The sequence below is a fragment of the Pontibacter sp. LHS2 genome, from assembly GCF_058932845.1.
On sequence record NZ_JBZYWG010000001.1, the window covers coordinates 1,499,456 to 1,557,126 of the forward strand.

Below are 57,671 nucleotides of genomic sequence, written 5' to 3' on the forward strand. Positions count from 1 at the left end.
TCTTTGCCTTCACCACCATCATGGCCTACTACTATATTGCCGAAACCAACCTGAGCTACCTGAACACCAAAAACAAACAATGGATGCTCTGGGCGCTTCGCTTATTTATACTTGCCGCTACTTTTTACGGCTCTGTGAAAACGGCAGAATCCGCCTGGATGCTTGGTGACATCGGCGTGGGCATCATGGCATGGCTCAACGTGATCGCCATTTTCCTGCTGCGCAAGCCTGCCTTACGCACCCTGAAAGATTACCTGGCCCAGCGCAAAGCCGGGCTCGACCCAACCTTTGACCCGGAAAAACTAGGTATAAAGAACGCCAGCGACTGGAACAAAGCCATCGGCACTGACGAGCCGGAGGCGCAAGACCAAAGAGAACTGAAAGCGGTGTAGAGACAGAGAAAAGAGGTATAGAAAACAAAAAAGAGGCGCTATGAAAGCGTCTCTTTTGTTATGGGGTATATCAATCCCAAAGAGCAGTTTGCAGGGTGTACATGTGGTTTGTAGGGACAGGTCGCGACCTGTCCGAATCGTGCACAGGTAATTTTTATATGAAGCTATATGATGGTAAACCGGAGATGCCATGCAAATCGCAGCGACCGATCACAATGCGTGCGGACAGGTCGCGACCTGTCCCTACAATTCTCTCTCCCATTTCACCTCCGGAAACACCACCTCCAGCTGCCGCTTGATCACGCGGTAGTTTCCTTTCCAGAAACTCGCCAGGTCCGATACGGTCGTAATTGGCTTCAACTCCGGGCTGAGCAGGGCCAGTTCCACCGTCATTTCGCCATCGTCTACGGTCGGGCTTTCTTCCCAGTCCAGCACATCCTGCAGCCGGATCTCCAGCTTCGGTTGACTGCCGTCTGCGTGATAATACACGTCAATATCCGAACCATCCGGCAAGGTGATACTGGAGGGGGCCAGCACCTCCAATCGGGCACGCTGTTCATCGTCCAGGTATTTGGCTTCCAGAATCGGCTGCAGCTCCAGCTCCATCAGTTCATCCGGGTGTTCGATGTCGAAGAGGTAGGACTTCAGCCAATCCCAGTTGGTCATCAGCAAGGTGCTGGTGCTCACGTCGGGCCAGAACTCGGAGGGGCGCCACTTTCTTAAACTCAGCACCCGGTTTTGCCATTGCCTTACTTCGTAGTTGAAGTCCAGCAGGTGCTCGCCTTCCTGTTTGATGGCTTCGGACATGGCAGGTACGCGGTGCTTCTCGTCGGGCGGCGGCAGCGGCTTGCTTTGCAGCACAATGCTGCCGATGCGGGTGTCCATCGAGGCAGTAAGCTCGCCGTCGTTTACGTCCCAGTGGTACACCTCCTTTTGCTTCACGAGCGGGGCGAGGTCGCGCGGATTGAGCGGCGAGGCCAGGAAGATGCGGCCCGGATTGTCGCCTGTACCGGCATGCAGGTGGGCAATAGCCAGCCAGGGCTCGTGCGCCAGGTCGTCGCGGTGACCGGCAGACGCATACTGTCCGCTGGCCAGCTGGAACTGCGCATTATTACCGGGACGGGCATAGGCGATGCGCTCCGGGTAGCAATGCGTGAGCAGCACGCCGGTTTCGTAGTCGTCAAAATTACTGTTCTCGGGCGCTATACTGAACAGCTGGCGGTACGAACGGGCGATCTTCTCGATCTTGGCAAAGCGCTTACCCTGCCCCTGCTCGCGCCTATACCTGCGGAGGGCTTCAATTCTCAGGTTGATGTCGATGCCGGCATTGCGGTCCAGCGGGTCGCGCTCTTCCAGGATGGCGGCAATATCGCTGGCCAGGGCTACCTGGTCGGTTTCCTCGGCTTTGAGCAGCATGTGCGCGATACGCGGGTGACAAGGCAGCGCATGCATTTTCTTGCCATGCTCGGTGATGCGGCCGTTCTCCAGCGCCTGCAGTTGGTGCAGCATCTCGGTGGCATATTGCAGGGCAGCACGTGGTGGCGGGTTAAGCCAGGTCAGGCTGCGGATATCCATAATGCCCCACTGCGCCATGTCGAGCACCAGGTTGGCCAGATCGGCTTCCATGATCTCGGGGGTGCGGTGCGGGGCCATGCGCTCCTGCGTGGTTTTGCTCCACATGCGGTAAGCCGTGCCCGGGCCCAAACGACCGGCGCGACCAGCACGCTGGTCGGCGGCATCTTTGGAAATGCGTGCTGTTTCGAGGCGCGACAAACCGGACTTCGGGTCGAAGCGGGAAGTTTTGCCGAAGCCCGTATCCACTACCACCGACACGCCTTCTATGGTTAAGCTGGTTTCGGCGATACTGGTGGCCAGCACGACTTTGCGCCTGCCTTCGCGGTCGGGCATGATGGCGGCGTACTGTTTGCCGAAGGGCAGCATCCCGAACAGCGGGTGGATCTGCACGCCACGCAGTTGTTTGCGCAGGAGTATTTCCACTTTGCGGATGTCGTTTTCGCCGGGCAGGAACACGAGGATATCGCCCTCCTGCTCCTTGGCTGCCTGCTGCACCACACGGGCGGTCATTTCGGGCAGCATGCGGTCGTCGGCATCGCCGGTATAGATCGTGTTGATCGGGTACTGCCGCCCCATGCTTTGCACGGCCGGCGCCTTGAGCAGACTCGTCAGCTGCGGCATGTCCAGCGTAGCCGACATCACCAGAATGCGCAGGTCGGGCCGCAAGGTATGCTGCGCCTCTCGGCTCAGGGCCATGGCCACATCGGCATGGATGCTGCGCTCATGAAACTCGTCGAAGATCACGATGCCTATACCTGCCAGCGAGCGGTCGCTGTGGATCATGCGGGTCAGGATGCCTTCGGTCACGACCTCGATGCGGGTCTTGTCCGAAATGCGGTTCTCAAACCGGATGCGGTAGCCGACGGTCTGGCCCACCTCCTCGCCCAGCAGCTGCGCCAGTCGCTCGGCAATGGATTTAGCCGCCAGACGCCGGGGCTCCAGCATGATGATCTTCTGATCTTTCAGCCAGGACTCGCCGAGTATAGCCAGTGGCAACAAGGTGCTTTTACCGGCTCCGGGAGGGGCGTTTACGATCAGCGTGTTCTGTGCTGACAGATGTTCTCTGACAGCTGGTATGATTTCCCGAACGGGTAAGTCTATGGAGAATGGATTGAAAGGCAAGGGGTTAATTAAATACGTTGAATTCTGTTTTATTTCATTAGTGTTACGGCACCTTTGTAAGTACCGGTTTCAGTTTTGATCAGGTAATAGTACACCCCTGTGGGTGAACCCTCTCCTGACCATGCAAAGTCTTTTGTCGCGGCCTGGTATACCTGCTTGCCCCATCTGTTGTAGAGCTGCACATCGAAAGGGCCCCTACCATTGTATTCAACCCGAAAAAAATCGTTTTTCCCGTCGTTGTTGGGGGTGAAGACATTCGGAATAAACAGATGAGGCTTTACCACGATCTCTTTCTCAGTAAAGGCAATACAACCATACATATTTGTCCCATAAAGGGTGACGTTGTATGTACCGGCATAGGTATACTGGTGGATAGGATTCGACGTAATAGAGGTTGTACCATCACCTAAATCCCAATTCCAGGAAACCAGATCGGTGCCCACGCCCTCCAGGTATAGTAGCTCCTGGTAAGCCAAAGTATCCTTCGCTGCTACAATCGAAAGGTCTCCCAGTCGGGTATAATTGATCCTGATTTCATCCCGAACACGACATGCCCCATTGGTAACTTCTGCCCAATACAAGCCTGGTTGCGTCACTGTAATGGCTGGCGTCCTCTGGCCTGTCGACCACAAAATGTCATAGCCCTGGTTAGTCGCTCCCACCGATAACTGCACAGGGGTACTTTCACAAAGTGTACGGTCAGGGCCCAGGTTCAGCTTTGGGTTTGCGTTGATTGTCACCTTAATCTCGTCTCTTGTCGTGCAGTAGCCGTTGCTCACTTCCACCCAGTAATTGCCAGCGGAGGTAGGCTTAATCGTTTGGGTTGTTTCGCCGGAAGACCACAGGTAGGTAAATCCGGTTCCAGTACCCGCATCCAGTTTAACTACAGCACTTTCACACACGCTTATATCGGGCCCCAGGTTAACCACAGGGTTTTCATGGATGGTAACCTGCACCTGGTGCATTTTAACTTGGTCTCCCAACGTCACTTGTAAGGACACGGTGTAAGTACCGGGAGAGCTGAACATGTGTGTCACGGCTAGGTCTTTGGAGGTGTTGCGTGCTCCTGAAGCAGGGTCGCCAAAGTTCCAAAGCAGGGCATCTCTACTGCCAATGCCGGAGGCCCGAAAGGCTGTCTCCTGCCCCTGACAATGATGGTTATAGCTTATAGTCGGAGGATCTGCCAGGTAGGACGTAACAAAAGCGGGGAGCCTTTGGTCGACAGGTGACACTACCGGAAAGCTTTTCTCATCGAAGCCAGCCTGTTCGCGCAAACCATTTGGATTGCTGATCACACCCAGAAAGGCAGCTCCAGACCCCTGGCCGCCCCCTTTGGAGGCGTATATCCTGCCGTCCGGGGCCAGCTGTAAATCGTGGATATTGTTTGCAAACCCCCATCCTCCAACCCGGTATTGGGAAGCTTCCACTTCAGCCCAGCTATTCTTGTTCAAATCGTACTGGTAAATGGCTTGATTGACATTGGCAACATATAACAACGTCGAATTTGGTGCAAACTCCAGCCCCGACAACCAGATTCTCGGGTCACGCTGCAGCACATAGGTGTTCGACAACGTACCTGTCCGCGTATTGAAATCGGATATTTCCGCTCCTGCATCAGCGGGTACTACAATCCTGCTTCCGTCAGGGGCTACTTTCATTTGACCAGCGTACCCTCTGTGTATGGAGGACAATTCACTTATAACGGGAGTCGTCTGTACACCGGATGCTGTCACGAGGTAAGCCAGGTACCTGCCACTATCATATTCATGTGCAATCACCCAGAAATCAGTTCCGTTGGCATGCTGCACTGCTGTTAAACTCCCCGTGACAGGATTGTGGAGCGGCACGTGTTTCTGTATCACATCTCCCAGTCCACCCTGCCTCGACATGTCTACCACGGCATAAAACAGCCCTTGCTCCATGGGGCCGTTGTACGGGTTGGTTGTGAAAATATAATGCTGCGTAGTGGAGCCTGGCCTTGGCACAATCACGGTTGTCTGCATGGTGAGCCCTACATGCCCCTTGGTCATGCCAGAGCCATTGGGCATTTTCCGGTGGTTTCGGTTCCAGACGGATTGTCCATCGGTGTAAAACAAGAGCTGGCCCGAAGCATCGCTCATTACGGCCGAACCCTGAGAGGGCTCCTCTATTTTTCCATCGTCGTTGGATTGAGGCGGGCTCTGGTTAAAATCTATACCTGACCGGTAGGTAAAAAACCAGTGATTGGCTCTGTTGCGCTGCGCTTTAACTTCTAATGCAGTAAGTATAAGCAGGAGTATAATAAAGAAGGACCTGCTGAAACGTAAATGTCTACCCATAATCAAATAATACAGGCATAAATATATAGCTATTTAGAGAAAATGTCTTCTATTTATATTGGTATTGGTTAGGGCCATATCTAATCTATTTATTATCTATTTATTGAGATAAAGTTTGATGTTAACCAAACTTCGTCCAGCAAAGCCAGCGGCAGCAAAGTACTTTTACCGGCTCCGGGAGGGGCGTTTACGACCAATGTGTTTTGCGCCGAAAGGTGTTCTCTTACGCCAGGTATTATTTCCCGAACGGGTAAGTCTATGGAGAATGGATTGAAAGGCAATGGAGTTTGGGAGTTTGGGAGTTTGGGAGTTTGAGGGTTTAGGAGTTTGAGAGTTTACCATGGGGTGAGCGCCTTTGCTTTAACAAATGCAAATCTTTACCGCGAAACAAAGCGCAAAGTTAACCTCTATCTCTTTTACTTCTTCATCAGTTATCAGGTTAAACTCTTTTCTATGGCATCAGTTTTTTGCTGGTGCTAGCGTATGCGCATGTGAGTATACCGCTACTTATTCAAGGAAACGGGCTGGGAATGCCTCCTGTATTTTGCTGCATTTACTTTTTAGCATCATAAGGAATGTAATTTTCCCATTCCCAGGGCGTGAAGGTGTCGCCTATCGTTTTTTCGAGAAGTTCTTTGAAGATGCTTTCGCCGTTGTCGCTGTTTGTCAGGATGACGATGCCGGTGCCTGTTTCGGGGAAAAGAATGGAATAGTGCTGGTAGCCTTCTGAATGCCCTTCTTTGAAAGCGCCCACGCCGTAAGATGATTGCAGCACGCCCCAGCCTAAGCCATAGCCTAAATTGATGCGCTTGTTTTCGTCTGTCTCGATCTGGGCTTGCGGCCCGAACTGGCGCTTGCTTTTAATCGCAATCTGCTGTGTAAAGAGTTCTTCCATGGATGCCTTTTTCAGCAATTTATGATTCAGGAGAGCCGTTAAAAAGGTCGTGTAATCGGCCAGTGTGATGCCCATGCTGCCTGCTGCGCCAGCGTCGTCTACCTCGTCTTTGGGCACTACGGCTTGCTGATGATCATGCCCATAGGCGTATTGCTTTTCCTGCCCGGGTTGCCACACGTAAATGTAGCTGGTGCGGGTCATGCCGAGCGGTTTGAAAATGCGTTGTTGCGCCATTTCTTCCAGGCCTTTCCCTGTGATTTTCTCCAGCACAAACTGCAGCAGGTGCAGTCCTTCGCCGGAGTAGGCGTAGCGCGTTCCGGGGTCAAACTGCAGGTATAGCTTTCCCTTTGCATCGTAACCTTTATCGGTTAAAAAACGCCAGTTCGGAAAGCCAGTTGTATGCGCCAGGCACATGCGGGCGGTGATGGCCTTATACCGGTCATCGCCTTTCAGGTCGTGATAACCGCGCCAGCTTTTGGCAAATTTATAATCCGGAATTGGCTTGGGGAGGTACTGCTGGAGCGGGGTGTCAAGGTCAATCACGCCTTCTTCTACCAACTGCATGACCAGCACAGCAAAAACGGCTTTGCTCAGCGAAGCCCCGTAGAAAATGGTGTTGCGGCTCAGGGTGTCTTTCGTATCGTAGTTGCTATACCCAAAAGCCTCCTGATACACGACTTCATTTTTATTCAAAATCGATATACCCAATCCGGTTACCTGTGCGGCGTCCATCAGTCGTTTTGTCACCTGATGTATCTCCTGCGCCGTGCTGTAGCTGCCATCTAACTTTTGAATTTTGCTGACCTGGCCAAACAAGGTTGTGCTGCCAAGCAATAGAGCCGGTAGTAAGAACAGGATTGATTTGAACATGCCGCTTTTTTTAGATAAGCTGAGGTATAAATAAAACTACGTAATAAACTCGAATAGTTTTGCGTCACTCTCCTGTCATGTATGTGTTATCACGCTTTTGTCGTATACCTGACGATGGATTACTACCCCTAATCCTCGACAGCTGCCACGATATAGTCCGAAAGGATCTTCTCTGTCTGCACATGCCCTTGGAAGCTTCCGTAGATGGTACTCGTGATCACGACTGCCAGATCAAGTTCGGGGATCACGGCGATCTTACTGCCACCATTGCCGGACATATAATAAGCGGCGTACTGCTTATCCTGACCGAACTGCTGTTGCCATAGCAGATAGCCGTAGTCGTAGTTTTGACCATTGAACTGCCGCACATGCGCCTGTGTGGCAGTGGACTTTTGGATCCAGCTGCTGGAGATCACCTGTTTGCCATTCCACTTGCCGTCCTGCTGCATCAGGATAGCCAGTTTTAATAAGTCACGACTTCTTAGGCCCAGACCTCCGCCAGTCATGGGCGTACCCATGGGGGTGAGCTGCCACTTTGCTTTGGTGATACCTAAGGGTTCGAACAGGTACTGCTTCGCAAAGGCATCCACCTTCATCTTAGTGCTTCTCTCCAGCACACCGCCCAGCAACACGGTGCCTGCCGTGCAGTAACTGAAGCTTCTGCCATAGGGAGAGTCTTCAGGCTTTTTCACAAAACCGGCGTAGCCCCTGACAGGCAGATCCAGGTAAAACCGGTAATAGTCTTCGATCAGGTACATCCTTTCTTCATTGCCTCTGGAGTACTGGTTGTCATCGTCACACTCCAGCAATGCGCTCATAGTCAGCAGATCTTCAATGGTAATCTTGTCTTTTCTGGGGTCAGGATTCTGAAAGGGTTTCTTGTCTTTGAAGTAGCGCGTGACTGTGGTCTTCTCGGAAGGGATCATCTTTTTGTCGATCGCCAGTCCGATCAAAAGTCCGGTGATGCTTTTGGTGGCCGAGCGGGTATCGTGCAGCGAACTGTCGGCAAAGCCCTGGTAGTATTTCTCATACACCAACTGTCCGTTTCTGGCGATCAGCACACTGGTGATGTTCTTGAAGGCATTGTTGCTGATGGCGCTATCCAGGGCGGCTAACTTCGCTGCATGAAGCTGAACAGATTTGGGCGCCGCAACAGGTTTACCATCCTTTAAATTGGCCGGGCTTTCTGCGGAAACAGCAACAGGAAAACTGGCAAGGAGCAGAAGAAACAGGAAACGTCTTTTCATCATTTTATCTTTTGGGGTACTGCAATATTACAGTAGACTGCCACCCAAAAATAGAATGAAATTAACGTTCCAGCATGATTTTCCGGAAAGCAGACGGGGTGAGCCCATTCAGTTGCTTGAAACTGCGGATGAAATGACTCTGATCTGAAAAGCCGCATTGCAGCGCGATTTCGGTCAGGGAAAGCTCTCTGTGGTAGAAAAGGGAAAAGGACTTTTCTGTCCTGATCTTCCGGATGTAATCGCCGAGGCTGCAGTTGAAGTACTTCGGAAAGTCCCTGGACAAATGCACCGGGTGAATGTTCACTTCAGCAGCCAGTGCTTTCAGAGCTGGCGGATCCGGGTAAGTATCATGCAAAAGTTCTTTTATCCGGGCTACCCAGGTGGGGTTTCGGTATACCTTGTTTTCCAGCGGAAGCAGCGTCGTAAATGCCTGTAATAAGAGCGACTCCACGGCCGGGTATAGCAGGGCATCCTGCAATTTGGTTTCTTTGAAGATCTGGTAAAATAAGAGCTTCACCGCCGGGTGATCAATCTGCAAACTTCCCTCCGCCACCTCCGTGTCCGGGAGCAGCTCCGCAAACCATTCCTTTTGGATTTCGAGGTGGAAGCCGCGGGTATAGCCCTCCGGTTTGATGTTATAGTGCGGCTCCTGCCAATTGTGAAAGAGCAGTGAGCCGGGAGCACAATGGTAGGTTTCCTTGCGATTGCCCTCCAGTATATGTCCGGCGAGAATAAAGGTAAAATAGGCGTTCTCGTGGTAGTGCCAATCCACTTTGTCTACCGTGTATTCGGTGTCAGTGAGCAGGATGCCGTCCAGGTGAATGGTCCTGTTCGTCTGTCCGAAAAAACTGCCTGCTTTTAACTCTTCCATACCTGGGGGTGTCTACTTACTTAACTTCCACATTTCTGCATTTGATATTCTGAAACTGGCGTCCTTTATAAAGCCTCCCCTAAACTGGCAGGGAGACCCGAAAGGTAGTGCCTACGTTTTCCTTACTCTCCACCTCTATCATTCCCTCTGCATTTTCCACGATCTTCTTCACCATGTACAGGCCGATGCCGGTGCCTTCCACATGGTTATGGAAGCGCTTGAACATGGTAAACAGGCCTCTCTTCTGCCCTGGTGTCATGCCAAGCCCATTGTCGGTAAAAGTCAGCACCTGGTACTGGTCTTCAGCATGGCAACTGATCTGAACATGCGGAACCCGATCGGTAGCGCTGTACTTGATGCCGTTAGAGAGCAGGTTGTAAATCACGCTCCGCAGGTTCTTGGCCGAGAAACGGACGGCAGTATCAGGGGCAATATCTATGTCGAGCACGGCTCGGGTGGACTTTAGCAAAGGCGCCAGGTCCAGAGTCACCTCTTCGATCACCTCCGCCACGTTCACCAATTCGGTATTATACTCGTTTTCCTGCTGCAGCTTGGCCACCTCTGTCAGACTGTCGATGGTTTTCTTGAAGCGCTCCACGGAGTCCTTCATCATTCCCAATATCGCTTTCGTGTCACTGCTCATGTTGCCAGTAGCTGTGTACCCCTCGGGCAGGAGCGCAAGCAGCCCCTCAATGTTGAGGATAGGTGCCTTCAGGTCGTGGGAGGCGGTGTAGATAAAGTTATCCAGGTCGTTGTTGATGCTGATCAGGTGCTTGTTCTTGATCTCAATTGCCTCCAGGTGTGCCTTCCGGTCGTGCACATCGGTAGCCGTGCCGAACCATCCGGTCACCTTGCCTTCGCTGTCGCGCTGGGGTAGTGCGCGGCTCAGGTGCCAGCGGTGACTGCCATCCCGCATCCGCAGTCTGTGTTCTATCTCGTAGGGCGTACCTGTCCGCATGGCTTTGTCCCAGGCTTCCAGCGTTGGCTGCTCGTCCTCCCTTATGATCATGTCCTCCCAAAGCCAGTTACCGTCTGGTAGCTTTATAGCTCCCGAAAACTCAGATACCCGCTCGTTGTAGTAAGTTACTTTTCCGTCTGGTGTGGCGATCCATACGATCTGCGGCATGGCGTCGGCCAGATTCTGCAAGTCCCGGGCGCTTTGCTCTGATTTTTTTCTGGCCTGCACCTGCTCGGTCACATCGAGGGCTACGTGTATCACGCCGGTCACTTTGCCTTCTTCTATTAGCGGGGTGTAAGACAGGTTTAAATAGCGCGGCTCCACTTTGACGTCCTGCAGCAAATGGATCATCTGTTCGTCTACGTTGATGGCCTTTCCTGTTCTCAGTACTTCGCGTACAATTTCAAGCACAGGCTGGTCCTTCATCTCTGGAAACACTTCAACCAGTTTCTTCCCGTTCACTTCTTCTGCCGTTTCTCTGCCCATGATCTGCAGCATCGGGCCGTTGACCTTCTCAATCACCAAGTCCTCGCCCCATGTGAGGGCAATGGCAACTGGTGCCTGCTTGATCATGTTCCGGAAACGCGCTTCGCTTTCTTCTAATCGCTTTTGGGTCAGCACCTCTTCTGTTACATCAATGGCCGTATGATGGACGCCGTATACCTCGCCCTCTTTGTTTGAGAGCGGCTTGTAAGTAAAATTAAAATAAGCGGGTACTACCTGGCCGTCTACTTCCAGTTCCGTTTTCTCTTTTACGCCAACGTAAGTCTGACCGCTTGCATACACTTTTTCCAGCAGCTCAGTGAACGGCTGGCCTGCCAAGCCCGGTAGTGCTTCACGGAATGCTTTCCCTATGACGGTGCTGTCCTTGCCCCAATAGTTCAGCATGATGTCATTGGCGTACTGTATGGTCAGCTCTTTGCCCAGGTATAGGGCGGTGGCAACCGGAGCTTCTTCGATAAGGGTGCGGTAGCGCAGCTCACTTTCGGCCATGCTTTCGCGGGCCTGGTTGAGCTCGGTCACATCTGCCCCCGTATTGATGACCCCGTATACCTCGCCGGCTGTATTGAACAGGGGTGTCATGCTCAAATCAAAATAATGCGTCTGCAGCTCTCCGCCTACTATCAGATCCAGTTTGTGATTTTTGGCATGGAAAGGGGTGCCCGTTCTATAAACATCTTCCAGCTGCTCGAATACGTGTTGGTTTTCCAATTCGGGCAATACGTCCTTGTAACGCTTGCCCACAATGTCATTGCCTTTGCCCAGGCCATCTTTGAGTGCCTGGTTGGCAAACTGTATCCGCATCTCGCTGCCGATATAAACCCCAATGGGATGGTGAGAGCTTTCTATAAAAGAGCGTAGCTGCAGTTCGCTTTCCTCTAACTTTTGGCGATCGAGCACCTGCTCCGTTACGTCATGCGCCACGCAGAACACGCCTGCAGCCACCGTGTCGTCTGGGTTTGCATAGTAAGGCTGGTAGACAAAATTGTAGTAGTGAAGATCCTCTTGGCCTTCTTTTATCAGTTTGGAGGGATACGCCTTTGCATAAAAAGGTTGACCTGTTTCACGCACCTGTACCAGTAATTCAGGGAATCCCTCTGTAGAGATTTCCGGGATGGCATCAAATAAAGGTTTGCCCAGGAGGTCGTATGTTCTGCCCAATAGCCTGAGCATCTCATCATTGGCGAACTCTACGGTATTTTCAGGGCCGGTGACAATGCAAACTGCCACAGGAGCCTGCATAAACAAGCTGTACTTTCTTTCAATTTCCCGTATGGCAGTTGCTCTCTTCTCTGCCAATACCTGTCGCGTGATCTCCGTTTGGGAGTACAGGATGTAGAGCACGTTGCCTTCGGCGTCCAACACCGGCTTGTTGCTTGCTTTCCAGTACCGCTCTTCAAATTCGCCGTCGGCTTTCAAGGCATCATAGCGCATCACGGGCAACTGGTCGGGCACTTTGTCCTCCATCACCCGGGCAAAAGATTCCCTTAAGATGGCGGCCCCTGCTGCTGCGCCAGGATTCGGGTTCTCCGGATAGGCTTCAAAAACACTTTTGCCCACTACCTCTTGTCTTTCCTGCCCCTTGAGGCGTAGTTGTTCGTCACTTACGGCGAGTATGGTAAACAGGGGTGGGTTGGGTTGCAGCAACAAGAAATTGCCTGATAAAGAATTGAAAACTACCTGAAAGTCCGGAGCCTGAATACTTCCCCCGACAGAATTTGCCTGATGCATGCTGTAGATGATAAGTAATATTGTAAGTTACACAATTACACAGCAAGATTGTTCCCTGCTCCTTCACAATGTCTGGTTAAAACCTATAACTTAATATTACTTACCAGCCAGGCGAAGGTTTTCAGGGCTCGCGCCCGTTTCTCCCACCTATGACAATGTGCCTGCGCAGCATGCGCCAGGTATAGCACGAACGCATGACCTGCCTGCCATAAAAAAAGGCCTGGGAATGTGATCCCCAGGCCCTCTTGGAATGAAAAGGTTTACTCTATTTCAAGACCACGCGTTTGTTCACTACGCCTGACTCTTTGTTGAGCACAATGATATAGGTTCCTGCCGGGTTTTTAGAGGCATCCCACTCCAGTTCATGCCAGCCTTTTTCCAGTACCTGATTCATAAGGCCTTTCACCTTTACACCGTTGAAGTCAATGGCATCTGCCATTACATGCTGTTTCTTATCCAGGTAGAACTTTATTTTCACAAAGCGCTCAGACGGAACAGGGTACACGATAAACTCTTCTGCGTTTTCAGTTACTAACGCTTTGGAGGCATCCTCCCGTAGGCTGATGAGCACGGCGCCATGTGTACCTGCATCACCGAAGACAGATATAGCCTGTTTATCTTTCACAACATGAATCGCCTGAATGGAACTCGGATCAATGTCCTGTATCTCTGTAATGCGCTTTCCTCTTGCAGCGGCTTTTTCAAAGGCAGCAGTACCGAATTTCAGTCCTTCCAGCGCATCGTTTTCATAAATGAAATAGGCTGGTTGTATCTTCTCATCTCCTGATGCCACTTTACTTACTTTCTGCAATACCATATCAGGTTTGCCCGCACTCGCTTTGGCAGGCGGCGGAGTAACTGGTACACCATCCTTTACAGTAACAGCTGTGCCATTCAGCTCTTTTACCTCTACCTGCACGCTGGCTGCACCGCTGTTTACAGGCGTTTGTGTTGGCACCGATTCGGCCTTAACCGAGGCGCGGCCTGCTACCTGAATTTCGCTTACGATACGGTTTGCTTCTGGCTTGCCGCTACTTTGCAACACCACGCGCTGCGTCTGTTTATCGGAGGCTGCTAACTCCTTTTTCTCGAAACCGATGAACCGGTATACCAGTGTGTCGGTGGGCGTTGCGCTAAGCGTATACTTTCCGTCCGCACTTGTGATGGTGCCTGTTGTGCTGTTTTTGATGACGATGGACACCCCAGGGAGCGCGGCACCTTCCTTCGAAAGCACAATGCCGGTCACGGTAAGTTGCTCAGGTATAGCCTCGGCGACGGGCGCTGTTTCTGCTATACCTGGTTTTACATTTTTACCGTTGACATCAATCGCTATAAAAGCGAATAGAAGACAGGCAATGAGCAGGGTAGTTACCTGGTAACTTTTCCTGCTGGAAGTGGTGTGCGTCATAGTAGTAGCGGTTGAGGTATGTATGATTCGTTTTATTCTGAAGAGCAGGCTGGTTTCCTTTGCAGCCGCAGCCAGTACCAGCCGGTTGTGTTCGAGTGCCGGAAGCTGGGCCAGGTTGGCGAGTGCCAGCGCATAAGTGCGGTAGTTGCCGGTGTGCTGCACCACCAGGTCGTCGCATACATGCTCCCGTTCCGCTTCCAGCACCTGGGCGATGTACCAGTAGCCGGGGTTGAAAAAGAAGAAGAGCTCGGCGATATTCTGCAGCAGGTTGATCAGGTAATCCTGGCGTCGGATGTGGGCCAGTTCGTGCAATAGGATACTTTCTACCTGGTCGGCTGGCAGCTGGGTGAGCATACCGGCCGGCACCACAATGATGGGTTTTAACCAGCCAAAGGTAAAGGGCGAGTTTACTTTATCGGAAGAGACCAGCGCGACTTTCGTGTGCAGCCCCAGCTTTTGTTGCAAGGCCTCTACCCTATTTACCCAGTTGGCAGGCAATAGACTGCTTTGCTGCTTGACATGGCGGAGATAGAGCAGGCCTGTCGCAAAACGTGAGGTATAGAACAGGAATCCTGCAAACCAGGCCAGCAGAAAATAACTGACGTGCTGCTGTACCCAAATCATGAGCGCATGCCACTGCGCTTCCAATTGCATTACAAAACTCTGCTCTGTTACCGTGTTTGCCTCCTGGCCAGATGTCATGAACAGAAAAGTTTGTGCGGTAGTTGGCGCAGCAGTTGGTGCGGCTGCCGTCAGGTATACGCTGAAGGTAAACGCAAAGCAGGCGACCAGTGCACCGCTTGCCAGCAAGGCAAACGTATACCGCGTCTTGGCACTTATATGCGGCAACATTTTCAGGGCCAGCCAGAGCAGCAAGGCGATGCCTGCCCCCTGCCAGAGGGAGTGCAGCAGGCTGATGCCGAAGGCGCTGACAGCTGCGTTTTCGTTTAGGAATTCCAGTAGGTTATTCATCTTTTTTCCCTTTCTCCAGTTCGTCTAAAAGCTTTCGGATCTCCTGAATTTCCTGTTCCGAGGTTTTGCCTTTGCCCAAGGCCCGTAACACGAGCTTGCCTGCAGAACCTTCAAATACCCTGTTCAGAAAAGAGTCGAGCAGGTCGCTGCTGGTTTCTGCTTCACTTACCTCCGCCGAATAAATGTGTGACCTCCCCTTTGCTCCTTCGCTTGTTCTGGACAAGAGCCCTTTGTCATGCATGATCTGCATAAATTTCAGGGTCGTGGTATAGCCAGTGGGTTTTTCTTTGCTGAGCGCTTCATTCACCTCCTTTACCGTACTCGGACCGTTTTTCCAAAGTACTTTCAGGATGGCTAACTCTGATTCTGATGGTTTTATCATGATTATTAGCTGTAAGCTGCTACATTTACGAACACTTTCGTAATACAAGTGTAGGGAAAGAAATCTATCTTTCAAAATTTATTACGAACTATTTCGTAATAGGTTAGAAGAAAAGGAAACAGGTAGAGCACCAGGCAGAAAATTAAAGCCTGCCCGAAATGCGCTCAAGTGTAAATAATGTGTTTATTTGCGGGCATGTCTACAGGTCATGTATTTCTTATTCTGCTTAGTGGCTTAGGTGTTTTCCATGGCTTAGTATTGGCTGTTTTTCTCTGGTTCTACCCCAAAGGACTCACCGTCTCGAATAAAATACTGAGCGTCCTGTTGCTAGTGCTTTCCTTCAGGGTCGGGAAGTCCTTGTTTCTGGAATTTGTGGAGGGCGTATACCTGCAGTTCATCTTTGCCGGTCTAGCCACATTGATGCTCATCGGGCCGCTCTTTTACTTCTATACCCGATCGGTGCTTGAAAAAACGCTCCGGTTCACCGCTGCTTCCCTCCTGCACCTCATCCCCTTCCTGCTAGGACTGGCCTTCAGCTTTTTCATCAACAAGGAGAATGCGAAGACTACGCCTATACCTGTGTTTGTGCTCCTTTTCTGTGTGTATTATGGCCATTACCTGGTATACCTATACCTGACGCACCGGAAGATACAGCAGTATAGGATAGCGACCGGGCAGGCTGATACCGCCGTGCAATGGCTGCGCCTGCTCACGTATGCGCTGGCGGCGCTTTGGGTGGTGTATGTCCTCAACTTACTCGACGACGACGTGCCTTACATCCTGGGGCCCATCCTGTATTCGGTTATCGCGTACGGGGTGAGCTATGTCGTGATCCAGAAAGGCTATATCGGAGCGCTTGACACGGCCAAGTATAAAACGACACCACTGCCAGAAGCCGAAGTAAACCAGATCTACGAGGAAGTGAAGGCACTGCTGGAAGAGCAGGAGCTATATAAAAACCCGGACCTTTCGTTAAGCACCTTCAGCAAAGCACTGAAAGTAAGTCCGCAGAAAATTTCGATGGCGATCAACAGCAGATCCGGCTCCAATTTTAACGGCTTCGTGAATCAGCACCGCATCAAGCACGCGCAGGCTTTACTGGAAACCAGCCAAGGCAGCGAACTCACCATTGCCGCCATCGCCATTGAGGTTGGCTTCAACAGCATCACCAGCTTTAACACCGCCTTTAAAAAACAACTGCACGAAACGCCTTCTGCTTACCGCAAAAGAATTGCGCAAGCCTAAGGCAACATCCCCTGCCTCCTTATACAGGCAGGACCGTTAAGTAATGGAGGAGCTATCCCCTCTCTGGAGCAAGGCCATTTCATTCTACTTTTTTGTCATCCTGCAAGGATCTTAGTAGCAGATAGCATCTGCTTAACCTCCCTTCCACCAAGTTTCTTTACAGAATGACAGTGGGATTAGCCATATTTCCCTGAAACTGTAAATACCCCTCTAAGAGCTACGCTCGCTACCATCGAACTCGCGTTCTCGGTAATCCTCAAGGGGAGAATTTTCTAATGATTAATACCGCTACTCCCTATCGGCCTAACCCCCTAGCAAGCAATAAATCGTGATTTGCTAAATAAATCGTGATTTGCTATAGGTAAATGATCATTCTGGAAGATTTTGACACCCGCTCCGGCTTCATTTGTGTCAAAACTAAAAACCTATGATCATGTTAAGAATCTTTTTTACTGCGGCACTACTGCTTGCCGCCCTCACGGCTTCGGCCCAGCTAACACCGTTTGAGTTTGAAGGTGCCAAGCGAAAATACCTGCTCTACCTGCCTGCCTCGTATTCGGCAAATCCTTCTCAGTCCTTTCCGGTGGTGTTCCATTTTCATGGCGGCGGCATGACCGTGGCCGAGCAAATGCTGTACTCCAGAATGAACGAGACCGCCGACAAGCACAACTTTATTGTGGTGTACCCATCCGGTATAAAGCAGGACTGGAATGTGGGCTTTGATATGTCTCACCAAAACGGTACCAACGATGTGGGCTTTGTGCGTGCCTTGCTCGACAGCCTGAAACAAACCTACCGCATAGATGCCAAAGCGATCTTTGCGACCGGCTTGTCGCGGGGTGGTTTCTTCTGTCACCGCCTAGCCGCTGAAATGCCCGATGATTTTGCAGCCATTGCTTCGGTTGGTGGCCCCCTGCCCGATTCGGTAAAATTTTATCACCGCACAGCTAAACCGATCAGTGTGATGCAGGTGCATGGCACCGCCGACGAGGTGGTGAAATACGATGGAAAAGCCAATGGCTATGCCTCAGCTCCGGCTACTTATACCTACTGGCTGACGCACAACAAACTGCCTGCCCAGAAAGAAAGCAAAAAGGTGCTCAATGCGAATAAGAAGGACAACACCTCCGTCACGATTCAGGAAGTAAACGACAAAGGCGTTACCGTGTCGCTGGTTACGGTCGAAAACGGAGGCCATACCTGGCCGGGCAGTGCACCGTTTAACATTGGCTATCCTTTGGGCAATACCAGCTCCGATATTGATATCAATGAAGTCATGTGGAGCTTCTTCCACAAAAACAGGAAGCGGTGAGGTATAGGCAGGTATAGCTAATTTAAAGAGACGCTATACCTTGAAAACAAAGCAGTTCTGGTTAATTGTCACCGGAACTGCTTTGTTTTTATTAAGAACTGCTTGTTGAGGGCAGGTATGATTTCCAGATCGGGTCAATGGTGAAGGGTTTGCAGGAAAAGGGAGGGACAAGAATAAGTCTGAAAATAAGTACAGTAAAATATATAAATATCATGGTTCTCTACTATATACTTGCAATATTTTGTGTGTAGTTTTACTAATATTAAATTAAAGTCTGTTTGTTATTTTTCACATACTGCACTTCTATGTTACTAAAAAATTAATAGCTGCATCTATAAAATGGATATTTCTTTCAAATATTACAAAACTTCACCTATCATCATTACAATTTTATTGATTGCTACAGCAATCGATTACCTAATAATAAATGTCATACTCCCTTTATTAGATTCTTTAAACTTGAAACCAGAATTAGTTAGAGCGCCTGGGAATGCAGCCTTGATTCTGCTAGTCTTATGGTTATATGACACCTATATCTGGAAATGGCCATTTTGTGGCCTCTTAGTTAAAATACCTGATATGTCTGGTCGATATGAAGGTAAAGTACACTATGAATTTCAAGGAGTGAAAGGTGAGAAGGATTGTGCTATAGAAGTTGTTCAAACAGCTTCTAGAATCAAGATTCACTCTTATTTTAACAATCCGAATAATGAAAGGAGCACTTCAAAAAGTTTGGTTGAAGACATAAGAGAAGAAGATGGATTTTACCATATTTTCCTATTTTATCTTAATTCAGGAGCCGTTGGTTCAGGTCAACTTGACTGTCATGAAGGGGCAAACCATCTAAAGTTTTTAGCTGAGTCAAAAGAAAGTAAGCAAAAACTGACTGGACATTACTTTACAAATCGAAATATACAGACAAGGGGTATTATTGAAGCTACTCTCAAATCAAAATCATTAAAAGGAGAATTTTAAAACATTTTATGGCAAACTGTAATCAGCTCTTTCAAGAGTTTAATAAATCAATCAGATTAACTGATCTTAAGAGAGACGAACTTAAAGAAACTAGGAATGCTTTAAGAGATCGCATCAAAACTAATTTTAACAATTATAAAGACCATGATTTGCTAAACCACAAATTGGAATTCCATAGCCAAGGTTCTTTTGTGATGGATACAATTATTCAACCTAAAGACGATGACTACGACTTAGATGATGGTATTTATTTTCTAGGCCCATTAGAAGAAAATAGAAGACCTGAAACACAGATCTTTCACGACTTAGTAATGCATGGAATTGGCATTGAAGATTCGAGAATAGTTGAGGATAAGCCAACTTGTGTGAGAGTAAATTATATAAAAGATGCTCACATTGATTTCCCTATTTATTATGCAGAAAATCTTGAGTGCCCAGAGCTGGCACATACTAAGGAGGGATGGCTAGAAAGCAATCCTGTAGAATTCATAGCTTGGTTTGAGGAAAAGATAAACTCAGGATTTTCTAAAGCTCTTATTTATGAGTCTAGATTATATAGTGATTATAAAGAATGGATAAAAGATATTAGAAAGAAAGATGCTCAATTAAGAAGGCTTGTCAGGTATATGAAGAGTTGGGGAGATCACTTAAGGGGTGAGATGCCGCCAGGAATTATTATGACTATTTTAACAGCTGAGAATTATGTAGAAAATGAGAGAGATGACATCGCTCTCCGTGATACATTGATAAAAATTCGTGAAAAGTTGAGTAACAAATTCGAGTGTAAAAGACCAACAACACCAAAAGGAGATAATTTATTTTCATCTTATAGCCCAACTAGAAAAGAATATTTCCTTAGCGTACTAAATTCATTTACTAAATCAGCTATACAAGCAATTGAAACACCTAATCAGAAGGAAGCCTGCTATAAATGGCAAAGGCATTTTGGACCACGTTTCAACTGCCTTTTAGCTAAGGATGAAGTGGAAGGTTCCAAAGTTTATGCAGCACCAGCTATACTTGGAGACTCTGCAAAAAGTGCATGATTGATGATTGATTTTGAAAAAGCGAAGCATGATGCTTTCGAAGACCTAAGGAAATTCAATGATATTAAAATACTTAATACTCAAGAAAAAAGGTATTTAGCTTTACCTATTGAACGAACAATCTGGGAAATTATATTAGAAATTCCCCAGACGCCTGCTGGTGCTCTAGACATTAAAATATATCTTGTTCTGCAGGACGATTTTCCTTTATCTCTACCTAAAATATATTTAAGAGAAAAGGATTATTCAAAAGTAAAACATATCCCTCATGTCGATCCTAATAGATTTGTTTGCACCTTTGACTCAGAAACTACTCGTACTGATCCTAGTAATGCATCAGGGATAATCTATCAAACTTTACAGAGGGCTAAGCAAATAATATCGGATGGATTAAATAGAATAAATGTCAAAGAGTTTGATGAGGAATTTATTGCCTACTGGCAACAGAGTTATTCAAAAGGTGATGTTGTAACTAAAATATTATCGCTATTTGATGAAGAACCACAATCTGGTAAGATTAGCTTAATTGTACTAGACAAAAAGTTAAATGGTTATCAGTACGTAGTACACTTAAATACAGACTTAGCTAATAACTTCAAAAAATTTTTAGAGCTAAATAAGTATTCATATAATGAGCTTGATTCAATTTATATAGGTGAATTAAACATTCCCAGCTTACCACCATACGACTTTTCTAATAAGGCAATATTAAAACATATTGAATGCTTAGATAAAGTTTTACGAAAGAAATATATCGATTACATAAATAATGATTACTTCCCCAAAGTAATATTGTTCAGAAAGACTATAAGCGGTAAGTCTCATTTTATAGGATGGGGATACAATAATATCCCAGTGTTTGCCAAAGGATTTAGACAAGGTACATTAAGTAACTATGATAAGCTTTCTACCATTTATATAAACAGCTCTGTGTCAAGATTACTGCTTGAACCTTATAATTTAAAACGTTTAACTCATCGAACAACTGGTATTAATTCAATAAATGAAAATTTCAAGTTTTTAATAGCTGGCATAGGAAGCATTGGATCAAATCTTATTTATTTTTTAAATTCCTTGAATAACCCTGAGTTTAGGTTAATTGATTTTGATGACTTAAAAATCGAGAATATAGGTAGACATTTTTTAGGCTTTTCATCTACTAGCACAAATAAGACTAAAGGTATGTTACAATTCCTAAGTAACAAATCTCCACACCAAAATATCAATATAAGAGAGGATTCTATAATCAATGTTTTAAAAAACGAAATAGATTTCATAAATGAAGTTGACTTTGTATTTGTCACTATTGGAAAAACCAACGTTGATAAGTATGTAGCTGAAGCAGCTAAAGCTGGTATAATAACAAAACCAATTATTTTCATTTGGGTTGAGCCTTATCTTGCGGGTGGTCATTGCATTTTTCTTGATCCATCAGATTATATCTATGAAAAGCTTTTTGATCATCAGGGGCTTTTTAAATTCAACATTATTAGTTCGGCAGAATACATAAGCAACAACCAAAACCTTTCGATGACCGAAGCTGGCTGCCAAACAAGCTATACTCCTTACTCGGCTAACAATGTTGTTCTGTTTCTCTCTAAGCTCTTTCCACTACTAATGAAGAAAATTAAAATAAATAATAGTGGTAGTGCATCTTTTACTTGGGCTGGCAATTATCAAGCAATTAAAGATTTAGGCATTACAATCTCCGATGTTGGTAATGCTTACACTGAAGGAGAAATTTATGTAAACGAATTATAAATGAGATTTGAATTAGGAAGATATACTATCAATATTCAAGACAATGTTTTGAACATATTCAACCACTATAAACAAGATAACACTTCTATGCCTGAAGCTGGTGGCATTTTGCTTGGCCAAATCACAAATAATGAGATTTATATACTTAAGGCATCTACACCTAATAAATTTGATAAGGCAACAAGGTATAATTTCGTAAGAGATAAAGATTCTGCTCAACTAATTATAAATTATGAGTTTATAAATAGCGAAAGCAGAACTATTTACTTAGGTGAGTGGCACACACATCCTGAAAGAACTCCCTCCCCATCAGGACAAGATAAAAAGATGATTCGGGATCAATTCATAAAAACTAAAAAAAACGAAGATTTTGTTTTACTAATCATTGCTGGAACAGAAGATTTTTATCTTAGTATTTATGATCACAAGAGTCATGAAAGTGAGCTCTCTATGCTAGTAAAATTACCAAAAGTTAGTTTCAATATCTTATGAGATCCCCTATTACCTAACCAAAACCTTGCATTACTTTTTTCACATCGGCTATAGCGACACATACTACAATGGATGACAGCGACACTCCTATGGTGTTGTGGTAAAGCTGTGATAGAAGATTATTTAAGAAAATTCTGAAGTAGCCTGTCACTTTAGTGGGTTTTAACTGAACAGAAGCCGGTGGCAAACGCTATGAGAATATCCGTCTGATTCGAGTTTTTAGCTCGCACCTTCCCTTTTCCACGCCCATCTACCTGCAGCACGAGTAACAGTACAAGCCAGCGCCAGCGGAGGAAGTACTATATAACGCTAAAAGCTTAACATAATGAATATTTCAACCTAAAAGCCAGAATTGCGTGAATAGAGAAAAGCAAAACTAAATGAGTTCTATAGAGCCCCCACAGATATACAGCGTAGTTCCGGCCATTTTACCACCTGATCAGTTATTCGGGCCGCTATTTCACGATGTTCAGATGAATCATGTATTTCCTGATTCCATCACGTTTGCAGACTGTTTTCCCAAGCGTGCCCCGGAAGAAATTCTAAGTCTGTATGAAATCGAAAAGCATAAGCAGGATTTCGATCTGAAGGATTTTGTCTGCGAATATTTCGAAATTCCCTCCCCTATCAATACGGAGTATGAAAGTAAGCAGCATCTGCCAGTAGCGGAGCATATCGCACAACTTTGGTCCCTGCTAACACGCACCTCCCAAACAAATTGCTCCATGTTGCCTGTCCCCAAATCCTATATCGTTCCGGGCGGAAGGTTCAGAGGCTTGTATTACTGGGACAGCTACTTTACCATGTTGGGCTTGCAATGTGCCGAGGAGTATGAACTGATCCGGGACATGGTAGAAAATTTCGCTCACCTGATTGATGCCTATGGGCATATTCCGAATGCGAACCGGAGTTATTACCTGACACGTTCACAGCCTCCGTTTTTTGCTATGATGGTACGGCTTCTTTGTGAAATTGACGGCCAGGATGTGTTGACGCAATACCTCCCCCACATGCAAAAAGAATATAATTACTGGATGGACGGATACTTTCGCCTTTCGGACAGGGAAACCAGTTTTCGCAGGGTAGTCCGGATGCCGGACGGCAGTATACTGAACCGCTACTGGGATGACCTTCCCGCCCCTCGTCCTGAATCGTATGTGGAAGATGTGGAGATGGCGCATCATGCAGCCCCGGATGGTGTGGCCCCTGGAACACTCTACCGGCATATAAGAGCCGCCTGCGAATCTGGCTGGGACTTTACATGCCGTTGGTTCAGAGAAGAGACCAACATGGAAACCATTCATACAACCGACATCGTACCTGTCGATCTGAACTGCCTGCTTTACGATCTGGAAGAAACGTTAGCGGAAGCCTATGCGCACAGCTCTTTTTCGGAGCCTTCGGCCTATTTCCTCCAAAAGGCAGAGAAGCGTAAAAAGGCCATGATCAAACACTTCTGGAATGAGGACAGGAGCTTTTACATGGATCATGATGCCGCATCAAATAAGCACACGAACATCCTATCGTTGGCAGGTGTGTTTCCGCTGTTTTTCAAAATTGCCAGCAAAGAACAGGCACAGCAGGTGCACGAACACATCGTCAACAGTTTTCTAAAAAAGGGAGGCCTGGTTTCTTCTCTCCACAACAGTGGCCAGCAATGGGATTACCCGAACGGCTGGGCTCCGCTGCAGTATCTAAGCTATGTGGGACTTCGCCATTATGGCTTTGATGATACCGCTGAAGAAATAAAGAAGAGATGGATCGCTATGAACGATCATGTGTTTAAAGAAACCGGCAAGATGATGGAGAAATACAATGTGGTAGACCCTGACTCCCCGGCCGGAGGAGGAGAATACCCCAATCAGGATGGCTTCGGTTGGACGAACGGCATCTATACCTGGATGAAGAATCAACCTTGATTCAGTACGATTGTCCAACATCAATAAGCCAATAACCGCCCACAGGCAATCACGACTACCCATACCACCACCGAGCATACCGCCACCGCTTTAGCAGCCCGCGGCGTGTGACCGTGGGGCCATTCCGGTGCAGAAGAAAGGAGGTATCGATGAAAAAGACCGGCATTTATACTACCTACCACTAGGCCGATCAGCTTGATATGAAACACCGTGTCAGCAGCCAGCGCCACGGCATTGGTGCTGAAGAGTAGGACACCGGAAGGCACGATCAGGTATAGGCCCCTTCTGGACCAGGGCAACAGATGACTGGCCAGCTCCGGGACAGGCAGCTTTTTAGAAAGCCCAAGCAGGCGCAGATCGAACATGAATGCGGCACCGACCAGCAGCACAATGCCCAGGATATGCACAATCTCCAAAAAGGGGTATAGCCAGGCGGAAGTCCGGATGGCGCTCGCCAAAGCGGAATCTTCCAGCCTTTGCAGCAGCCCCACTAGCTGAGCTGTCACCGCTAGCGGAGCTCTATCTTTTTATCGCCCACATAGATTCGCTCTGCCCGCATCTCATCCTTCACTTCTTTATGCGGATAGCCCACTACCCGCACCTTATCGCCGGGCTTGACCATATCCTTTGCCAGGCCACGGGAGCTCATGCGGCTGGGAGGGGCCAGCACCACCGTCCAGGTCTTGTTTTCGTGCTCTAGCTTTAGCATCCCATGCGGGTTTTCATACGTGATCTCCTCCACCTGGCCGGTATAGTCCAGTGTTTTGGTCTGGTCGTAGTTGGCCCAGCCGTGGTGTAGCGCCACCGACAGCGGGAGAAATAAAAGCAGGAGTAATTTGACAGGTACTAGCATAAGTATAAAGCTGAAGGTGATACACTTATGTAAAACGAATGAAACAGAAAAAAGTACAGGTATAGGACTTCGCCCCCGCTGACACAATCCTAGTGCTCGTGCTATTACGCTTCCACACCGCTATACCTGCTGCACGCGCAACAGTACGAGCTACAAGCCGCCACTATCGCCCAACCTGACAGTAAGACAACCGGCCCATGACATCTGTGCGTGCATCAGCCTTTACAAAACAAAACCCAGCCCTGTGGTAAGACTGAAGATATGGGCGTTCTGGCCTGCTGTCATATCGAATTGCTGTCTGCCTGCATAGTAATCAGAAGAGAGCATCAGGCACCAGCGGTTCGCTATCTTTTTGCGATAACCTACGCCAAGCGATGCGCTAAGGGTCATTTTGTCAGACGTAGAAGCATGCACTTCTGAAGAAGATTCTTCACGGGTAAACAAGCTGCCCAGCCTGGCCTTAAAATCCAACGACGAGTCATCTGTCAGGTTCAGGGTATACATTGGGCCGATCATCAGCACACCATAGCTCAGCTCAGCCTTTGCCGGTATAGTAGAAGTGGGGCCCTGATGATCATAAATTGTGGCTTTTGTATCGAAAGCATGCGCTCCTCCCGCCCACACACCGGTTATGCCAAAGCCTTTTCCCAAGGTATAGCCAGCGTTTAGCAAAGTCAGGTTCAATCCTGTTCCGGCTTTTACATTGTTGTTTCCTGATAAGAAACTTGGTCCCAACCCTACCCCAATAAAGCCATTGTTACGATTGTCCTGGGCTTTCAGCGGAACATAGCACGCGAGTAACAGCACCAGCGTCGCCTTCATCATTCGATTCATACTAAGCATTGTTTTCATTTTTAAATGTATAGAACAATATATATATTATTTTGCTTTAAAGCTCATGTAGAAAATATATTTTGTACTATAAAGGATAACCCGCTGTAAAGACCAGTATCTTGCAAGGAAAAACCACCGCCTATACCTAACCAAAACCTTGCGTTACTTCTTTCATATCGGCTATAGCGGCACACACTACAACGGTTGGCAGCGACACCCCTATGGGGTTGGGGTACAGCAGGTGATAGAAGAGTGTTTAAAGAAGATACTGAAGCAGCCGGTCGCGATCGTGGGTTGTGGCAGAACGGATGCCGGGGTACATGCGAGCCAGTTCTTTTTTCACCTGGATGTAGCGCAGCCCTGGGAGTTTGACATGCTTTTCCGGCTGAACAAAGTGTTACCGCCTGATATCGCCGTGTTCGATATCATTCCGATGGAGGGACTGCCCCACGCCCGCTTCGATGCCAGCAAAAGAAGCTACGACTATTTTATCCATACCTACAAAGACCCGTTCCTGCACGATGTAAGCGCCCTGTACCCCGTTCGGAACCTGAACCTGGACGCTATGCAGGCGGCGGCTGCCCTGCTCCCGCTTTACACCGATTACCGGAACTTCTGCCTTACACCGGCAGATCAGGAGAGTACCATCTGCCATGTAACAGAAGCCCGCTGGCTGCTGGATCAGCAGGGTGACAGGCTGCGATTTCAGATATCGGCCAACCGGTTTCTGAGCCGCATGATCCGCATTATCGTGGGCCAACTCCTGAAGATCGGAACTGGTGCACTCAGCTTGCCCGAGTTCGAAAGTTACCTGGCGCTGGAGACAGCACCCAAGCACCTGACACCGGCCTATCCGCAGGGGCTATACCTGTCTAAAGTAACTTACCCTTTCCTGGATATTCCGCCCCGTCCTACTTTCTCTCCTGCCTTCCAGCAGGTATAGCTATTGGCTGGCAAATAACTCTTGGCTTGCATTTAATCATCGAAGCCTTCCCGTAGTTCTTTTGAGTCGGCATAGCAGATGGGGCTGCTGTTTTCCTTCCGCTCTGCTTTTTCCTTTACCAGTTCCTCGTAGTTGTCAGGGGTGGCCAATAGCCTGCACTTCGGGTAGAGCACGACACCCCGCCGGACAATCTTGCTGTTCGCTTCTATTTCGTGCGCGTTTACGCCTTCAGCCCCATACACATGGATCGTGAAGAAATGGTAATTCGTTTTCTTCGCATACCCTTCCGCCGTGATCCTGCCGGTGATCGTTCGCTCCCCGATAAAGTCGGATGTCTCCCCTTCTGTATAAGGCGTGTACACTGACTCCGTCCATGCTACTTTACAACCTACTGTCAGATTCATATTGCTGCTTTGTGCTCTATCCGTTTTACGAGTCCCGAGCCGCAACTTAGGCATTTTCGGGCGCAATCTTTTGGTGTACTCCCGCTGGCCCGTGCTCTCAAAATTGTTCTATCCTCCAGCTCAGCTATGCTCCTAGCTGATCAGCAAAATCCAATTCGGCATTAAAGTAGGCCAGGCTAGCTCCCTCTTGCTGCTACAGTCAAATAAGTTAATCGAAGAAAAAAGCCTGTTTACCTTCAATAAATCACGGCACTGCCTATCTGTCGATAGATAAAGGCAATTAGGCTAATACATTATGAATACGCTGGAGCGAATCTTACTTTCAGGAAGTCGTGCAGTCATGTTGCCCACCAGGTATACTGACACCAATTGCGATGCAACAGCTTACAGCCATCATCATCAATCAACTAGAAGTACATCCTTATGATCCATCAGCAAGAGATACTGGAGATTCGCCAAACCGAAACCTCTAAAACAAAAGCGCTTGCCTATTCGCTTATACTTATCTCCGTCACACTTCTGGTGCTGTCGTTGAAAGTGCCGCTGGAAGCGCAGTTGCTCCCCTTGCTGGAAAGGCCTTTGATCGCTGATCTGATGGCAGGCTCTATCTTGCGATTTCTTATCATTGTCTGCCTGGGTCTTGTTATCCTCAGAAAGAAATTGCTTCCCTTCAATGGCCTATACCCTGTGTTCGAATGGCGCAATCCGGTTTTGGTGCTCCTGCTCCCTACCCTGCTCATTCTGCTATTGGCTTACTCCAGCTATGAGATCTACTTCCAAACAGCGTCCTCCCTCCTCTTGCTTTTTGGTGTTGCGCAAGCCTTTGTCGGGCTTTTGGAGGAACTGCTTTTCAGGGGGATTGTCTTTCCGCTATTGATCCTATACTTTGCAGGTAAAAACAAACCCATTTTAAAAGCTGTCTGGCTATCTGCCCTGCTTTTTGGTGCTGTGCATGTAGTAGCACTTTTCAGGCATCCTGAAAACATCTGGGGGGTTGCAAATACCGTCATTTATGCCATCGGCATTGGTTTCTTGTTTGCCTGCATTCTGCTGCGTTCCCGCAATATTCTGGTACCTGCCTTCCTCCACTTTCTGATAGATTTTACTAATGGGGCCTTTGAGCTCCAGGAAGTAGAAACACTTGCGCCAGTTCCCACGACGGGCACCATTGTACTGACGCTTGCCGTTGTAACGACCATGAGCCTGTTCTTCATCGGGGTTGGTTATTGGTTACTGCGACGCGTCCAGAAACAGGAGTGGCTGCAAAAAGCTGCCCTGGTTCAAGTCTAAAGCTATAGTAGCGCTACTCTACCACTCGCAACACATCCGCCAGTACATCATTCTCCCCCACGGTACGTGCCTCCGTCGGACTGTCGAATACGACCAGCACACGCTGGTCATCGAGTATGGCAAGACCTTCGGCTTTGTCTTTGCCCGAGTTCTCGCCTGTGCTGTGCGGTACCTCGCACAGCCGCTCCAGTTCGTTGTTGTGCACCACCTGCTCCGTGTGCCCATTCACGGCATTGCGCCAGCGGTAGATGGCAATCACGCCGTCGAGATCCATGGTGGGACCGGCCAGCAGGTACATGTCGTCTCCGAAGATGCGGAGCTCCCGTATACCTTTGCCCCGCAGGTTCAGAAAGTGCTTCCGGTAGGGCTTCTCTTTAGTCAGCTGCTTCAGGTGCAGGATACCTTTTTCATCCTCCTCGGGCTCCACTTCCAGCACCATGGCCCATCCTCGCAGCACCGGTCCGCGCAGCCCTATAAAAATGCGATGCCCGTGTATGGCCAGTCCCTCTATGTCAAAGCCGTTGTCTTTGCCGGGGATGTTCATAAAAGGCGCAATATGCTCGTCCCGCTCCATCAGTTCAGTCAACACATTGCTGGTCTTGTCGCCTCTTAACTGACCCGCTCGCAGCATTTTGCCGGGCTGGTCCGGGTCTTCCACTTCTTTATGCAAAATATAGTCTCCTGTTTCCGGATCCGGAAGAATAGGGATGCGTGCCAGCAGATAGCGGTTCGGGTCAGTCTTGATTTGAGCCAGGCGCTTGATCTGTTTGGGGATGGAATCGTGCCGCTTGGGCTTCTTTCGCTTTAAGCTGTGAGAACCGATCAGCCAAAGATAGTGATCGGCCATTCCCATGCCTTCAATGTCTATTTCGCTCTTATCCTTTGCCGGAAGGTCCAGGTAGTCGTGCACATCAAATGAGTGGTGTTTGCCAAAAGAACCATCAGGCAAGCGGGTAAGGCGCTCAATGCTTGTGCGCTCATCACAACTCAACCACAAATTATCGCTTATGAGCATGGCCGTCGAAAGGCCGTCGCGCACATGTTTGCCTGCTGTATTCAGGCTTAGATCCGGGGAAAAGCTTAGTTTGATTTGATCACGCATGCTGTTTATTAGGTATAGGGTATAGTTTTCAGGTTAACATACGCAAGCCCGTCAGAGCTGGCTGTTGCCATACCTGCAGACAGCCTAATGTAACCTTAGCCTGATTGATTTTAAAGTGTGTGCTAAGTGACTGGAAACTATACTTTGCGTATATTCACCGTACATATTCCTCCTTCTTACCTTAAACCTAAACTCTATGAAATCACTCCTGCGTCAGCTTTCCCCAACCGCCTCTGACAATGCATCTTACTCTAACCCTTCCGTAGCCGAGTACCACAACTACGCCGGTACGGAACACGAACTGAGCGGCGGCGCCCGCAGGATCACCATCAACACGCCCAAAGGCGACTTTTTCGTCTGGACGAAGCGGGTAGGCAACAACCCAAGCATCAAGCTGCTCTTGTTGCACGGCGGACCGGGTGGCACACACGAGGCCTTTGAGTGCTTTCATAGCTTCCTGCCCAAGGCTGGCATCGAGTATTATTATTACGACCAGCTGGGCTCCCATTACAGCGACAAACCCGATGACACCAGTCTGTGGGAGATAGACCGCTTTGTTGAGGAAGTGGAGCAGGTGCGCCAGGCGCTGCAACTGGACAGGAGCAATTTTTATCTGCTGGGCCACTCCTGGGGCGGCATACTGGCTACGGAATATGCGCTTAAGTACCAGCAGCACCTCAAGGGCCTGATCATCTCCAACATGATGTCGAGCGTGCCCGACTACAACCGCTATGCCGACGAAGTGCTGGGTCCGCAGATGCCCGCCGAAGTACTGGCCGAGATCAAGCAGATAGAAGCCGACAACGACTTTGAGAACCCGCGTTACATGGAGCTGCTACTCCCGCACTTCTATACCCAGCACGCCCTGCGCATGCCACTGGAGCAATGGCCAGACCCGGCACTGCGCATGCTCGACCACATGAACCAGACCATTTACGTGCAGATGCAGGGCCCGAGCGAGTTTGGCATCCGGGGCAATGCCTCACTGCTTAACTGGGACCGCTCACGTGACCTCCCAAACATCAAGGTGCCTACGCTCACCATCGGCGGCCAGCACGACACCATGGACCCGAAACATATGGAGTGGATGGCTACGCAGTACCCGAATGGCCGCTACCTGCATTGCCCCGAAGGCAGCCACATGGCGTTTTACGACGACCAGCAAACCTACTTTGAAGGCCTGGTGAAGTTTATGAAAGACGTGGATAGGTAACAGGTATAGCAAGGCAACTGGAGCCTAAGCCGTCGGAAAATCAACTACAATGTTGGTGCCCTCTCCACGCTCCGCGGCTTTGGCTACAATGGATGCGCCGTGGCTTTGAATGATGTTCTTAACCCGGGCCAGTTCCAGTCCGCTGGAGTGTTCGTTACCGGTAACTTTCCCTTCCAGGGTGGCATAGCGGAAAAACATCTTGTGCAGGTCAGCACTCAGCAAGGTGCTGCGGTCATTGCTGATCTCCACGATAAACCGCTGCTCACTCTCAAATATGTCGAGGGCAATCGAGCTGCTGTGCGGCGTGTATTTGATCAGGTGGTTGACGAGCAGGAAGATAGCTTCGTGCACCATCTTAGGGTCTACCAGCAGTTCACGTCGGCTCGCTACCGAGAAAAAGACTTCCAGTTGTTTTGCATCCGCCAAAGGCTTCAGTTCATCCACTACCTGTTTGGCAATGGAGGCGATGGGTACCATTTCACGTTGTGGGATCAGCACATCTTCTTCTTTCAGGGAAGAAGCCAGCAAAGTGCCCACATTGTCGCGCATCTCATCCAGCGAATGGATAGCCGAATTTAAAATATTGACAGGTTTGGGTACTTTCAGGGCTTCCTTGATCAGCTGCAGTTGCTCTTTAATAGGTACTTCCACCTCCCGCACCAGACCGGCATGCAACTCGTCGTGTTTCCGGATAGCTTTTCGGGCCATCGCACGCATTTCAATGTGGTTCATTACCAGGTTAGCCAGATCCATCAGGATTTGTTTTTCTTCCTGGCTGATCGTTCTGGGCTCACCATCCACTACGCACAAGGTGCCCAGGTTGTAGCCATCATGGGTTATAAGAGGCGCACCGGCATAAAATCGAATGCCCTTTTCGTTATTCACATAAGGGCTGCTCATAAGCGACGGGATTTCGAGTGTATTCTCAAAAACCGTTACATCGTCCTCACTGATAATGGTCAGGGAGCACAGGCTGTCCTCGCGGTCCACAGAAGGAACATCCAGTGTGCTGAAGTTCGCTTTGTACCAAACTCTGTCCACATCTACCAGCGAGATAAAGGCACTGGGCATTTTCAGTAGTCTGGCCACCATGCGGGTGATCTTCTCAAAGAACTCTTCCGGAGCCGAGTCCAGTATTTCGTATCTGTACAGTGCCCGCAAGCGGTCCTGATCGTTGGCAGGTATAAGCGACGCTGGTTTTTCGTAGGGTAATTTCTCAATATTCATATTGTTCTCCATCACAGTGTTTCTGACAAGCGTTTTATCCTGACCTGGCATGGGCACTTTGTTTCAATTAGCAAAGTTATCGATTCTTCTCTGCTGTATACTTGTTCTCAGTGGAAGAGTTAAGGGGGCTTGGTAAGCTATACGATTTGATGATGGTCCAGCTTTAAGTCACATTCAGGCGCTGCAGAATGGCTTTGCAGGGTCTGGCAGATGTTACGGTTAGCTGGTGCTGTACATGCAACGGAACGGCAAAATAATCACCGGGGGCTAAGTCGTAGGTTTGATCGCCTGCACGCATCTGGCAGGTGCCTTCCAAAATCAGGAAGCGCTCGTGTTCGTCGTGGTGCACCTCCTGCTCCGTCTGTCCCCGCACCCACACAATGGCGGTGGTGGCAGTGTGCGTGTAGCCGATGATCCGGGCATAAATCTGCCCGGCATCCGCAGGTTGCATGGCATCCGGATGGGAAAGCCATTTCTCAAAATCGCTGATGCGCGACTGCTCCGTGAGCACGGGCGGAGATTCCGGGAGTTCTCCCTGTTTCATGCGCTCCAGGTAATCGATGGTGGCCATCAGCAGGGTCTTGACGGTGGAGCGGGGCTGCACGGCGCGGGTTTGGGCGTAATGCTCCATGGCCTGGCTGATCTGCTCGATCTCCTGCCTCACTTCCTCATGGGCAGCAGCCATTTTTTCGACGGCCTGCACGTCTTCTTCGCTGGCAGCTCCCAGTACATACAGCTCCAGTATGCCGGATTCTATAAACTCTGCAACGGTGTTCATGCTGACTTTTCTGCCTTTAAATGAGTGAATGCACTTTTCAGAAGCTCTTTCAATGCGGTCTCGGTCATGCCTAACTCCCCTGCTGTCTCGGCACAGGTCCGGCCTTTCAGGTATAGCAATTCGAGTGCTTTCTTCTCCAGTGGGGCGAGCGAGCAAAGTTCCGCTTCACCGACCTGCCCCGGTTGCAAAGGTACGCTTTTATTTTGCTGCGCACCTGATTCGTGGTCGGGCTTGGCTGTAGCGGTGTAGCGACCGGACTTCACTGCCTCAAGTGCAATGCCCCGGGCTATGGCAAGCCCCCAGGTAAGCAGGCGCTCCCTCGAAGCGTCGTATACCCCGATGCGCGTCCAGATGGCGACAAAAGTTTCCTGCAGCACCTGCTCCGCCACTTCCACATCGGGCACGATCCTGGAAATCACTCCCATCATTACGGGAGCATAAGCGTCATATAACTTTCCAAGCATCTCCTGCCTGCCCTGCCGGAGCGCAGCTACTACACTTTGTTCTGTTTCTCCCTGAAGATCTATTCCTGACATACTGGTTGTTTCTCCAGCTCAAAGCCTCACAAAAGCTTCGTGGAGTATTTTAATTATAAATGATCAAAGCACAATACCCTGACCAAAACAGGGTAAAGGTAATATCCCATACGTGTTTATACCCAGTAACAGATAGTTTTTTTAATTTACTGAATAGCGAAGTTTTACTTATAACTGCCTTGAATCCTCCCTAAGGCACCTTTCGATAATTAAAGAAGAATAACCCGTTGATAACGGATTAAACTGCGTATATTAGAGTATGTTAGAAAACACATTCCCCATTGGATCTGAAGTGTTCGCAAAAGTGAATCCAGATATAAAATTAACGATCAGACAATACCTCAAGCGCATCTACTATTGTACCGTCAATGGTAATCCTTCGCAGAAGGACCTGGTGTTTTTCGAGCGTGAGCTGATCCCCGTACGAGTTAACTAAATAAAAAAGCCCCTGCCAACACAGGGGCTTTTTTAATGCGCTTACAATTGGCTATTTATCACGGGCCAGCGCAAACCCCTAAAGCCTTTCCTTTATTTCTTCTCTGGCTCGTGTCCCCAGTTCTTTAATGAGTAGCGCCAGGGTGTGTCTTCGATGTCACCGGAAGGCCGCTGCTTGCTATGCCGATGCACATAGCCCACTACTTTGCGCATGTGGGCATAGTCCGTATCGGTTAGATCAGCTTTTTTCTTTTGAAGGATCCCGATGATTTTTCTTCCAGACTCGTGACCAACAGACTCATCTGCGTCATCCTCTTTAAAACCTACCTTTTTAGATTCTTCGGTCTTTAACCACTCCTCCAGTTCAGAAGGAGTCATGTTCACGACTTCTTTAAAGTCCCTGTAAATTTCTTCGCGGTCTTCCTTGTCGAATTCTGTTTGTGCCATAGCATGAGGTATGTGGTTTATAAAAGTATACTTACGAACGGTATCCTTTTTTGGTGAATTGATAGATTTTCTAGCGCAGCGTGTCTATCAAAACATTCTTATGGCAATGATGTTAAAGCTACATAGCTAATATCAAGCTATTTAAGCCTATATCATGTAGCATCCTCTAGCCATAAAACTATGAATGAAACAGAAGTAATTCTCCATTGGGCTTATGTAGCCATTATGCTTGGAAGTGGCATTGCGTTTTATGCACTCAGCAAAGACCCGAAAGGGGTACCCTACTATAAGTACACCATTCATATTTTTATCGTGACATGGTCGGCGCTCGCTTACACCGCTTTGGCACTCAATCAAGGCACTCTTACCGTCGGGGACCAGCAAGTGCATTTTGCCCGCTACATAGACTGGGTAGTTACTACGCCCCTGCTGTTGCTTTCGCTGGCGCTTACAGGCAAGTTGGTTACCCGCAAAGAGGGCTGGCTCATAGGCACTATGATGGGGACGCAAGCTATTATGATCCTTACCGGATTGGTCGCTGACTTGTCGGCTGATGAAACCAGGCAGTACTTTTGGTACACGATAGGATGCATTGCACTGCTTGTTGTGTTCTACATTTTCTGGGGTCCATTGTATGCTATTGCCAAAACCCAAGGCGAAAACATTACCCGCGTTTACACCGCATCAGCTTTGTTTCTGACCGTACAATGGCTCCTGTACCCACTGGTATGGCTGATCGGTGATACCGGCATGAAACTGTTGAGCCCGTTTACTACGACTGTGTTGTTCCTGGTTATACCGATTGTGTCGAAAGCCGGCTTTGGATTTTTTAACTTATTGAAGCTGCGTGGTTTGCCAATTGAAGACAAGCCTACTCCAAAACCACCGCACCCTTATGAGCCTATTAATAAGTTCAGACCCGCTTAAGGTTCGCAAAGCAGAGTGAATACCTCACTAACAAAAAGCATTTCTATATTTCAGTAGAGCTTTCGGATTTGGAAAAATGACAGCCGCAGCCAGTTCATTTTTTCTATTTACAGTGATAGGTATAGGTCACGGCATACTCTCTTCCGTCTGAATATCGGGTGAGGGAAGCAGTTGGATAGCCCGCTTCATTGTAGGTATAGGTGGTGTTATGACTGGCATAACTCGGGTTTGTTTCCTGCGCGGAATAGCGCACCTGGTTGTGAACAGATAGTGGGCGATATGGATCAAAATAGGTATGTGCGTATGGGGTACTGGGCTGCTCATGCATATCATAAGTCATCTGCACATGGTAGTAGCTCTCGCCGCCAGGCTCCAACTGCTCCAGGTATACCGGATCACCGTTATCATAGGTATAGCGCCACACCAACTCCAGCACCGGCTTACCCGAAACCATACTGAATTGCTGCGCTTCAGCGAGTTCTTGCCTGCTGTCGTAACTTAAGGTATAGTAAGCCAGTTGCTCTTCCTTGAAGTCGCCCATGCGTTTGGCAAACCGTGTTTGCTTTGCCAGTTTGCCCTGCCCGTTGTATTCGTTTACATAGCGGTAGTTCTTGTGCACGACCTCCGTCACCTGCCCCTGCTTGTTATACTTCAGATCGGCTCTGTCAAAGTAAGTGCCTGCATACTCTGTCTGGAAAATAGTGGCTAGCGCATTCCGGTCATTGTATTCTAACCGGGTGGTGATGGTCTGTGGTTTTATGGGACTGCCGGAAGCGTATGTCAGCGTAGCGGTTTGCTCCATGAGCAGACAGGGCGGGATTTCCACAACAGGCGCAGTTTCATCGCTACTGCAGCTGCTCCAGAGCAGGAGCATGAAGGGAAGAGCAAGACGCTGGTATGTTTTCATAGTTGCTGTGATATACCTGATCAATTTACCTTTTCAAAACCTTCCTGCCGCAAACTCCCGCCTGCTCAAAAACCAGCAAGCACATCAGATATTATTTGATACTGTAAGTCAAGAGCGGAATGTTAGCATGCTGACCGGCATCTGTCAGGATTAGGCCTACGCCTTTGGCCCAGAAGTAATTCATCTCAATGCCCGAATCGATCTCCATTTCCATGAAAGTAACAGAGGTCCTGGCTTGCACGTGGATCACATTCTTGTAGGTTTTCCCTTCCACCGTTTTGGTCATGTCTTTGGCAATGATGGTATAGGTCGTTTTGGTGTCGATGCCATTCATCACATTGGTCTGGTACCACGGCTTGCCTGCAGGTGTTTCTTCTTTCAGAAATGTCAGGGCTATATTCCCGATGGTTGGATCCATTCCGACACCGGTATACACGCCTTTTTCTTTCAGCAGATATGCCTTTCTTATTTCATTTCCCTGCTTTGATTCGAACTCTGAATAGGTTTTCCCGTCGATAACCTTGGTGTTGCCAGTGGCGGTAATCGAGTAAGGGTTGGTACCACCATAATTCCAGGTGGAGCCTTTTGTCGTAGGGAAGTAATCCAGTTCCGCTGTTGTTGCCGGCGATGCATCTTCGTCCTTGTCACCACACGAAACCAGGATGCCCAGCATCAGGCACCACATCATCACCAATCTAAGTTTGTTCATAGGTATATAGTTATTTTACTATGCAAGATAGGAAAATAAAATTGCTGAGGAAATAGACTAATTTTTAGGTGACCGGATTTCAGATACTGCGCTATTTGTTGCCCACAATTCATCTTATCTGCCTGATCCAGATGTGCTTTTCCGGGAACATTTACCTCTACAATCAGTTAAAAGAAAACGCCCTCGGGCAATAACCTGAATGAATTTATAACCGCTAAAACAAACTTAAAAATGCCATTTATCGAAACAGAAGACGTACAGCGAGGTGAGAATGTATACCTGAATTACCAGGACTATGGCGACGGACAGCCTGTCATCCTGATCCATGGCTGGCCGCTGAGCCACAAGATGTGGGAGAACCAGGTGCAGGCCCTGGTAGAAGCCGGCTACCGCTGCATTGCATACGACCGTCGCGGCTTCGGTGACTCCGACCGGCCCTACCGCAACTACGACTATACTTCCCTGGCGCGCGACCTGCGTGCCCTGATCGAACAGCTGGACCTGCGACACTGCGTACTGGTGGGCTTTTCGATGGGTGGTGGCGAAGTGGTGCGTTACCTGAGCATTTACGGCAATGACCGCATCGACAAGGCCGTGCTGGTGAGCTCGATCATTCCCATCGTGAAAAAGACCGACAACAACCCCGACGGTGTGCCGGAAGACAAGCTGGATGAGATCATGGAGGCGCTCGAAAACAAGCGTGTTACTTTCCTGGCGGAGTTCAGCAAGCAATTCTACAACGCCAGCGATAACAAAGAAACAGCGACGGAAGAAGTGCTCAAGTATGATTGGGCCATTGCCTCGGCTGCATCTCCGCATGCTACCATCGAAACAGCCAAAGCCTGGGCCAATACCGACTTCCGCCCCGAGCTGCGCAATGTGACGGTTCCGACGCTGATCGTGCACGGCGATGCCGACCAGATCGTGCCAATTGAAACCAGTAGTGACCAGTCTTCTAAAGAGATCCGAAACAACCGGTATATTAAAATCAAAAATGCGCCGCACGGCTTGTTCCTGACACATAAAGACGAGCTGAACAATGCGCTGCTCGATTTCCTGCGCCAGTAGCCAATACTACCGCAATGAAAGGCGAGCGCTATAGCAATTTTGCCAAACAAAAAAGGTCCGGACTTCGCTGTCCGGACCTTTTTGCTTTATCAGTTTATACCTACTACGGATTTACCCGCTGTCCCGGCTTATAAGTAGCTTTTGCTCTTTTCTCCACATCTTCGCGGTAGTAGGCTACATCTTTAAACTTAACGTCCGCATAACGTTGGGCCTGGTCGTTAAAGTGCGGAGATTTTGGGTCGCCGCTCTGACCGCCGGCCAGGATGGTCTTGGCTTTTACCTTGTCACCAAACTCCACCACCGCCACAAAGCTGTTGCCGGAGGTGCCGTAGAGGCGCTTGGTATCGTAGCTGTTGGCACCGTAAGAAGCCAGTGCTCCCCAGTTGCCCGAAGCCATACCCACCGGTATACTTGGAGCTTGATCGTTGAAAGGCTGCTTGATGTCACCGGTCAGGCGCTGGAAACGGTTGATCTCGCCCCAAGGCGTATTCCATTTTCCAAAGTCCTGCTCCAGTTGCGCAATCGTTTTTTGAAAAATCTCCAGACGCTCCGTTTCAGGTGCTTTATGGGCGTAGTAGTCGAATCGCTCCATGATATGGCCTTTCGGCGCACTGCCGTCGCGCAGCAGGTTAGTAGCATAGAAATGCGCCAGCGACATCGCCACCGATTCTTTCGACACGGCATAGTCCCAGTTGCGCATCACATCGATGGCCGCTTTCAGTTTCGGATCGTTTGGCTTCTGGCTGTCATAGGCTTTTACGAGTCCCGGTATCAGTACTTCGAAGCCTGGCAGGTAAGGATCGTAGGCTAGATCAATCAATTTATCAAGTGTCAGGTTCTCTGCTTTTTTGAGCAGGCGAATCGCGTGCACACCCCGGAAGTTTTCAGGCGATGGGGCCATGTACACCGGATAGTTTTCCTTCTTGGGGCTGTACTCGGCAGCAGCTGTGTAAGGCGTGGAATTGCAGTTCTGTATCCAGCCGTTCGGTGGATTCATGATGCGGATCGTTTCATCGAGTGTATGCAGACCGTTCCAGTCGGTTTTCGGATTGCTACCGTCCACTGGTTTGGAGTAGTCGAAGGATGTGTCGCGCTTCGGGAAGAAGTTGCCGTGGTAGTAGGCAATGTTGCCATCAGCGTCGGCATACACGGTGGCGTTAGAAGAGTTGGTGCGCATCTGCATCATCTCGTTGAACTCCTTCAGGTTGCTTTTCGTGGTGCGGGTATAGGATTGGATCAGCGCATCCACTGGCTTCCACATCAGGGCAGTGGCTACCCACTTATCACCGTTCATGTGCGTGATCGGTCCGTGATGCGTGCGGTAGGTCGTGAAGGTTTTCTCTTTCAGCGCATCGCCATCCTTGTACGAAAGGGTTACCTGCTGCGTCTGCACCGGGCGCAGTTCCTCGCCGTACTGGTAGAACAGCTTGCCATCCTGCCTTACAATTGTCTCTTCAAACTCATCGATCACATCGGCATAGGCGGAGGTATGCATCCAGCCTGTCTTCTCGTTGAATCCCTGGTAGATGAAAAACTGTCCCCAGGTAACGGCGCCGTACGCATTCAGTCCCTCTTCGCTCACGGCATGTACCTCGCCCCGGAAAAAGAATGAGGTATGCGGGTTGATCAATAACATGGCGTCTCCGGAGGCCGTGTGCTTGCCCGAAATGGCAAAACCGTTCGAGCCCTTTGGCTCTTCCAGCAAGGCCGGCTGTACTAATCCATGACCGGCACTGTTCAGTCCGAGCGATCTGTCTTCTTCATAGAACGCTTTGATGCCTTTGGTAGAAACACTCTCGATGTCACCGCCAATAGAACCTTCGCTGAAGTACATCGGCATCCAGGGCTCAAAACGCGTGAGCAGTTTCGGCTTCACTTCCGGATGCGTGTGCAGGTAGTAGTTGATGCCGTCGGCAAAAGCCTGACACAGCTCCTTCAGCCACACCGGACTCTTCTCGTATTCGGCCTTGGCTTCCGCCTCGGTCATGTACAAACGGGCACGCAGGTCGCTGTACAACTGTTCCTCTCCTTCTACCTCGGCCAGTCTTCCGATGGCCCACATGTAGTTGCGCTCCACTCGATTAAAATCATCTTCGCACTGGGCGTATAAAAGTCCGAACACGGCATCGGCGTCCGTTTTGCCATAAACGTGCGGCACGCCAAAATCGTCGCGCATGATGGTGACACGGGCAGCCTGCTCTTCCCACTTCGCCACTTCACTTGCCGTGTCGGTTTTGGGGTTGGTGGCGCAGGAAGAAAGGTAGATAAATAAAAGCAGCAGGAACGCCTGGGGCTTGAAGAGATAGTTCATGGTTTTAAGGTAGATATGCTGAAATTCGATCTACCAATTTAAGCATAATTCTGAAAAACACAGAAATGATGAAGAGTGGGCGCGCTCTATACCTGCGGCAGACAAATACAGCATCAGGTATAGAGCGCTTTTACTGGTGTAGACTCCCAGCTCTTTTCGGATTTGCAAATCCGGAAAAGCACTAAATGGAAAGAAATAGAGAGGGCAGCTATACCTGCTGCAATTTCAAAAGCAGGACTATAGCCGACATATTCACATCAAGAGCAAGATTAGATCCTGGCCTGATAGGTATAGAGTTGGTAGTAGCGCCCCTGCTTCTCAAGCAATTCTTCATGGCGGCCCTGCTCCGCGATGCGGCCCTGCTCGATCACCAGAATCTGGTCGGCCTGGCGGATGGTGCTGAGGCGGTGAGCGATCACGAAGGTAGTGCGACCCTGCATCAGGGTTTTAAGGCTGGCCTGAATGAGACTCTCGCTTTCGGTGTCGAGGTTGGAGGTGGCTTCGTCCAGGATGAGGATGCGCGGATCAGCCAGAATAGCCCGGGCTATCGCAATGCGCTGCCGCTGCCCGCCTGACAGCTTCACGCCGCGCTCACCGATCAGCGTGTCCAGGCCATCCGGGAAGCGGTCTGTGAATTCCTGCACATGGGCTGCCTGTACCGCCTGCATCAGTTGTTCCTCCGTTGCCTGCGGACGCGGGAACAGGATGTTCTGCCGGATGCTGCCTTCAAACAGAAAATCGTCCTGCAACACTACGCCTAGCTGACTGCGGTAGCTTTGCAAACTAATAGACTGCAAGTCATGCCCGTCAACGGTAATCGTGCCACTGTCCGGATTCAGGAATGAAGCGGCCAGTCCGGCGATGGTCGTTTTGCCAGAGCCCGATGTACCTACCAGTGCGGTAACAGAGCCGGCAGGTGCCCGAAAGCTGATTTCCTTTACCACCTCTTTGCCGGTTTCATAGGCAAAGGCCACATGATCGAACACGATGTCGCCGTGAATCTGATCGAGCTTCAGCGTACGGGTTCCGTGTGCATCTTCCAGTGGGGTGTTCAGGATCTCCTGGGTACGGTCGAGGCCGGCAAAAGCTTCGGTGAACTGGCTCCCGATGTTACTCATCTGCAGGATCGGCGCGATCATAAAACCCAGGTATAGTGTGAAGGCCAGAAAGTCGCCAAAGGTCATCTCGCCTTGCATGATGAGATAACCGCCTATACCCATAATACCTGCCGAGGCAATGCCCAGTAGCAAGGTCGCTGCAGAGGTCACCATGCTGGTTGTGGTCAGGCTTTGTTTTACATTCAGAAAAAGCCGCGTCACACCATCTTCAAACGTCCTGATCTCTTGCGCCTCCGCATTAAAGCCTTTGATCACCCGCACCCCACCCAGCGTCTCCGTCAGGCGACCAGTCACTTCGGCATTGATTACGCCGCGCTCCCGAAAGATGGGTCTGATCTTTCCGAATGCTTTAAGGGAGATCACTCCAAAGATGGCCACCGGAATAAGCGCAAAACCTGTCATCAGCGGACTAATGTAAATGAGCAGCACCAGACAAATGAGCGAGGTCAGTACGCCGCCTATCATTTGCGCAAAGCCCGTGCCCACGAGGTTTCGCACCCCTTCCACATCGGTCATGATGCGCGAGACCAGTTCGCCAGTCTTGGTATTGTCGAAAAAGCGGATGGGCAACTGCATGATATGGCGCTGCACTTTGGCACGCAATTGCGAAATGAGGTGCTGGGCCTCCACGCTCAGTATTTGAGTAAGGGCAAATGACGTAACCGACTGAATGACAATAGCTGCCAGCACCGCCCCGATCAGCCATTTGAGCATGGTGCTGTCACCGGTTGGGATCACATCATCAATGAGAAACTTACTCGCGCCCGGCAGCACCAGGCCAGCCAGACGGCTGATAACGATCAGCACCAGACCTACCCCGAGATACTTTCGACGTGGCCAGATGATGGTTTTGAATACTTCGGATATTGTTACGTTCTGGAGCTTTTTGGATTTGGACATGTATCGTAGATGGAAATACGCCGTGCAAGATTAGTCTTAAAGTTTCGGTTACAAGCCCAAAAATACAAGTAAGTATACCTGCACTAAGTCTGCTGGCCTTGAACCAGTCCGAAATTTAATCAATTTAAAAACAGCTATTTCTCTTTCGATGCCAAACTTTAAAAACTTACTCTATTAGCCTTACTTCTACTTTCCGGTCCATGCGGTTCTCCGCTTTGGAGGACTGTTGGCTGCCCATGTACATCAGACTGAAGCGCTCACGGGGTATCCCCTGTTGTATAAGAATATCCATTAAAGCCTCTGCCCTTTTGCGACTCAGTTCCATGTTGTAGGCCGCGCTGCCTGACTGGGATGCATAGCCGGTCAGCCTGACCTGCACTTGGGGGTTATCCTCCAGCACCATCAGCAACTGATTGATATCGGTCAGGCTTTGCACAGGTATACGGTGTGAATTAATGGGAAAGAATACTGCTAGGAACTGACGGGTAGGTGCTTCCGGACCCGGCATATCTGACCCTGCAAAAGATCCTTGTTGCGAGAAGGTCAGTTCCTGCTCGTACTGCTGCAGGCGTTGCATCATGCTATCATTTAGGGCAGCCTGCTGCGACAGGAAGTTTACCATGCTGGGGTCAGTCAATGCCTCGTACTCACCCGCTAGCTGGTTTGTCTGCAAAGAGTCCAGCATGCGCTGTTTCCGGCTGATCTCCACGTTTGCGGCGGCCAGTCGCTGCTGCTCCTGCTGGAGCTGGGCAATTCTTTCATCCCGCTGCGCAGGAGCATAATACGTGCGCCTTTGATCCCGTTCATATTCGCGTCTAACAACAGGCTTCTCCCTGCGTTCCACCGTATCCTGCTGTCGCTGTGCAGTGATGGTCCGCGTCTGCTGCTTTTGCACGACAGAATCTGACGCAACCAGTGGTGCTGACCTGGCTGTCCGCTCTCTGGTCACCGCCCTCTCCTTAACTACTGCATTCTCCGGAACTGCAACTGAATCTGGCCGGGCGGCTAGCCGGGTCGTATCTGCATCCGTTGGCTTTAAGGGATTGGTGACCGCCTTTCTCTGTACAGTTAATGCGGTTGTATCCTGTATAGGTGTTTTTTCGATGGAGACTTTCTCCACCTCCCCGGTTTGCAGTGCCTGCGTAGTGTCCGACTCAATGATTGTTTCGGTAGTTTCCAGCGTGTCTACCTGTCGTATAATTGGGCGCTTCTGTAAGTCCGGCTCCACAAAGACAGTGGTATCCTGCGGTAAGCTGACCTCTCGCGGCTCCAGTTTCATGATGGTCTGCAGAAGGTTTGGCTGCGGCTGGCCCTCTACGGAGCGCAGGAGCGCCACATTGCCGGCATAGAACTGCGCGGCCTTGAAATCCGACTTGCGAAAACCGAAACTATAACCCACCGTAAGGCCTGTGTGTACATAGGAATTGTTACGACTGTTCTGCTCCAGCTCAATGCCCTCCAGGTGCCGCTCCCGCAGGTATACGGCTTCTGATTGCAGGGACACCTGCCACCTTTCTGATACTCTGAATTTCAGTCCCACTCCGAAAGGTATAAGCGGTACATAGCGGGACTCTTCATCAAAATTACCCACGTTGGTTCTAAAAATACCCAGCCCATACCCGGCAAAGAAGTAGGGGGACACAATAGCCGAAGTGTTCAGCAGCCAACCGTTGTCGGTATAGAAGATGCCACGAAGCGAGGCTGTGCGCACATCCGTCGTGAAACGGTTATCCAACTGGTCAAGCCCACGCACATCTCCGTACGAATAGGCCAGCTCAAGCCCGAAGTTATCACCGAGGTGACGGGTCAGCTGTAAACGGTACAGCAGGTTGCTCTTTGGTTTCAGATAGTCTGTTGTGCTGTTTCGGTCATTCTGATAATTCGCTATACCTGTGTAGCCGCCAAACTGCCATCGGTAGATGTCATGTTGTGCCACTGCCAGGTGGCAGCTGAGCAGAAGCAGGCACAAGGAGAAAAAGTATTTCATGGCCTATCTGTTTAAATCCATCCATAAATTCAGTTCCAGGCTCAAACCAATGAAGGGCCTTACATACACCCGGTCCAGGTTAAAATCGGAGATGGAGGTAGACGCCAGGCTACTCTGCAACACCGTAGCGCCAGCCTGAAAACGGACAAATGGCAGCGCCCTATACCCTAGTGCCAGGTAAATGGGCCGCTTCACGATCGGACCGGTTGCTTCATTGTCATCGCCAAAATTCAGGTTCTTCAGGAAAACACCCGCCGAAAGACTCGATTTTGTCCAGAAAGCTGAATTGAAGGGAGCCTTGCCAAACGGAATGGAGATGCCCGCATACGGTGCCGTGTCTGATGAGAAGTCGTCGAAGTCGCCCGAATAGTACACCCCGCCATACCCCACGTTGACAGCAAGTACATTCCTTGTTTTCTGGGAAGCGTAATCGGTCAGTTTTCGGGTATCTGTCAGGGCGTGCAGCGGTGCATTTGCAAACTGCGCCACTTCCTGACTCACCAATGACTTAAGCGCTTCAATTTGACGCTGTGCATACTTCAGGCGGACAGATTCGCTGCTTTCGCCTTCTGTGGCTACGATGTTACGCCGCGCCCGACGCAGGCGCATGCTGTTGATTTGGTCAAGCTTGTCGAGCACTATGTCAGAAAAGCCGTCGAACTGATAATTTATCTGGCTTCGGTAAAGCTCAAGCCCCTGGTTAACGATCGCATTCATATCACTGCGCATGTTTCGGGGGTGCTTCTGCAGCACGACGCTGCCGCGGCTCACCACAAATGATTGATCGATGTAAGCGTGCAGCGCACTGTTGAGCTGATGCAGGAGCTGTTGCTGCTGCATAGCATTGGCCGCTTCGTAATAGTTGATGAGCAACGTGTATTTATCACTTCCACGAAGCGGATAGTTCATCGGGATAATGAATCTGTTTTCGGGATTACCAGGCCGCCTCTTCCAGGAGTTGACAAAGAGAGGGTCTTTGCTGGTGTCAGACGAGCCGTAGATGGCGACCTCTACCATGGCCACATTCTTACCCACCGATCCAGTCAGAATAAAAGGCTTCTCTGCCGGCAGCGGCTGCCCTTCGTTAAAATACATCCTGTCATAATTGAAGACCACAGTCTCGTACTGTGCAAACAGCGGATAGCTGATCAGGAGAGCAATCAGGAGTGTGTATATTTTTTTCATGGGCGCGACATTTTATCATTGAAAGAAAAATAAATGCACAACCTTAGTGAAAGAGAGGGCTGAGAGAGACTAACCGCTAAGGCACTGGTAAGGCGAGGAATATTGTATGTATTTAATAACGTATAATAATTTATTAAGGTTTATTGCTATATAGAGCCTATGTAGTTCTTAGCCTTTATAAATCAGGAAACAGCGTCCGGCCATCGCTTTATCTGGCTTTTGGATAACTGGGTATGAGTAAAGGTATAGCGGGAAATCTAAACGTCAGGTCGACAATTTGGCTGGTGAGCAACGGAACGATGTATGCGGGAGATAAGCTGGTTTACTTTAAAGCAGAGGAGCTGCGATGAGGATGAATGAGCTTCTCCAGGGTATAGCGCAACACTTCATCTTTGTGGTCGAGCAGGTGGTCGCGCACCAGGTGATCCGGTATAAGACCAGCCAGTTTTTCGTCTCCGTTCGGCCGCACGATGTAGCCTTTGGGCACTTTGAGCTCCACGCTGGTGCGGGGCAACTGAAAGCTGAACTGCGCGGCATAGAGGGTAGGTGTATCGCCGGTCTCCTCTCCCACGATCTCCCCAAAGCCGTAGTCCTGAATCAGGGCGCCACTCACCACCGCCATGGAGTAGGATTGGCGATTGACGAGCACGTATACCTTGCCCTTGAATCGCCGATCTTCCGGCATAGGCTGCTGCATGGTTTGAGCATAGGCGAAGGTGGTGCCATCAGGCGTCTCCAAAATCTGACGGGTATAGTCGTCCGGTATAGCACCAGTAAATTGCTTCCTGGTTTGGGTCTTGAGTACCTCACTGGTTTTGACGGTAAAGTCAGAAAACCAGCGAAAAGGCTTGTCTGCAAAATAGGCGATCAGGTAGTCGCTAAAGGCGTTGTGCCCCCCGGCATTGTTGCGCAGGTCCAGGATCAGGTACTGCGCCTGGCGGGAGTTGATGTCGGCAAAGGCACTGTCCACGAAGACTTTGAACTGCGCCTCTCCCTCTGGCTCTTGAGCACTGAAAGGACCTGGGTGCAGATAGGCAACATCCTCCATATACCTGAAAGAGCGCTCGTTTTTGAGGATCTCCCCTCCCCGACTCTCCTCGTAGCCCATCACCGTGATCGGCTCCAGGGTATGGGTGCTGCGCCTGCCGCTCGCCTGTTTTACTTTCACTTTAAAGTTCTCCTGCTCACCGAACACCGCCCAGTAGTAACGAGGGAAAGACCAGAACTCCAGTTTGGCGTCTTTGAAATAAGGGCGCTCTGCTGATAGGTAAGGATGGATGGCGGCCTTTACTTTTCGGATCGGTTTGCCGTTTATTTGCAGTAATTGATCACCTGCTTTTATACTTGAATCTGGCACATAGCTTTTGCGGACGAAGGCCTTGCCATTCTCAAAAGCCAGCTCCAGCGGAAACAAGGTGCCGCCCTGCGTGGCGTAGGTGATGTAAGAACCCGCTGGAAAGTCCACCTCGCAATGCCCCACGTTTCCGATCGCCAACAGCCGCTGCATTAGCATGGTCGTCTCCAGCATGCTCAGCGAGTCTTTCGTGATCGACTTCAGCAAGTCACTGTAGGCCGCATCGTAGTCCCGCTTATTGACATAGGCATACAAATTATAATGTGCCTTTTGCAGCGTTTCGTAAGCGTAGGCCATATCAGCTTTTACATCCGTCAGGGCAAATTTGATCGGTTTGTGCTGCGCGATCGGGCGTCCGGGAACTGCCAGCAGTAACATGAACAGCAGCAGCTGAATGGATCTTGTGTACACGGTGCTTTTCATGCGCTTGCTTTTCTTCGTTTATAAGCCGCTTCTCCTCATGCTCTTTATACCTGAAAGCTAAGCAGATTTAAAGAGAATTCGCTAAAAAATAAGAGTATGCTACCAGACAGGTATAGCCGATCACTTCTCTGAAATAATCTGTTTTACCCAGGGCCAGCCGTCAGCTTCAGGCCGTGGCGTCACCCAACTTTTGGCGCCCCAGGTATAAGGTATAGACGCCAGGTCCACGGCTGGGTCGACAATGGGGTGTGGTGGGTAGCCATTGAGGCTGAGTCGTGAGATGGCGTATACCTGCGGATTGGCAATACCTTTCTTCTGGTATTCGGCTTTCAGGAACTGGGCAAACTGCCAGATCATGTCCGGATGTTTGGGCAGTTCCTTAAGTTGTTCTCTCACCAGATAGTCGTGTGCCGAAACATGTACAACGCTTTCTGTATCCAGGTCCTTGACCAGGTAATGCACATGCCCACGTTTTGTGCGCAGCATCATGCGCCACGAAAAGCGATGTCCTTCTTCGGTCCAGTTCACATCGCCAGGTATAAAGAAGTGCCGCAGCGGGAAGAGTAGTTGAAAACCCAGGTATAGCAGGCAGAATTGTGCGCCCAGGCGAAGCTGCCAGCGGGGCTGTTTGAGCAGAGCACTCTGCAAAAGTTGAGGCGAAATATCTTTTCTGAAAAACCAGCGGGCAATCTGCTCAGGAGTAAAAAACAGCACATTGGCCGCGATCATAAAATACGGGAACACCCCGACATGGAACACCGCCGAGTTGAAAATGTGAAAAGCGAAAGCCACCCAGAAAGCCACCATGCGAGTGCGCGGCCAGAGCAGGGCAAAGCCGATCAGGAAGTCAAAGGCGAGGCCTCCCCACACCACTGTTTGTATCATGGCCGGTGTATTCAGGTATGGGCCAATGACGTAAAAGTGGGTTTTGGCTGCCATCCAGATGCTCATGGACTTAGCGGCCAACCAATCGGGTTGCAGTTTGGCCACCCCGGCATAGAAGTAAACCAGTACCAATTGCCCTCGGAAAAGCCAAAGCGTCCACTGCGGCGCCACGTCTGTTTCCAGCTCTGGCTTACGCCTCACATCCACTGAATATTTGCGGTGGGCAGGCAGCAGTACCATCAGTCCGCTGATGAGCCAAATAAGGTAGTGGTGGTTGAGGTAGTGTGTTTTTTCGCAAAAGAAGCTATAGCCAAAGAGCAGAAAAAACAGAAAAGAAGTAAGCTTGTAGCGCCAGCCGACCATGATCATAAAACCTAGCAGCGCCATGACCAGGTAGAGGTATACCATGCCGTTGCCGGGCAGTGGTTTCAGCCACTCCAGCCCGATGTAACCGAAGTGGTAGGTCGGCTCCACGTAGTGCTCCTGCACCCAATTGATGAGCACGGCCCCGATCCCTTCGCAGAACATCAGCAGCCCAAACAGGATGCGAAAATAAACCAGCGGATAAATGCCGATCGGCTTAAGAAGCTGTTGCATAGCGAAACAGGATGTAAGACTCCCTAAGAAGCCAGGTTGCGAATGATCACCGCTTCGGATACCACCCCCTTTCCATTTACTCCAATACCAAACGGTAGGCCAATATAAGCACACTTATGAGAACGATTGTAGTATAGATCTCTTTATTATACCTGGCCAGCCAGTTAGGCAGGAAAATATCGAAATTATCACGAGTAGAGTCCGAGTACCGCCGGGCCACGACTGTGATGGGACACATTTTTTTAAACACCAGCAGGATAAGCCCCTCCAGTACGATCAGGCCCAGGCAAATCCACACCCACTTGTCTATCCGGTTAACGATGACGGCATACAGCAGGTAAAAGATCACCACATTGTAGAAAACCCACACCAGAGTATGCACAACTTTGATAAATAGCAGTTTCCGGTTTCTATCCGGTAGCTCCTTTTGTTGAATGTCTGCCATGCTCACACTCCTCCCCCTTTGCTATCAGATTTTACGAAAGCCGTTAAGTATCAGTCGGCACGTAGCATGTTCACAGCTCAACATTACAAAGGATCACCCAACAGGCGTCGAATCACCACGATCTGGCCAAGGTGGTAAGCATTGTGCTCGGCCACCAGCATGGCTTCGCGCAGGAGCGTCTGTCCGTTGCCATGCGGGATGGGTGTAAAAAGATCGTTATCCGTATCCTGCACCAACTGTACCATGGCCTCCAGATCATGGCTGATCGCCTGCAGAGTCTGGTCCAGGGCATTCTGATCAGCTGGTGCAGCCTCGGCAGGCCAGTAATCATCAGGCCAGTCAGGTTCCTGGTAGTCGGGGTTGCGGCAAAAGTCCAGGATATCGTGCTGAGCGAAGCGCAGGTGCTCGAGCAGTTGCCAGATGGTATAGGGCAGGTCTTTCACTCTATCCCCTGCCTCCTCTACAGTGAGCCCTTGCAACAGTTCTCCCATCGGGCGAAATGCCTGCCCCATCCGCATCAGCTTTTCCAGATGGTCGCGTACTTGTTTGTCGTTTTTCATCGGCTACGGTTTTATTTGTTCATACTCTTATACCTGCGAAGGGTTAAGCTCCAACAGGATACAGGTGTAGAATGCAAACGCCGGGACACAAAAAAAGGCAGTCTATGCGGACTGCCCTTTTCTGTTTCATAGCCTAAGGCTATACCTTAGTATTTTCGCTTGTTCTTATCTTTGTCTTTATCCTTTTCTTTTTCTACGCTACCATCGGCGTTGAACACTACTTTCAGGTCCTCGTCATCGCCTTCCAGCTTGGCCATGTATCTGGTCTGGCCATCTTTTTCTACTGTTTTGGCTTTCTCGATGGTACGGTCGGCATACTGCTGATTGATGGCGCTCCGCACGGCCTGTGGCAGTTCGTTCACTTCAATCTCACGACCTTCCTTTTCAACTGTTCCGTCCGCGTTATACTTGACCCAGTGCTTGTTGCCGTTCATCTCGAACTTGGCATAATAGGTATCATCTTTTGCTTTCCATTCTACATCGCTCGCCTGGGCATAGCTGTTGCTAAAACTGGTCTTTACACGTTCCGGCACATTGTCCTGGGCAAATACAGCGGTACTGATGCCGAATCCCAGGGCCAGGGTTAAAACTAACTTCTTCATAGCTCTTCTTCGTTTAGGTTGTCATTGGTTTAAAAGATAAACAGGTTGACAATTCTGTGTTCGCCTAAGCTTACTTAACAGAATATATCAACCCTGGAAATCCTCTAACTTATACCACCCTCCTACCATAATGTTTGGAAATCAATTGGTTAATTGACAATTATTAAAGTAGAATGCAAGTCAGTTAACCAATATTACTAAAAAGCTACAGCCGCTCCCTCTTAAGAGAGCGGCTGTAGCTTCATTGACTGTTTTTAAGTTAAATCTATTAATAACGGTCGTTTCGGTCACGTCTGTAGCCGCCGCGCTGTGCGCCATAGCCACCGAAGTTGCCGGACGAAACGCCATAGCTACGGTCGCGGTCAAAGTCGGTGCCGTAATCATCCTCGAAGCTGCTGGTGATACCCGGATTCGGAATGCCTCTGCTGGAACGAATTTCAGACTGGCGCATTTGGCTGTAATCTGATATGCCATAGCCTTCGCGCAAATCGTCCTGACTCATGCGGTTACCGCGTCCCTGTTCCATACGGTCGCCGCTGACCTGGCTTCTGAATCGGTCACGGCTTCCCATGTCACGACCATAGTCATCGCCTCCCTGGCTATACCTGCCTGATCTGCCATACTGATCTGAATCAGACCAACCCTGGCTGCGATTACGGTTCTCATAGCTACGGTTGCCCATGTCGCGCTCTCCACGGTTCATGTTGTAGCTGGAATCGCTGCGATTGGAGGTTCTCCCATCGCGCATACGCTCATAGGCATCGCCCATATTGCCTTCGTGGTAGCTGTGGCGCATGTCGCTGCGATCACGGCCATAGCGGTCATCATCCAGGCCGCGGTGGTGGTGGCTGCGATACTCCTGCTCAAATTCATTGGTAAGATTGCGGGCACTGTGGTAGTGATCATCGTTCCGGTCGTAGCCGGTGTTGCCAGTGTAGTCCCGGTCATAATTGTCGCGTTCAAAGCGATCTCTGTCTCGTCTGTTCATAGTTTTAAATCAGGTTAAACATGATACTTCCTTTTTTAAACGAGGGCAGCGGTTTACGGTTTTGTATAGGTCAGATCAGGTTTCTTTGATGCGGGACGCCAGCACCCGGAAGAGGATGTAGAGGAAAGCGAAAACGGCCATGGCGATCATTGTCCAGAATTTCTGCTCATTCTTTTCCTGCCAGTAAACGCGCTCGTCTTCAGTAGTCTTCAATTTTTTGCGGATGGCCTGGTTGGCTAGTTGCTCAATCTGCAGTTCTCGGTGCAGGGAATCAAGCGCAACAGTGTCAGGCAGGTATACGGTTTTGGTGCGGAAAATCTCCTTGTACACAGGATAAGCTTTTACTACGCGAGTGGAAGCTGCTGCTCCGGCAGGCTGCTCTTTCAAACCAGCCAGTACATCACCCTTACCAGCTTGTACTTGAAGCCGTTGGGAACCAAGATCCGGCTTAGGGTATACTGCCGGGGCATATAACTTGGGAAGGCCTGGCTTGGAGGCGACAGGAGTACTGCCCTGCTGCTGGGTAGCGCAGGAACAGAGGAGCAATGCAAGGCATATCGTCCATCTCATGTGTCGCACGGCTTTACGTTTGTCAATCATGCTGTCATACGGAAAGAAGCATCTAATTGGCACTATATTTTATTAAATATCAATTGGCTTTTAAGTAAAACCACAGACAACCAACACTTAGCGGGAATACCATCAGAGATCTTGAACGTGCTGGCACTTTATCAAGATATAATAAAACGGGTAGAAGCTGTTATCTCCACGTCTACTAAAACATAAGACTTACATGCATTTATTACTATAAAAAGTGCTTTAAGCAGAGAATCACTTAATTAGAGAACATATCAAAAAAGGTAAACTTTTGAGACTAACAGGCCGTTAATTTTAATACATGTTTAATATTCATGGTATAAAGAGGTTAGCTGGCCATTTTAACACGGCAATCCAACCCTAAACAAAATCATATTATTACCCACGAGATTTTGTAAACATTTTCGTGAAGCTCCAATATGATTTTACCTCTCTGGCAGCACCTATCATACCTAAAGGCAATACCTTCTGTGATGCAATTAGCACTTCCTTCTGATCTGCTGTGCCGGAGTCTTTAGCACTACCGAACTTATAGAGAGAAAATAAATGAAAGATACTTATAATTATTCCGTTTTACGACGATTAGCGCTATACCTGATACTGCTATACCTGCCGATTTTAGCTACGGCTCAAATGCAGCCTCAAAGTACTCCCCGTCACTCCACCAGTACACCTGCTACCAATGCGCCCAGAATGGACAGCGTATTTGTAACAGACTACATCAGCAATGAAAAGGAGTTCAGGCATCACCTGCAACTGGTAGAGCAGTTTTATCAGAACCGGGACTACAAGCTGGCCTGGTTTAAAGGAGACAAGCTGGTTCCGCAGGCAGAAAAGCTGATGCAGGTCCTCGAAAAAACCCATCGCGAAGGCCTGGACCCCAGTGAGTATAAAGTAAAGGACCTGCAGGCAATGTACAGAGAGTTTCAGAATATGCGTGCGTCTGCTGCACAGTCGAAGCAAAAGCAACAGGAGATTGATCTGGCACTAACGGCCTCATACTTTAACTATGCTGCAGACTTTTACAATGGAACGGTCAATCCGCACAATCACTCCGCCATTAAGTGGGGAGTGGAAAAGAATAAGATCAAGCTGCACAAAGCACTGCAGACCATTCTGCAAGAGCGAGAAAGCTCATACCCCTATTACGAGTTTGAAGCACTGCACGAAGGCTATCAGAAACTGCGGGAGGCACTGGTTCAGTACCGACAGATACAGGAACAGGGCGGTTGGCCTAAGGTAAAAGAGCAGGGCCTGGTGCGACTGCATGACACAGCAGAGGTGGTCTTATCGCTCCGGAAACGTCTTTTACCTGACCAACAGGTCAGAGTGCAGGATAGCACTGCGTATGTGTATGACGAGCAGCTCAAAAAAGCCGTGGAGGCATTTCAGGAGCGACATGGCTTATCAGTAGATGGCATTGTGGGGCCACAGACCTATCAGGCTCTTAATGTAAGTATTGATGAACGTATAGACCAGCTCGTGCTGAACATGGAGCGATGGCGTTGGCTACCGAAGCGTCTGGAACCAGAAGCGGGCCCCCAGCGCTATGTGATGGTAAACATTCCGGCTTTTAAGGTATACGTCATGGAAGATGGCAAGGAAGTGATGCGTATGCGTGCTGTTGTCGGAAAGACAATGCACTCCACTCCTGTGTTTAGCCACGAGATACAGTACCTGGTGTTTGCGCCCTACTGGAATGTACCCAATAGCATTGTAGAAGCCGACATAAAGCCTAAACTGCTACGCAACAGGAATTGGCTGGAAACTCAGAACATGGAAATGGTCACCACTTTTGGCTCTAACGCCAGAAGAGTACCTGTATCCCGGGTGGACTGGGCGAACATGACGCGCCACAACTTTGAGTACCGCATCAGGCAGCGCCCGGGGCCAAACAACTCACTTGGCCGCGTGAAGTTTATGTTCCCGAATGAGTACTCCGTATACCTGCACGATACACCTGCCAACCATCTGTTCGATGAAACAGACCGGGATTTCAGCCATGGCTGCGTGCGTGTAGAAAAACCAGCCGAATTGGCCACTTACCTGCTCCAGCATAACCCTGGCTGGGATAGAAGCCGCGTTCGTAATGCCATGAGTGGCCGTGAGGAAATAAATGTGAATCTGAAAGAGAATGTGCCGGTGTACCTGGTGTATTTCACGGCATGGGTTGAGCAGGACGGCACGGTTCATTTCAGAGATGACCTTTACAACCACGACAAGGCACTGGCTCAGCAACTATTCTGATAAACCATCGGCTTACTGAGCTAGACAACACAGAAAGTAGGTATTGCAGACCCAGGCTGCTGCAATAATATCAGGCAGCCAGTTTATATTTACAAAACGTATTGGCGTGGTAAGGCTGCTTATACTTTCTGTACAGAATAGCGTGTGACGCACCTGCTACAGCCGAAGCTGAGGGCAGCTTAAACCTGGTCGCTGCAAAAGATATGAACAGATTTATACCTAAAGATAAAGCAGCAGAACTGCTCCGCAACATACAAGGCGCTGACTGCCAGACAACCTATGATCCGGAAAAGCACCGGATAGCCTTGCTGAGCAAGACGGGCGATGAGCTGGCCTACTTCCGTTTGCCCATTACCGAACCCGCGCCAGGTACCGAACAGCCTGAAGCAAAAATAAATTATATCATCCTCCTGATTCAATCTGGCAATTGCGCCATGGGGTATTTTGAGGATGGCCGCTGCGTCAATCATAAGGTATATCGCTCGTACATGGTGCGCAAGAAGCAGGGCAAAAGCCAGATCAAATACCTCAAGACCAAAGGCAAATCGCGGGCAGGGTCGCGGGTAAGACTGGGGGAGACAGCGGAATTTTTTGAGAACATCAACGGTCGCCTGCAGGAGTATTTTCAGGAGCACCGTATCGACCGTATCGCTATGAGTTGCTCTAAAACGCTACTCCCCTACCTGTATACCTCCGGCGTGCCTACGCCTTTTGACAAGCGCGACGAAAGGCTGTTCAAAATTCCAAAGCATATTCACACGCCCATCCACGAAGTGCTGCTCGATGCCAACCGCTTTCTGCAACGCGGCGAACTGATTCCTCTCACTGAAGCGGGTTTTGCGGCTATACCTGTGCTGCAGGATTTTCTACAGCATAACGCAGAATCCAGCATGGCAGAAGAAACTCAGGATGCAACTGATGACATGGTGGACGAGGTATACATAACCGATGACTGGGAAGAAGACGATTGGGATGTAGATGAGTCATACCTGGGGGACGATGAAGAAGAGGATGATATCATCGAATGGGACTAAAGAAACTTCCGCTAAACTCTCCCACCCTGGTTCCGACTCTCCATGGCTTCATTACGTAAGTAGACCAGAAGATAAATGAAAACCATGGAAGATCAGATAAACAGAGACATGGCTGTTTTTCAGCAGGTATGCGAAATAAATGAACTAGACCCGCAGGCAATTGAAGAGGAAGCGCAGAGTCGGTTTCCGGACGAGTTCAAAAATGGAAAAAATCCGGAGCGGCTCATTTGGACAGCCTTCGACTCTCGTGCCAAGTCACCTATCAGTCAGGTCGTTCAGGATACAAACCATGATGCTGAACAGCTAGCAGACAAGGTCTATACCATTGACGGCGATCCGGCTGCTCCAGCTTTTGTAATAAATGAGGACGCGATCCGTAGCCAGTATAGTCCGGACAAAGCAACAGAGATCATCGATGCGCTCGGGCAGGTACAGCTTCCGGTCACCGGTTAAAACAGAAAGGCAGCTACCAAGAGGTAGCTGCCTTTCTTCTTGGCTATTGTCTAACCCTTCAGCTATCTTTTTTGCGGGTAAGCAGCACGACGGCAGCGGTTGCAACCAGTGCCATGATACCTACTTTCTGAATAAGCCCACTCTTATTATGTTCCCAGTCGGCCTTCCAGCCTTTTTCGGCAAAGATGTTGGGCACAGTTCCTTTTGAAAAGTCCTCGATCACGCCTTCTACCACATTCACACGGTCTGCCATGATCAGTGGCAGCCAGTGCAGGTAGCTGTTCTCACTATGCTTAAATGCAAAGCGCCGGATCATACCGCTTAGGCCGCTTGGCGGCATGGAGGTGCCAAACACAGCTGTTACGTTAGGGCGCTCGTTAGAGTGCAGCACTTCGATGTTGATGTCCTGCTGCGTTGGCCGCTCCCAGCTGTAGCCTTCCTGCTCCGCGTCGGTACGGTGTTTCATGGGGTAGGTCGGATCGTTCTTTGGATCAGCGTCAATGCCCCAGTCTTTTATATGCGAATAGTCTTTTGGTGTCTTATTTTCCATGATTGTCTCCTTTCTATCTGGCTGATGGTGGAATAAGTACAGGCTTGATGCAATTATCCAGCTTCTCTGAGAAAATGTGGTAAGCATCGGCCACGTCTTCCAATGGTACACGGTGTGTGATGAGTGCTTTCGGGTTGATAACGCCGTTCTGCACATGGTCGATCAACCTTGGCAGCAGGCGCTTCACTGAAGCCTGGTTCGCCCTGATCGTGATGCCTTTGTTCACCACGTTACCGATCGGCACCAGGTTATCCGTAGGGCCATACACCCCGACAATTGACAGGATGCCACCCTTCTTGAGGGAGTTCACAGCCCAGTGAACCGCGGTAGCAGAACCAGCCTGTAGCAACAGCTTGCGACCCGTGATTGTCTGCATTAGATTACCGCTTGCTTCAGCTCCCACAGCATCGATGCATACATCGGCTCCCATCCAGTCAGTGGTTTTCTTCACGAACAACACGGGATCATCCATTTCTTCATAGTTGTAGGCCTCGCAGTTTGCATAATTACGCACGAACTCCAACCGGTATTCCAGCTTGTCAATTACGATCACACGGCCAGCACCAAACAACCATGAGCATCGGGCAGCCATAATACCGATAGGTCCTGCACCAAAGATCACCACGGTGTCACCCTTTTGGATACCGCCCATCTCGGCAGCCTGGTAACCGGTAGGCACTACGTCTGTCAGCAGCACGGCATCATCCGGATCCATTCCCGGAGGTATAACGGTTGGGCCCACATCTGCATAAGGAACGCGCACATACTCGGCCTGTCCGCCGTCATAGCCACCTGCTGTGTGTGAGTAACCGAAGATACCCCCCACAGCCGTTGCCTGAGAGTTGGACTCGTGGCAGTTGCCAAACAGCCCCTGCTTACAGAAATGGCATTTACCGCAGGCGATGTTAAAAGGCACGATTACCATGTCACCCACTTTCAGTTTCTCTACTTCTGATCCGATCTCTGTTACTTCACCGATAAATTCATGTCCGAAGGTCATGCCCACGCGGGTGTCGGGCACGTTGCCGTTGTAAAGGTGGAGGTCAGAGCCGCAGATGCAAGAGCGTGTCACACGCACAATGGCATCCTGGGGATGCAGAATCTTAGGCTCTGGTTTTTCGTCAATGCGGACCCGTTGTGGCCCGCGATAGTTCATTGCCAGCATAAGTTTGTTTATAGTTTATTTCCGATAGTATTTCCTTTTCGACCTTATTCAGGCTTTTAAATCAGGTTTAAATAAATACTAATCTATGCCTTAATAGTTGCAGAAATAGGATTTTTAAAAGAAATACCTATATACCTATGTTTAAATGCTTGCTGCATCAGAAGTCAATTGACAGCTTATATCCTGACTTCTCTAAAGTTGCCTCCACGGGGTGCGCCCTATGTGCATACTTCCCTGTCTGAGTCAGCACTTCCTGCTCGCCATCAGCCCTTACCTCGGCTTCGCAGGCAAAGTCGACATCTCTGCATTTTAGTGGTTTCACAGGACAGTTAATTAAGTATGTATACCTGAAGTGCAGAACTGGGCCAGCGAATCTTAGACTATACATACCTCGCTGATTTCCAACAAACTAAACCTTGTTCAAAAATCTAATCAGCGTTTCGCTTAAAGTTAACAAGCAGCTATACCTTACCGTCAGGCTGAATCACGCGTACACTCAACAATTTCCTTTTGTGACACGAAATTATACCTTCGCAGCAAGGCAGTTTACACCTTACATATGACCAAACCAGAGCAAAACCAGACTAAGACCGAGCCATTCAAAG

The 57,671-nt window shown here is 49.3% G+C and carries 51 protein-coding genes (2 of these 51 running past the window's edge); 18 read left to right on the forward strand and 33 right to left on the reverse strand.

The window, feature by feature from the left end:
* A protein-coding gene (locus AC5FX6_RS06585; RefSeq protein WP_493596228.1) for an alanine/glycine:cation symporter family protein crosses the window boundary here: on the forward strand, positions 1-392 show its 3' portion. It extends 1,084 nt beyond the left edge of the window; only the last 392 of its 1,476 coding nucleotides appear in the window; its start codon lies beyond the left edge, outside the window; the stop codon is at positions 390-392.
* A 243-nt stretch (positions 393-635) separates the two neighbouring features.
* Here AC5FX6_RS06585 and hrpB read toward each other — a convergent pair whose 3' ends face one another.
* From hrpB to AC5FX6_RS06625, 8 genes are all read right to left on the reverse strand, one after another.
* Positions 636-3,089 carry an ATP-dependent helicase HrpB gene (gene hrpB / locus AC5FX6_RS06590; protein WP_493596229.1) on the reverse strand — a complete coding sequence of 818 codons (2,454 nt, stop codon included), beginning with the start codon at positions 3,087-3,089 and terminating at the stop codon, positions 636-638.
* 29 nt (positions 3,090-3,118) lie between these two features.
* Entirely contained in the window at positions 3,119-5,407 is a 2,289-nt protein-coding gene (locus tag AC5FX6_RS06595) for a PKD domain-containing protein (RefSeq protein WP_493596230.1), read from the reverse strand.
* 553 nt (positions 5,408-5,960) lie between these two features.
* Complete coding sequence (locus AC5FX6_RS06600) at positions 5,961-7,172, reverse strand: serine hydrolase domain-containing protein (protein ID WP_493596231.1); 1,212 nt, start codon at positions 7,170-7,172, stop codon at positions 5,961-5,963.
* A gap of 128 nt (positions 7,173-7,300) precedes the next feature.
* The gene (locus AC5FX6_RS06605) at positions 7,301-8,419 is read right to left on the reverse strand and encodes a serine hydrolase domain-containing protein (protein WP_493596232.1); all 1,119 of its coding nucleotides are present in this window, start codon (positions 8,417-8,419) and stop codon (positions 7,301-7,303) included.
* 61 nt (positions 8,420-8,480) lie between these two features.
* Positions 8,481-9,290, reverse strand: coding sequence for a helix-turn-helix transcriptional regulator (locus AC5FX6_RS06610; RefSeq protein ID WP_493596233.1), 810 nt, complete (start codon positions 9,288-9,290; stop codon positions 8,481-8,483).
* Between the two features lie 79 nt (positions 9,291-9,369).
* Positions 9,370-12,480 carry a PAS domain-containing protein gene (locus tag AC5FX6_RS06615; protein ID WP_493596234.1) on the reverse strand — a complete coding sequence of 1,037 codons (3,111 nt, stop codon included), beginning with the start codon at positions 12,478-12,480 and terminating at the stop codon, positions 9,370-9,372.
* Between the two features lie 265 nt (positions 12,481-12,745).
* On the reverse strand, positions 12,746-14,860 hold the full coding sequence (locus AC5FX6_RS06620; RefSeq protein ID WP_493596235.1) for a M56 family metallopeptidase: 2,115 nt from the start codon (positions 14,858-14,860) through the stop codon (positions 12,746-12,748).
* On the reverse strand, positions 14,853-15,242 hold the full coding sequence (locus tag AC5FX6_RS06625; protein WP_493596236.1) for a BlaI/MecI/CopY family transcriptional regulator: 390 nt from the start codon (positions 15,240-15,242) through the stop codon (positions 14,853-14,855). Before AC5FX6_RS06625 ends, AC5FX6_RS06620 begins: the two co-directional genes overlap by 8 nt.
* 195 nt (positions 15,243-15,437) lie before the next feature.
* Between AC5FX6_RS06625 and AC5FX6_RS06630 the strand changes: the two genes are divergently transcribed.
* The 7 genes from AC5FX6_RS06630 to treF all read left to right on the forward strand — a co-directional run bounded on the left by AC5FX6_RS06630 (position 15,438) and on the right by treF (position 23,992).
* Positions 15,438-16,487: a helix-turn-helix domain-containing protein gene (locus AC5FX6_RS06630; protein WP_493596237.1), complete on the forward strand. Its 1,050-nt coding sequence runs from the start codon at positions 15,438-15,440 to the stop codon at positions 16,485-16,487.
* Positions 16,488-16,920: 433 nt separating this feature from the next.
* Positions 16,921-17,799 (forward strand): extracellular catalytic domain type 1 short-chain-length polyhydroxyalkanoate depolymerase, encoded by an 879-nt coding sequence (locus AC5FX6_RS06635; RefSeq protein WP_493596238.1) that lies wholly within the window; start codon positions 16,921-16,923, stop codon positions 17,797-17,799.
* Between the two features lie 339 nt (positions 17,800-18,138).
* The gene (locus AC5FX6_RS06640; protein WP_493596239.1) at positions 18,139-18,774 is read left to right on the forward strand and encodes a Cap15 family cyclic dinucleotide receptor domain-containing protein; all 636 of its coding nucleotides are present in this window, start codon (positions 18,139-18,141) and stop codon (positions 18,772-18,774) included.
* 8 nt (positions 18,775-18,782) lie between these two features.
* The gene (locus tag AC5FX6_RS06645) at positions 18,783-19,820 is read left to right on the forward strand and encodes a CBASS cGAMP synthase (protein ID WP_493596240.1); all 1,038 of its coding nucleotides are present in this window, start codon (positions 18,783-18,785) and stop codon (positions 19,818-19,820) included.
* Between the two features lie 3 nt (positions 19,821-19,823).
* Positions 19,824-21,581: an E2/UBC family protein gene (locus tag AC5FX6_RS06650; RefSeq protein ID WP_493596241.1), complete on the forward strand. Its 1,758-nt coding sequence runs from the start codon at positions 19,824-19,826 to the stop codon at positions 21,579-21,581.
* The gene (locus tag AC5FX6_RS06655; RefSeq protein ID WP_493596242.1) at positions 21,582-22,073 is read left to right on the forward strand and encodes a Mov34/MPN/PAD-1 family protein; all 492 of its coding nucleotides are present in this window, start codon (positions 21,582-21,584) and stop codon (positions 22,071-22,073) included.
* Between the two features lie 380 nt (positions 22,074-22,453).
* The gene (gene treF, locus AC5FX6_RS06660) at positions 22,454-23,992 is read left to right on the forward strand and encodes an alpha,alpha-trehalase TreF (RefSeq protein WP_493596243.1); all 1,539 of its coding nucleotides are present in this window, start codon (positions 22,454-22,456) and stop codon (positions 23,990-23,992) included.
* Positions 23,993-24,012: 20 nt separating this feature from the next.
* Here treF and AC5FX6_RS06665 read toward each other — a convergent pair whose 3' ends face one another.
* The 3 genes from AC5FX6_RS06665 to AC5FX6_RS06675 form a co-directional block, all read right to left on the reverse strand.
* Positions 24,013-24,498, reverse strand: a complete 486-nt coding sequence (locus AC5FX6_RS06665) for a DUF6644 family protein (RefSeq protein WP_493596244.1) — start codon at positions 24,496-24,498, stop codon at positions 24,013-24,015.
* Positions 24,499-24,500: 2 nt separating this feature from the next.
* Positions 24,501-24,845 (reverse strand): DUF6152 family protein, encoded by a 345-nt coding sequence (locus AC5FX6_RS06670; protein WP_493596245.1) that lies wholly within the window; start codon positions 24,843-24,845, stop codon positions 24,501-24,503.
* A gap of 222 nt (positions 24,846-25,067) precedes the next feature.
* Positions 25,068-25,679, reverse strand: coding sequence for a putative outer membrane beta-barrel protein (locus AC5FX6_RS06675; protein ID WP_493596246.1), 612 nt, complete (start codon positions 25,677-25,679; stop codon positions 25,068-25,070).
* A 157-nt stretch (positions 25,680-25,836) separates the two neighbouring features.
* Here AC5FX6_RS06675 and truA point away from each other — a divergent pair, with 157 nt between their 5' ends.
* A complete protein-coding gene (gene truA / locus AC5FX6_RS06680; RefSeq protein WP_493596247.1) occupies positions 25,837-26,622 on the forward strand; it encodes a tRNA pseudouridine(38-40) synthase TruA in 786 nt (261 codons plus the stop codon).
* Positions 26,623-26,654: 32 nt separating this feature from the next.
* Here the strand turns inward: truA and AC5FX6_RS06685 are convergent, their stop codons facing one another.
* On the reverse strand, positions 26,655-27,026 hold the full coding sequence (locus AC5FX6_RS06685) for a hypothetical protein (protein WP_493596248.1): 372 nt from the start codon (positions 27,024-27,026) through the stop codon (positions 26,655-26,657).
* Positions 27,027-27,449: 423 nt separating this feature from the next.
* Here AC5FX6_RS06685 and AC5FX6_RS06690 point away from each other — a divergent pair, with 423 nt between their 5' ends.
* Complete coding sequence (locus AC5FX6_RS06690; protein ID WP_493596249.1) at positions 27,450-28,316, forward strand: CPBP family intramembrane glutamic endopeptidase; 867 nt, start codon at positions 27,450-27,452, stop codon at positions 28,314-28,316.
* A 13-nt stretch (positions 28,317-28,329) separates the two neighbouring features.
* Here AC5FX6_RS06690 and AC5FX6_RS06695 read toward each other — a convergent pair whose 3' ends face one another.
* Positions 28,330-29,418 (reverse strand): DUF3616 domain-containing protein, encoded by a 1,089-nt coding sequence (locus AC5FX6_RS06695; protein ID WP_493596250.1) that lies wholly within the window; start codon positions 29,416-29,418, stop codon positions 28,330-28,332.
* A gap of 196 nt (positions 29,419-29,614) precedes the next feature.
* Here AC5FX6_RS06695 and AC5FX6_RS06700 point away from each other — a divergent pair, with 196 nt between their 5' ends.
* On the forward strand, positions 29,615-30,631 hold the full coding sequence (locus tag AC5FX6_RS06700; protein ID WP_493596251.1) for a proline iminopeptidase-family hydrolase: 1,017 nt from the start codon (positions 29,615-29,617) through the stop codon (positions 30,629-30,631).
* A gap of 24 nt (positions 30,632-30,655) precedes the next feature.
* On the opposite strand, the gene AC5FX6_RS06705 is transcribed toward AC5FX6_RS06700, so the two are convergent.
* From AC5FX6_RS06705 to AC5FX6_RS06715, 3 genes are all read right to left on the reverse strand, one after another.
* Entirely contained in the window at positions 30,656-31,909 is a 1,254-nt protein-coding gene (locus tag AC5FX6_RS06705; RefSeq protein ID WP_493596252.1) for a GAF domain-containing sensor histidine kinase, read from the reverse strand.
* 112 nt (positions 31,910-32,021) lie between these two features.
* Positions 32,022-32,636: a cupin domain-containing protein gene (locus AC5FX6_RS06710; RefSeq protein WP_493596253.1), complete on the reverse strand. Its 615-nt coding sequence runs from the start codon at positions 32,634-32,636 to the stop codon at positions 32,022-32,024.
* Positions 32,633-33,172, reverse strand: a complete 540-nt coding sequence (locus tag AC5FX6_RS06715; protein ID WP_493596254.1) for an RNA polymerase sigma factor — start codon at positions 33,170-33,172, stop codon at positions 32,633-32,635. The genes AC5FX6_RS06710 and AC5FX6_RS06715 overlap by 4 nt, the downstream gene beginning before the upstream one ends.
* A gap of 259 nt (positions 33,173-33,431) precedes the next feature.
* On the opposite strand from AC5FX6_RS06715, the gene AC5FX6_RS06720 reads away from it, so the two are divergent.
* Complete coding sequence (locus AC5FX6_RS06720; RefSeq protein ID WP_493596255.1) at positions 33,432-33,608, forward strand: hypothetical protein; 177 nt, start codon at positions 33,432-33,434, stop codon at positions 33,606-33,608.
* A 92-nt stretch (positions 33,609-33,700) separates the two neighbouring features.
* Here the strand turns inward: AC5FX6_RS06720 and AC5FX6_RS06725 are convergent, their stop codons facing one another.
* Complete coding sequence (locus tag AC5FX6_RS06725; RefSeq protein WP_493596256.1) at positions 33,701-34,054, reverse strand: DUF3140 domain-containing protein; 354 nt, start codon at positions 34,052-34,054, stop codon at positions 33,701-33,703.
* A gap of 180 nt (positions 34,055-34,234) precedes the next feature.
* Between AC5FX6_RS06725 and AC5FX6_RS06730 the strand changes: the two genes are divergently transcribed.
* On the forward strand, positions 34,235-34,981 hold the full coding sequence (locus AC5FX6_RS06730) for a bacteriorhodopsin (RefSeq protein ID WP_493596257.1): 747 nt from the start codon (positions 34,235-34,237) through the stop codon (positions 34,979-34,981).
* Between the two features lie 103 nt (positions 34,982-35,084).
* On the opposite strand, the gene AC5FX6_RS06735 is transcribed toward AC5FX6_RS06730, so the two are convergent.
* Both AC5FX6_RS06735 and AC5FX6_RS06740 read right to left on the reverse strand, forming a co-directional pair.
* Positions 35,085-35,888: a hypothetical protein gene (locus AC5FX6_RS06735; protein ID WP_493596258.1), complete on the reverse strand. Its 804-nt coding sequence runs from the start codon at positions 35,886-35,888 to the stop codon at positions 35,085-35,087.
* Positions 35,889-35,979: 91 nt separating this feature from the next.
* A complete protein-coding gene (locus AC5FX6_RS06740) occupies positions 35,980-36,597 on the reverse strand; it encodes a hypothetical protein (protein WP_493596259.1) in 618 nt (205 codons plus the stop codon).
* A gap of 231 nt (positions 36,598-36,828) precedes the next feature.
* Here AC5FX6_RS06740 and AC5FX6_RS06745 point away from each other — a divergent pair, with 231 nt between their 5' ends.
* Positions 36,829-37,665: an alpha/beta fold hydrolase gene (locus AC5FX6_RS06745; RefSeq protein ID WP_493596260.1), complete on the forward strand. Its 837-nt coding sequence runs from the start codon at positions 36,829-36,831 to the stop codon at positions 37,663-37,665.
* Positions 37,666-37,768: 103 nt separating this feature from the next.
* Here the strand turns inward: AC5FX6_RS06745 and AC5FX6_RS06750 are convergent, their stop codons facing one another.
* The 11 genes from AC5FX6_RS06750 to AC5FX6_RS06800 form a co-directional block, all read right to left on the reverse strand.
* The gene (locus tag AC5FX6_RS06750) at positions 37,769-39,976 is read right to left on the reverse strand and encodes an acylase (RefSeq protein ID WP_493596261.1); all 2,208 of its coding nucleotides are present in this window, start codon (positions 39,974-39,976) and stop codon (positions 37,769-37,771) included.
* Positions 39,977-40,245: 269 nt separating this feature from the next.
* Positions 40,246-41,994: an ABC transporter ATP-binding protein gene (locus tag AC5FX6_RS06755; protein ID WP_493596262.1), complete on the reverse strand. Its 1,749-nt coding sequence runs from the start codon at positions 41,992-41,994 to the stop codon at positions 40,246-40,248.
* A 166-nt stretch (positions 41,995-42,160) separates the two neighbouring features.
* Positions 42,161-43,981: an OmpA family protein gene (locus AC5FX6_RS06760; RefSeq protein ID WP_493596263.1), complete on the reverse strand. Its 1,821-nt coding sequence runs from the start codon at positions 43,979-43,981 to the stop codon at positions 42,161-42,163.
* A gap of 3 nt (positions 43,982-43,984) precedes the next feature.
* Positions 43,985-45,166, reverse strand: coding sequence for a hypothetical protein (locus tag AC5FX6_RS06765; RefSeq protein ID WP_493596264.1), 1,182 nt, complete (start codon positions 45,164-45,166; stop codon positions 43,985-43,987).
* 322 nt (positions 45,167-45,488) lie between these two features.
* Complete coding sequence (locus tag AC5FX6_RS06770; RefSeq protein WP_493596265.1) at positions 45,489-46,943, reverse strand: S41 family peptidase; 1,455 nt, start codon at positions 46,941-46,943, stop codon at positions 45,489-45,491.
* Between the two features lie 120 nt (positions 46,944-47,063).
* The gene (locus tag AC5FX6_RS06775; RefSeq protein ID WP_493596266.1) at positions 47,064-48,425 is read right to left on the reverse strand and encodes an HTTM domain-containing protein; all 1,362 of its coding nucleotides are present in this window, start codon (positions 48,423-48,425) and stop codon (positions 47,064-47,066) included.
* Positions 48,426-48,501: 76 nt separating this feature from the next.
* Positions 48,502-48,870 (reverse strand): hypothetical protein, encoded by a 369-nt coding sequence (locus AC5FX6_RS06780; protein ID WP_493596267.1) that lies wholly within the window; start codon positions 48,868-48,870, stop codon positions 48,502-48,504.
* A gap of 83 nt (positions 48,871-48,953) precedes the next feature.
* Positions 48,954-49,430 (reverse strand): DinB family protein, encoded by a 477-nt coding sequence (locus AC5FX6_RS06785; protein ID WP_493596268.1) that lies wholly within the window; start codon positions 49,428-49,430, stop codon positions 48,954-48,956.
* Positions 49,431-49,576: 146 nt separating this feature from the next.
* On the reverse strand, positions 49,577-50,032 hold the full coding sequence (locus AC5FX6_RS06790; protein WP_493596269.1) for a PepSY-like domain-containing protein: 456 nt from the start codon (positions 50,030-50,032) through the stop codon (positions 49,577-49,579).
* Between the two features lie 268 nt (positions 50,033-50,300).
* Positions 50,301-51,020, reverse strand: a complete 720-nt coding sequence (locus tag AC5FX6_RS06795; RefSeq protein ID WP_493596270.1) for a hypothetical protein — start codon at positions 51,018-51,020, stop codon at positions 50,301-50,303.
* Between the two features lie 75 nt (positions 51,021-51,095).
* Positions 51,096-51,590 (reverse strand): hypothetical protein, encoded by a 495-nt coding sequence (locus tag AC5FX6_RS06800; protein WP_493596271.1) that lies wholly within the window; start codon positions 51,588-51,590, stop codon positions 51,096-51,098.
* Positions 51,591-52,163: 573 nt separating this feature from the next.
* Between AC5FX6_RS06800 and AC5FX6_RS06805 the strand changes: the two genes are divergently transcribed.
* From AC5FX6_RS06805 to AC5FX6_RS06815, 3 genes are all read left to right on the forward strand, one after another.
* Complete coding sequence (locus AC5FX6_RS06805; RefSeq protein ID WP_493596272.1) at positions 52,164-53,864, forward strand: L,D-transpeptidase family protein; 1,701 nt, start codon at positions 52,164-52,166, stop codon at positions 53,862-53,864.
* A 203-nt stretch (positions 53,865-54,067) separates the two neighbouring features.
* Complete coding sequence (locus tag AC5FX6_RS06810) at positions 54,068-54,898, forward strand: hypothetical protein (RefSeq protein WP_493596273.1); 831 nt, start codon at positions 54,068-54,070, stop codon at positions 54,896-54,898.
* Between the two features lie 84 nt (positions 54,899-54,982).
* Positions 54,983-55,351 carry a hypothetical protein gene (locus AC5FX6_RS06815; RefSeq protein WP_493596274.1) on the forward strand — a complete coding sequence of 123 codons (369 nt, stop codon included), beginning with the start codon at positions 54,983-54,985 and terminating at the stop codon, positions 55,349-55,351.
* A gap of 58 nt (positions 55,352-55,409) precedes the next feature.
* Here the strand turns inward: AC5FX6_RS06815 and AC5FX6_RS06820 are convergent, their stop codons facing one another.
* From AC5FX6_RS06820 to AC5FX6_RS06830, 3 genes are all read right to left on the reverse strand, one after another.
* Positions 55,410-55,901, reverse strand: coding sequence for a hypothetical protein (locus tag AC5FX6_RS06820; RefSeq protein WP_493596275.1), 492 nt, complete (start codon positions 55,899-55,901; stop codon positions 55,410-55,412).
* Between the two features lie 13 nt (positions 55,902-55,914).
* Complete coding sequence (locus tag AC5FX6_RS06825; RefSeq protein ID WP_493596276.1) at positions 55,915-57,066, reverse strand: zinc-dependent alcohol dehydrogenase; 1,152 nt, start codon at positions 57,064-57,066, stop codon at positions 55,915-55,917.
* 157 nt (positions 57,067-57,223) lie between these two features.
* The gene (locus tag AC5FX6_RS06830) at positions 57,224-57,388 is read right to left on the reverse strand and encodes a DUF1059 domain-containing protein (RefSeq protein ID WP_493596277.1); all 165 of its coding nucleotides are present in this window, start codon (positions 57,386-57,388) and stop codon (positions 57,224-57,226) included.
* A 237-nt stretch (positions 57,389-57,625) separates the two neighbouring features.
* Here AC5FX6_RS06830 and uvrA point away from each other — a divergent pair, with 237 nt between their 5' ends.
* Positions 57,626-57,671 carry the beginning of an excinuclease ABC subunit UvrA gene (gene uvrA / locus AC5FX6_RS06835; RefSeq protein WP_493596278.1) on the forward strand. The gene runs 2,498 nt beyond the window's last position, so only the first 46 of its 2,544 coding nucleotides appear in the window; it begins with the start codon at positions 57,626-57,628; its stop codon lies off the right edge, out of view.

Bases quoted from the DNA above. Each gene is read 5' to 3' on its own strand.
- AC5FX6_RS06595 (WP_493596230.1), bottom strand. From the start codon at position 5,407: ATGGGTAGACATTTACGTTTCAGCAGGTCCTTCTTTATTATACTCCTG.
- AC5FX6_RS06600 (WP_493596231.1), bottom strand. From the start codon at position 7,172: ATGTTCAAATCAATCCTGTTCTTACTACCGGCTCTATTGCTTGGCAGC.
- AC5FX6_RS06605 (WP_493596232.1), bottom strand. From the start codon at position 8,419: ATGAAAAGACGTTTCCTGTTTCTTCTGCTCCTTGCCAGTTTTCCTGTT.
- AC5FX6_RS06610 (WP_493596233.1), bottom strand. From the start codon at position 9,290: ATGGAAGAGTTAAAAGCAGGCAGTTTTTTCGGACAGACGAACAGGACC.
- AC5FX6_RS06615 (WP_493596234.1), bottom strand. From the start codon at position 12,480: ATGCATCAGGCAAATTCTGTCGGGGGAAGTATTCAGGCTCCGGACTTT.
- AC5FX6_RS06620 (WP_493596235.1), bottom strand. From the start codon at position 14,860: ATGAATAACCTACTGGAATTCCTAAACGAAAACGCAGCTGTCAGCGCC.
- AC5FX6_RS06625 (WP_493596236.1), bottom strand. From the start codon at position 15,242: ATGATAAAACCATCAGAATCAGAGTTAGCCATCCTGAAAGTACTTTGG.
- AC5FX6_RS06630 (WP_493596237.1), top strand. From the start codon at position 15,438: ATGTCTACAGGTCATGTATTTCTTATTCTGCTTAGTGGCTTAGGTGTT.
- AC5FX6_RS06635 (WP_493596238.1), top strand. From the start codon at position 16,921: ATGTTAAGAATCTTTTTTACTGCGGCACTACTGCTTGCCGCCCTCACG.
- AC5FX6_RS06640 (WP_493596239.1), top strand. From the start codon at position 18,139: ATGGATATTTCTTTCAAATATTACAAAACTTCACCTATCATCATTACA.
- AC5FX6_RS06645 (WP_493596240.1), top strand. From the start codon at position 18,783: ATGGCAAACTGTAATCAGCTCTTTCAAGAGTTTAATAAATCAATCAGA.
- AC5FX6_RS06650 (WP_493596241.1), top strand. From the start codon at position 19,824: ATGATTGATTTTGAAAAAGCGAAGCATGATGCTTTCGAAGACCTAAGG.
- AC5FX6_RS06655 (WP_493596242.1), top strand. From the start codon at position 21,582: ATGAGATTTGAATTAGGAAGATATACTATCAATATTCAAGACAATGTT.
- treF (WP_493596243.1), top strand. From the start codon at position 22,454: ATGAGTTCTATAGAGCCCCCACAGATATACAGCGTAGTTCCGGCCATT.
- AC5FX6_RS06670 (WP_493596245.1), bottom strand. From the start codon at position 24,845: ATGCTAGTACCTGTCAAATTACTCCTGCTTTTATTTCTCCCGCTGTCG.
- AC5FX6_RS06675 (WP_493596246.1), bottom strand. From the start codon at position 25,679: ATGAATCGAATGATGAAGGCGACGCTGGTGCTGTTACTCGCGTGCTAT.
- AC5FX6_RS06685 (WP_493596248.1), bottom strand. From the start codon at position 27,026: ATGAATCTGACAGTAGGTTGTAAAGTAGCATGGACGGAGTCAGTGTAC.
- AC5FX6_RS06690 (WP_493596249.1), top strand. From the start codon at position 27,450: ATGATCCATCAGCAAGAGATACTGGAGATTCGCCAAACCGAAACCTCT.
- AC5FX6_RS06695 (WP_493596250.1), bottom strand. From the start codon at position 29,418: ATGCGTGATCAAATCAAACTAAGCTTTTCCCCGGATCTAAGCCTGAAT.
- AC5FX6_RS06700 (WP_493596251.1), top strand. From the start codon at position 29,615: ATGAAATCACTCCTGCGTCAGCTTTCCCCAACCGCCTCTGACAATGCA.
- AC5FX6_RS06705 (WP_493596252.1), bottom strand. From the start codon at position 31,909: ATGCCAGGTCAGGATAAAACGCTTGTCAGAAACACTGTGATGGAGAAC.
- AC5FX6_RS06710 (WP_493596253.1), bottom strand. From the start codon at position 32,636: ATGAACACCGTTGCAGAGTTTATAGAATCCGGCATACTGGAGCTGTAT.
- AC5FX6_RS06715 (WP_493596254.1), bottom strand. From the start codon at position 33,172: ATGTCAGGAATAGATCTTCAGGGAGAAACAGAACAAAGTGTAGTAGCT.
- AC5FX6_RS06720 (WP_493596255.1), top strand. From the start codon at position 33,432: ATGTTAGAAAACACATTCCCCATTGGATCTGAAGTGTTCGCAAAAGTG.
- AC5FX6_RS06725 (WP_493596256.1), bottom strand. From the start codon at position 34,054: ATGGCACAAACAGAATTCGACAAGGAAGACCGCGAAGAAATTTACAGG.
- AC5FX6_RS06730 (WP_493596257.1), top strand. From the start codon at position 34,235: ATGAATGAAACAGAAGTAATTCTCCATTGGGCTTATGTAGCCATTATG.
- AC5FX6_RS06735 (WP_493596258.1), bottom strand. From the start codon at position 35,888: ATGAAAACATACCAGCGTCTTGCTCTTCCCTTCATGCTCCTGCTCTGG.
- AC5FX6_RS06740 (WP_493596259.1), bottom strand. From the start codon at position 36,597: ATGAACAAACTTAGATTGGTGATGATGTGGTGCCTGATGCTGGGCATC.
- AC5FX6_RS06745 (WP_493596260.1), top strand. From the start codon at position 36,829: ATGCCATTTATCGAAACAGAAGACGTACAGCGAGGTGAGAATGTATAC.
- AC5FX6_RS06750 (WP_493596261.1), bottom strand. From the start codon at position 39,976: ATGAACTATCTCTTCAAGCCCCAGGCGTTCCTGCTGCTTTTATTTATC.
- AC5FX6_RS06755 (WP_493596262.1), bottom strand. From the start codon at position 41,994: ATGTCCAAATCCAAAAAGCTCCAGAACGTAACAATATCCGAAGTATTC.
- AC5FX6_RS06760 (WP_493596263.1), bottom strand. From the start codon at position 43,981: ATGAAATACTTTTTCTCCTTGTGCCTGCTTCTGCTCAGCTGCCACCTG.
- AC5FX6_RS06765 (WP_493596264.1), bottom strand. From the start codon at position 45,166: ATGAAAAAAATATACACACTCCTGATTGCTCTCCTGATCAGCTATCCG.
- AC5FX6_RS06770 (WP_493596265.1), bottom strand. From the start codon at position 46,943: ATGAAAAGCACCGTGTACACAAGATCCATTCAGCTGCTGCTGTTCATG.
- AC5FX6_RS06775 (WP_493596266.1), bottom strand. From the start codon at position 48,425: ATGCAACAGCTTCTTAAGCCGATCGGCATTTATCCGCTGGTTTATTTT.
- AC5FX6_RS06780 (WP_493596267.1), bottom strand. From the start codon at position 48,870: ATGGCAGACATTCAACAAAAGGAGCTACCGGATAGAAACCGGAAACTG.
- AC5FX6_RS06785 (WP_493596268.1), bottom strand. From the start codon at position 49,430: ATGAAAAACGACAAACAAGTACGCGACCATCTGGAAAAGCTGATGCGG.
- AC5FX6_RS06790 (WP_493596269.1), bottom strand. From the start codon at position 50,032: ATGAAGAAGTTAGTTTTAACCCTGGCCCTGGGATTCGGCATCAGTACC.
- AC5FX6_RS06795 (WP_493596270.1), bottom strand. From the start codon at position 51,020: ATGAACAGACGAGACAGAGATCGCTTTGAACGCGACAATTATGACCGG.
- AC5FX6_RS06800 (WP_493596271.1), bottom strand. From the start codon at position 51,590: ATGAGATGGACGATATGCCTTGCATTGCTCCTCTGTTCCTGCGCTACC.
- AC5FX6_RS06805 (WP_493596272.1), top strand. From the start codon at position 52,164: ATGAAAGATACTTATAATTATTCCGTTTTACGACGATTAGCGCTATAC.
- AC5FX6_RS06810 (WP_493596273.1), top strand. From the start codon at position 54,068: ATGAACAGATTTATACCTAAAGATAAAGCAGCAGAACTGCTCCGCAAC.
- AC5FX6_RS06815 (WP_493596274.1), top strand. From the start codon at position 54,983: ATGGAAGATCAGATAAACAGAGACATGGCTGTTTTTCAGCAGGTATGC.
- AC5FX6_RS06820 (WP_493596275.1), bottom strand. From the start codon at position 55,901: ATGGAAAATAAGACACCAAAAGACTATTCGCATATAAAAGACTGGGGC.
- AC5FX6_RS06825 (WP_493596276.1), bottom strand. From the start codon at position 57,066: ATGCTGGCAATGAACTATCGCGGGCCACAACGGGTCCGCATTGACGAA.